56 protein-coding genes and 2 tRNA genes (1 of these 58 only partly in view) are annotated in these 55,508 nt (G+C 65.7%); 31 read left to right on the forward strand and 27 right to left on the reverse strand.

The genetic code is table 11. From position 1 onward, the window contains the following. The first annotated feature begins 475 nt into the window (after positions 1-475). Positions 476-1,567 carry a site-specific integrase gene (locus KQH53_08675; GenBank protein MCB2226738.1) on the forward strand — a complete coding sequence of 364 codons (1,092 nt, stop codon included), beginning with the start codon at positions 476-478 and terminating at the stop codon, positions 1,565-1,567. 80 nt (positions 1,568-1,647) lie between these two features. On the opposite strand, the gene KQH53_08680 is transcribed toward KQH53_08675, so the two are convergent. From KQH53_08680 to amrB, 4 genes are all read right to left on the reverse strand, one after another. Continuing rightward, positions 1,648-1,723, reverse strand: a tRNA-Glu gene (locus tag KQH53_08680). Positions 1,724-1,739: 16 nt separating this feature from the next. Beyond that, positions 1,740-1,813: transfer RNA gene (locus tag KQH53_08685), tRNA-Gln, on the reverse strand. 61 nt (positions 1,814-1,874) lie between these two features. Continuing rightward, the gene (gltX, locus tag KQH53_08690) at positions 1,875-3,290 is read right to left on the reverse strand and encodes a glutamate--tRNA ligase (protein MCB2226739.1); all 1,416 of its coding nucleotides are present in this window, start codon (positions 3,288-3,290) and stop codon (positions 1,875-1,877) included. A 54-nt stretch (positions 3,291-3,344) separates the two neighbouring features. Next, positions 3,345-4,148, reverse strand: a complete 804-nt coding sequence (gene amrB / locus KQH53_08695) for an AmmeMemoRadiSam system protein B (protein ID MCB2226740.1) — start codon at positions 4,146-4,148, stop codon at positions 3,345-3,347. 178 nt (positions 4,149-4,326) lie between these two features. Between amrB and KQH53_08700 the strand changes: the two genes are divergently transcribed. The 7 genes from KQH53_08700 to KQH53_08730 all read left to right on the forward strand — a co-directional run bounded on the left by KQH53_08700 (position 4,327) and on the right by KQH53_08730 (position 8,185). Then, positions 4,327-4,758, forward strand: a complete 432-nt coding sequence (locus tag KQH53_08700) for a hypothetical protein (protein MCB2226741.1) — start codon at positions 4,327-4,329, stop codon at positions 4,756-4,758. Positions 4,759-4,864: 106 nt separating this feature from the next. Next, on the forward strand, positions 4,865-5,491 hold the full coding sequence (locus KQH53_08705; protein ID MCB2226742.1) for a DUF2238 domain-containing protein: 627 nt from the start codon (positions 4,865-4,867) through the stop codon (positions 5,489-5,491). After that, positions 5,488-6,141, forward strand: coding sequence for a hypothetical protein (locus tag KQH53_08710; GenBank protein ID MCB2226743.1), 654 nt, complete (start codon positions 5,488-5,490; stop codon positions 6,139-6,141). Before KQH53_08705 ends, KQH53_08710 begins: the two co-directional genes overlap by 4 nt. A gap of 105 nt (positions 6,142-6,246) precedes the next feature. Next, on the forward strand, positions 6,247-6,993 hold the full coding sequence (locus KQH53_08715) for a hypothetical protein (GenBank protein ID MCB2226744.1): 747 nt from the start codon (positions 6,247-6,249) through the stop codon (positions 6,991-6,993). A 23-nt stretch (positions 6,994-7,016) separates the two neighbouring features. Next, positions 7,017-7,505 (forward strand): cysteine hydrolase, encoded by a 489-nt coding sequence (locus tag KQH53_08720; protein ID MCB2226745.1) that lies wholly within the window; start codon positions 7,017-7,019, stop codon positions 7,503-7,505. A gap of 99 nt (positions 7,506-7,604) precedes the next feature. Further along, positions 7,605-7,856, forward strand: a complete 252-nt coding sequence (locus KQH53_08725) for a glutaredoxin family protein (protein ID MCB2226746.1) — start codon at positions 7,605-7,607, stop codon at positions 7,854-7,856. After that, entirely contained in the window at positions 7,853-8,185 is a 333-nt protein-coding gene (locus tag KQH53_08730) for a ferredoxin:thioredoxin reductase (GenBank protein MCB2226747.1), read from the forward strand. The genes KQH53_08725 and KQH53_08730 overlap by 4 nt, the downstream gene beginning before the upstream one ends. Before the next feature lie 96 nt (positions 8,186-8,281). On the opposite strand, the gene KQH53_08735 is transcribed toward KQH53_08730, so the two are convergent. Continuing rightward, positions 8,282-8,470 carry a hypothetical protein gene (locus KQH53_08735; GenBank protein ID MCB2226748.1) on the reverse strand — a complete coding sequence of 63 codons (189 nt, stop codon included), beginning with the start codon at positions 8,468-8,470 and terminating at the stop codon, positions 8,282-8,284. 239 nt (positions 8,471-8,709) lie between these two features. Here KQH53_08735 and KQH53_08740 point away from each other — a divergent pair, with 239 nt between their 5' ends. Together KQH53_08740 and KQH53_08745 are read left to right on the forward strand one after the other, a co-directional pair. Continuing rightward, positions 8,710-10,068 (forward strand): DUF1015 domain-containing protein, encoded by a 1,359-nt coding sequence (locus KQH53_08740; protein MCB2226749.1) that lies wholly within the window; start codon positions 8,710-8,712, stop codon positions 10,066-10,068. Between the two features lie 5 nt (positions 10,069-10,073). Then, entirely contained in the window at positions 10,074-10,817 is a 744-nt protein-coding gene (locus KQH53_08745; GenBank protein MCB2226750.1) for a methyltransferase, read from the forward strand. On the opposite strand, the gene KQH53_08750 is transcribed toward KQH53_08745, so the two are convergent. Further along, entirely contained in the window at positions 10,789-11,268 is a 480-nt protein-coding gene (locus tag KQH53_08750; GenBank protein ID MCB2226751.1) for a DUF721 domain-containing protein, read from the reverse strand. The genes KQH53_08745 and KQH53_08750 overlap by 29 nt on opposite strands. Before the next feature lie 75 nt (positions 11,269-11,343). Here KQH53_08750 and KQH53_08755 point away from each other — a divergent pair, with 75 nt between their 5' ends. The 8 genes from KQH53_08755 to KQH53_08790 all read left to right on the forward strand — a co-directional run bounded on the left by KQH53_08755 (position 11,344) and on the right by KQH53_08790 (position 18,975). After that, a complete protein-coding gene (locus KQH53_08755; GenBank protein MCB2226752.1) occupies positions 11,344-12,633 on the forward strand; it encodes an MFS transporter in 1,290 nt (429 codons plus the stop codon). Continuing rightward, positions 12,630-13,055 (forward strand): PaaI family thioesterase, encoded by a 426-nt coding sequence (locus KQH53_08760; GenBank protein ID MCB2226753.1) that lies wholly within the window; start codon positions 12,630-12,632, stop codon positions 13,053-13,055. The genes KQH53_08755 and KQH53_08760 overlap by 4 nt, the downstream gene beginning before the upstream one ends. A 93-nt stretch (positions 13,056-13,148) precedes the next feature. After that, a complete protein-coding gene (locus KQH53_08765; GenBank protein ID MCB2226754.1) occupies positions 13,149-14,057 on the forward strand; it encodes a hypothetical protein in 909 nt (302 codons plus the stop codon). 3 nt (positions 14,058-14,060) lie between these two features. Then, entirely contained in the window at positions 14,061-15,176 is a 1,116-nt protein-coding gene (locus KQH53_08770) for a metallophosphoesterase (protein ID MCB2226755.1), read from the forward strand. A 105-nt stretch (positions 15,177-15,281) separates the two neighbouring features. Then, positions 15,282-15,668, forward strand: coding sequence for a MerR family DNA-binding transcriptional regulator (locus KQH53_08775; GenBank protein ID MCB2226756.1), 387 nt, complete (start codon positions 15,282-15,284; stop codon positions 15,666-15,668). Beyond that, entirely contained in the window at positions 15,665-17,173 is a 1,509-nt protein-coding gene (locus KQH53_08780; protein MCB2226757.1) for an AMP-binding protein, read from the forward strand. The genes KQH53_08775 and KQH53_08780 overlap by 4 nt, the downstream gene beginning before the upstream one ends. A gap of 9 nt (positions 17,174-17,182) precedes the next feature. After that, positions 17,183-18,430 (forward strand): acyl-CoA/acyl-ACP dehydrogenase, encoded by a 1,248-nt coding sequence (locus tag KQH53_08785; GenBank protein MCB2226758.1) that lies wholly within the window; start codon positions 17,183-17,185, stop codon positions 18,428-18,430. Further along, positions 18,430-18,975: a manganese efflux pump MntP family protein gene (locus KQH53_08790; protein MCB2226759.1), complete on the forward strand. Its 546-nt coding sequence runs from the start codon at positions 18,430-18,432 to the stop codon at positions 18,973-18,975. Before KQH53_08785 ends, KQH53_08790 begins: the two co-directional genes overlap by 1 nt. A gap of 406 nt (positions 18,976-19,381) precedes the next feature. Here KQH53_08790 and KQH53_08795 read toward each other — a convergent pair whose 3' ends face one another. The 5 genes from KQH53_08795 to KQH53_08815 form a co-directional block, all read right to left on the reverse strand. Then, on the reverse strand, positions 19,382-20,308 hold the full coding sequence (locus tag KQH53_08795) for a methylenetetrahydrofolate reductase (protein MCB2226760.1): 927 nt from the start codon (positions 20,306-20,308) through the stop codon (positions 19,382-19,384). Next, positions 20,305-20,973: a methylenetetrahydrofolate reductase C-terminal domain-containing protein gene (locus tag KQH53_08800; GenBank protein ID MCB2226761.1), complete on the reverse strand. Its 669-nt coding sequence runs from the start codon at positions 20,971-20,973 to the stop codon at positions 20,305-20,307. Before KQH53_08800 ends, KQH53_08795 begins: the two co-directional genes overlap by 4 nt. A gap of 39 nt (positions 20,974-21,012) precedes the next feature. After that, positions 21,013-21,438, reverse strand: coding sequence for a hydrogenase iron-sulfur subunit (locus tag KQH53_08805; GenBank protein MCB2226762.1), 426 nt, complete (start codon positions 21,436-21,438; stop codon positions 21,013-21,015). Positions 21,439-21,514: 76 nt separating this feature from the next. Then, on the reverse strand, positions 21,515-25,948 hold the full coding sequence (locus KQH53_08810; protein MCB2226763.1) for an FAD-dependent oxidoreductase: 4,434 nt from the start codon (positions 25,946-25,948) through the stop codon (positions 21,515-21,517). Positions 25,949-26,308: 360 nt separating this feature from the next. Continuing rightward, a complete protein-coding gene (locus KQH53_08815) occupies positions 26,309-28,081 on the reverse strand; it encodes a formate--tetrahydrofolate ligase (GenBank protein ID MCB2226764.1) in 1,773 nt (590 codons plus the stop codon). Positions 28,082-28,505: 424 nt separating this feature from the next. Between KQH53_08815 and KQH53_08820 the strand changes: the two genes are divergently transcribed. From KQH53_08820 to KQH53_08845, 6 genes are all read left to right on the forward strand, one after another. Then, positions 28,506-29,357 carry a sulfide/dihydroorotate dehydrogenase-like FAD/NAD-binding protein gene (locus KQH53_08820; protein MCB2226765.1) on the forward strand — a complete coding sequence of 284 codons (852 nt, stop codon included), beginning with the start codon at positions 28,506-28,508 and terminating at the stop codon, positions 29,355-29,357. A gap of 15 nt (positions 29,358-29,372) precedes the next feature. Next, positions 29,373-30,776: an NADPH-dependent glutamate synthase gene (gene gltA / locus KQH53_08825; protein MCB2226766.1), complete on the forward strand. Its 1,404-nt coding sequence runs from the start codon at positions 29,373-29,375 to the stop codon at positions 30,774-30,776. Between the two features lie 389 nt (positions 30,777-31,165). Further along, a complete protein-coding gene (locus KQH53_08830) occupies positions 31,166-31,951 on the forward strand; it encodes a GTP cyclohydrolase I FolE2 (protein ID MCB2226767.1) in 786 nt (261 codons plus the stop codon). Between the two features lie 2 nt (positions 31,952-31,953). Further along, entirely contained in the window at positions 31,954-32,289 is a 336-nt protein-coding gene (locus tag KQH53_08835; protein MCB2226768.1) for a peptide chain release factor-like protein, read from the forward strand. 9 nt (positions 32,290-32,298) lie between these two features. Further along, positions 32,299-32,892: a flavodoxin family protein gene (locus tag KQH53_08840; protein ID MCB2226769.1), complete on the forward strand. Its 594-nt coding sequence runs from the start codon at positions 32,299-32,301 to the stop codon at positions 32,890-32,892. Positions 32,893-32,899: 7 nt separating this feature from the next. Beyond that, positions 32,900-33,493: an alpha/beta hydrolase gene (locus KQH53_08845; GenBank protein ID MCB2226770.1), complete on the forward strand. Its 594-nt coding sequence runs from the start codon at positions 32,900-32,902 to the stop codon at positions 33,491-33,493. A gap of 4 nt (positions 33,494-33,497) precedes the next feature. Here KQH53_08845 and KQH53_08850 read toward each other — a convergent pair whose 3' ends face one another. From KQH53_08850 to KQH53_08875, 6 genes are all read right to left on the reverse strand, one after another. After that, positions 33,498-34,187, reverse strand: coding sequence for an SDR family oxidoreductase (locus KQH53_08850; GenBank protein MCB2226771.1), 690 nt, complete (start codon positions 34,185-34,187; stop codon positions 33,498-33,500). 81 nt (positions 34,188-34,268) lie between these two features. Beyond that, positions 34,269-34,796 (reverse strand): gamma carbonic anhydrase family protein, encoded by a 528-nt coding sequence (locus tag KQH53_08855; GenBank protein ID MCB2226772.1) that lies wholly within the window; start codon positions 34,794-34,796, stop codon positions 34,269-34,271. Between the two features lie 25 nt (positions 34,797-34,821). After that, positions 34,822-36,081 carry a thiolase family protein gene (locus KQH53_08860; protein MCB2226773.1) on the reverse strand — a complete coding sequence of 420 codons (1,260 nt, stop codon included), beginning with the start codon at positions 36,079-36,081 and terminating at the stop codon, positions 34,822-34,824. Positions 36,082-36,095: 14 nt separating this feature from the next. After that, entirely contained in the window at positions 36,096-36,854 is a 759-nt protein-coding gene (locus tag KQH53_08865) for a hypothetical protein (protein MCB2226774.1), read from the reverse strand. Between the two features lie 14 nt (positions 36,855-36,868). Then, the gene (locus KQH53_08870; protein ID MCB2226775.1) at positions 36,869-37,846 is read right to left on the reverse strand and encodes a hypothetical protein; all 978 of its coding nucleotides are present in this window, start codon (positions 37,844-37,846) and stop codon (positions 36,869-36,871) included. A 7-nt stretch (positions 37,847-37,853) separates the two neighbouring features. Continuing rightward, entirely contained in the window at positions 37,854-38,672 is an 819-nt protein-coding gene (locus KQH53_08875; GenBank protein ID MCB2226776.1) for a helix-turn-helix domain-containing protein, read from the reverse strand. A 180-nt stretch (positions 38,673-38,852) separates the two neighbouring features. Between KQH53_08875 and KQH53_08880 the strand changes: the two genes are divergently transcribed. Beyond that, positions 38,853-39,953 carry an alcohol dehydrogenase catalytic domain-containing protein gene (locus tag KQH53_08880; GenBank protein MCB2226777.1) on the forward strand — a complete coding sequence of 367 codons (1,101 nt, stop codon included), beginning with the start codon at positions 38,853-38,855 and terminating at the stop codon, positions 39,951-39,953. On the opposite strand, the gene KQH53_08885 is transcribed toward KQH53_08880, so the two are convergent. From KQH53_08885 to KQH53_08905, 5 genes are all read right to left on the reverse strand, one after another. Further along, positions 39,950-40,915, reverse strand: coding sequence for a 3-hydroxyacyl-CoA dehydrogenase family protein (locus tag KQH53_08885; GenBank protein MCB2226778.1), 966 nt, complete (start codon positions 40,913-40,915; stop codon positions 39,950-39,952). The genes KQH53_08880 and KQH53_08885 overlap by 4 nt on opposite strands. 23 nt (positions 40,916-40,938) lie before the next feature. After that, on the reverse strand, positions 40,939-41,115 hold the full coding sequence (locus tag KQH53_08890) for a hypothetical protein (GenBank protein MCB2226779.1): 177 nt from the start codon (positions 41,113-41,115) through the stop codon (positions 40,939-40,941). After that, positions 41,112-43,076 carry a TRAP transporter permease gene (locus KQH53_08895; GenBank protein MCB2226780.1) on the reverse strand — a complete coding sequence of 655 codons (1,965 nt, stop codon included), beginning with the start codon at positions 43,074-43,076 and terminating at the stop codon, positions 41,112-41,114. Before KQH53_08895 ends, KQH53_08890 begins: the two co-directional genes overlap by 4 nt. Before the next feature lie 89 nt (positions 43,077-43,165). Then, complete coding sequence (locus tag KQH53_08900) at positions 43,166-44,134, reverse strand: TAXI family TRAP transporter solute-binding subunit (GenBank protein MCB2226781.1); 969 nt, start codon at positions 44,132-44,134, stop codon at positions 43,166-43,168. Between the two features lie 85 nt (positions 44,135-44,219). Continuing rightward, entirely contained in the window at positions 44,220-44,900 is a 681-nt protein-coding gene (locus tag KQH53_08905; protein MCB2226782.1) for a GntR family transcriptional regulator, read from the reverse strand. Between the two features lie 274 nt (positions 44,901-45,174). Between KQH53_08905 and KQH53_08910 the strand changes: the two genes are divergently transcribed. The 4 genes from KQH53_08910 to KQH53_08925 all read left to right on the forward strand — a co-directional run bounded on the left by KQH53_08910 (position 45,175) and on the right by KQH53_08925 (position 49,588). Beyond that, a complete protein-coding gene (locus KQH53_08910) occupies positions 45,175-46,344 on the forward strand; it encodes an NAD(P)/FAD-dependent oxidoreductase (protein MCB2226783.1) in 1,170 nt (389 codons plus the stop codon). Between the two features lie 26 nt (positions 46,345-46,370). Next, positions 46,371-47,204: a 3-keto-5-aminohexanoate cleavage protein gene (locus tag KQH53_08915; protein MCB2226784.1), complete on the forward strand. Its 834-nt coding sequence runs from the start codon at positions 46,371-46,373 to the stop codon at positions 47,202-47,204. A gap of 374 nt (positions 47,205-47,578) precedes the next feature. Continuing rightward, positions 47,579-48,949, forward strand: a complete 1,371-nt coding sequence (locus KQH53_08920; GenBank protein ID MCB2226785.1) for a trimethylamine methyltransferase family protein — start codon at positions 47,579-47,581, stop codon at positions 48,947-48,949. 15 nt (positions 48,950-48,964) lie between these two features. Then, positions 48,965-49,588: a cobalamin-dependent protein gene (locus KQH53_08925; GenBank protein ID MCB2226786.1), complete on the forward strand. Its 624-nt coding sequence runs from the start codon at positions 48,965-48,967 to the stop codon at positions 49,586-49,588. Positions 49,589-49,727: 139 nt separating this feature from the next. On the opposite strand, the gene KQH53_08930 is transcribed toward KQH53_08925, so the two are convergent. The 5 genes from KQH53_08930 to KQH53_08950 are packed head-to-tail and all read right to left on the reverse strand — an operon-like array spanning position 49,728 to position 53,774. Further along, positions 49,728-50,003, reverse strand: coding sequence for a 4Fe-4S binding protein (locus KQH53_08930; protein MCB2226787.1), 276 nt, complete (start codon positions 50,001-50,003; stop codon positions 49,728-49,730). Beyond that, positions 50,000-51,340: an FAD-dependent oxidoreductase gene (locus KQH53_08935; GenBank protein MCB2226788.1), complete on the reverse strand. Its 1,341-nt coding sequence runs from the start codon at positions 51,338-51,340 to the stop codon at positions 50,000-50,002. Before KQH53_08935 ends, KQH53_08930 begins: the two co-directional genes overlap by 4 nt. Position 51,341: 1 nt before the next feature. Further along, complete coding sequence (locus KQH53_08940) at positions 51,342-51,884, reverse strand: 2-oxoacid:acceptor oxidoreductase family protein (protein MCB2226789.1); 543 nt, start codon at positions 51,882-51,884, stop codon at positions 51,342-51,344. A 1-nt stretch (position 51,885) separates the two neighbouring features. Continuing rightward, positions 51,886-52,629, reverse strand: coding sequence for a hypothetical protein (locus KQH53_08945; protein ID MCB2226790.1), 744 nt, complete (start codon positions 52,627-52,629; stop codon positions 51,886-51,888). Then, positions 52,629-53,774: a 2-oxoacid:acceptor oxidoreductase subunit alpha gene (locus tag KQH53_08950; protein MCB2226791.1), complete on the reverse strand. Its 1,146-nt coding sequence runs from the start codon at positions 53,772-53,774 to the stop codon at positions 52,629-52,631. Before KQH53_08950 ends, KQH53_08945 begins: the two co-directional genes overlap by 1 nt. 258 nt (positions 53,775-54,032) lie before the next feature. Here KQH53_08950 and KQH53_08955 point away from each other — a divergent pair, with 258 nt between their 5' ends. Together KQH53_08955 and KQH53_08960 are read left to right on the forward strand one after the other, a co-directional pair. Next, positions 54,033-55,334 carry an MFS transporter gene (locus KQH53_08955; GenBank protein ID MCB2226792.1) on the forward strand — a complete coding sequence of 434 codons (1,302 nt, stop codon included), beginning with the start codon at positions 54,033-54,035 and terminating at the stop codon, positions 55,332-55,334. A gap of 92 nt (positions 55,335-55,426) precedes the next feature. Beyond that, positions 55,427-55,508, forward strand: partial view of a hypothetical protein gene (locus KQH53_08960; GenBank protein MCB2226793.1) — the beginning only. It continues 914 nt past the right edge of the window; the window shows 82 of its 996 coding nt (coding positions 1-82); its start codon is at positions 55,427-55,429; its stop codon lies off the right edge, out of view.

The following is a 55,508-nucleotide window of genomic DNA, read 5'->3' on the forward strand; positions in this document are numbered from 1 at the left end:
CTCCGGGAAAACCGGGGCGGTTCAGGTAGCCCATAGCCAGACCGCTACTTTGCTAATTACATCCACTTAAATCTCCTGCCTTTCAAATCGACCAAGTTACATATTCCTAATAATAAAAGTCATTTAACCAATCAATGCGCGTTAGCTTTTGAAAGATTTTTTTGTTTCTTTCACTTCTTCCGCTAAATATCTTTCTTACCGATACGAATGATAGCTACTAGTTCGACCATCAGCTTCAACAAAGGTATCTTGATGGCATACATCAACCGAAAGATACCTATTTTCATGGGCTTACAGGCATTATATAATCAAATAGGAAAGCGTTTATCAGCGGCACAGCTCGCGGAATACTTAGAAGTAGATGCTGACTACGTGCGCTCACACTACCAGCTATTCGGCGGAATCCGTCCTCCGGGAGGCAAGAACATCTTGTTTTTCGAAAACCTAGTTATCGAAGCTTTACGGAGGGCAGCACATGGCAACAAAGGTGACCAAGAACGGCAAGACTCGATGGTTTGCAAGAGTACAGAAGGGAGGCAACATCAGGACCAAGCTATGCAAGACCAGGACGGAGGCCTTAGCCTGGGAGGCCGAGCAAAAGGCCGCCGACTGGAGCAAGACCGGCATGGGCTGTTTGACGGTGCATGAGTGGGCCACCAGGTACCTGGACTACGCCAAGCAAAGGTTCACCCCCAAGACCTATGCAGAAAAGCGCATGACCTTCAAGCGATTGCTCAAGGTGGTGGAGCCTACTGGGCTAGCTAGGAACCTTACGCCTGTGCAGGTGCTGGATCACCTCAAGGTTCAGGCCCAAAAGCGTTCCGGGTACGCGGCGAACAAAGACCGCAAGAACCTCACTGCCGCCTGGAACTGGGGGGTGAAATACCTGGGCCTGCCCCTGCCCAATCCGGCCGCCATGGTAGAGAAATTCCCCGAGCAGCGTAGGCCACGCTATGTGCCACCAGAGGAGGACTTTTGGAAAGTCTTCGACTTGGCTGAGGGGCAGGACCAGGTGATCCTTGCTGTGGCGCTCTACACGGCCGCCAGGCGCGGTGAAATATACCGCCTCGAGTGGGAGGATGTGGACTGGGGCAACGACAGAATCCGGCTGAGCACGCGCAAACGGCAAGACGGGTCCCTGGAGTACGATTGGCTCCCCATGGCCGAAGGCCTTCGCGCCCACCTGAGATGGTGGTGGGAGCACCGGACCTTCAAGGAGTCGCCTTGGGTATTCGTGAGCGAGAACGAGATGGCCGCGCACGCTGAGCTGCTGGCGCAGCCCTTCACCACCAGGCGCACCTTCATGCCCAACCTGTGCAAGAAAGCCGGCGTCAAGGCCTTTGGCTTTCATGCCATACGGCACTTGGCCGCGAGCATTTTGTACAAGCAGGGGTGCCCGGTGAGCCAAATCCAGGTAATCCTGCGCCACCAGAGCCCCACTACCACCACAGAATATTTGAGGACACTCGGGCTGGAGGAGGTGCGGGACGCTATTGACAGCCTCGGACGCAGCCGGGCCGAGGTAATTGACCTCAGGGCCAGGTCGAAATCAAAAAAACGGGCATGATTGACCGATGAGAACTGTAGCCGAACCTGTAGCCAAACAAGAAAAGAGGCTGGCCCAAAAAGCCAACCTCTTGATATTTTTGGCAGTCCCAACGGGGTTCGAACCCGTGTCTTCGGCGTGAGAGGCCGATATCCTAAACCACTAGACGATGGGACCATGCACAAACTTATGTTGGCTGGCGGACTAGGATTCGAACCTAGATAGGCAGATCCAGAGTCTGCAGTCCTGCCATTAGACGATCCGCCAGCGAGTAGCCACTGATTTATCGTCTACACTCGCTGGCGTCAAGGGCTATTTACCAGTTTTTTCATCCCCTGGCTATAGCCAAGGCCCTCTTTAGCCTGCCCATAACCCGGTCGCTGCCCAGCAGGGCCATAACCTCGAAAATGCCGGGGCTGAAGGTGCGCCCCATGAGGGCCACGCGCACCGGCTGGGCGATGCCGCCGAGCTTGAGGCCCAGCTCCTCGCTGAGCTCGCGCACCCCGGCCTCCAGGGTCTCGGGCTCCACCCCGCGCTCTTCCACCAGGCCGACGACCCGCTCCAAAACCGGGGCGGTCTCGGGCTTGAGAAACTTCTTTGCCGCCTTGGGGTCCATTACCGGCTCGGCCACCAGGAAAGGCTCGGCCCAGTCGGCCAGCTCCACCAGGGTCTTGGCCCGGGGAGTCAGCTCGGGCAGGCAGGCCAGGAGCAGGGCGTGGTCGTATTCGGTGATGCCGCGCTCGGCCAGGAAAGGAGGCAGAAGCTCGGCCAAACGGGCCGGGTCGGCCTCCTGGATGTAGGTCTGGTTCAGGTGCAGCAGGCGGCCGGTGTCGAACACCGCCGCGCTGCGCCCCACCGCGTCCAGGCCGAAGAACTCGACCAGCTCCTCGCGGGTGAACTTCTCCTGATCGCCGTGGGACCAGCCCAAACGGGCCAGGGCGTTGATCATGGCCTCGGGCAGATAGCCCATCTTCTGATAGTCCACCACCGCGGTGGCCCCGTGGCGCTTGGAGAGCTTGGTCTTGTCCGGCCCCAGGATCATGGGCACGTGGGCAAAAAGTGGCAGCGGCGCGTCCAGGGCCTGGTAGAGCAGGATCTGGCGCGGGGTGTTGTTCACGTGGTCGTCGCCCCGGATCACGTGGCTGATTTGCATGTCAATGTCGTCCACCACCACGGCCAGGTGATAGGTGGGCCAGCCGTCGGAGCGCAGGATGATCAGGTCGTCCAACTCCTTGTGATCAAAGGTGATGGGGCCCTTGACCAGGTCGTTGAAGGTGGTGCTGCCGGTGCGGGGGCCCTTGAAGCGCACCACAGCGCCCTCGGCCGGGCCCAGGTTCTTCTCGCGGCAGGCGCCGTCGTACATGGGCTTGCCGCCGGCCTTCATGGCCGCCTCGCGCTTTTTGGTCAGCTCCTCGGGGGAGCAGTGACACCAGTAGGCGCGGCCTTGTTCGAGCAATTGGTCGATGGCCTCGCGGTAGCGCTCCAGGCGCTTGGTCTGGTAGAAGGGGCCCTCGTCAAAGTCGAGCCCCAGCCAGTCCATGGCCGCCATGATGGAGTCGGTGTGCTCCTGCTTGGAGCGCTGGCGGTCGGTGTCCTCCAGGCGCAGGACGAAGTCCCCGCCGAAGTGACGGGCGAAAAGCCAGTTAAAAAGAGCAGTTCTAGCGCCGCCCAGATGCAGGGCCCCGGTGGGGGAAGGCGGAAAGCGGGTGCGCACCCGGGGGGTGTTGTCAGTGGGCTGGTTCATATTGCCTTTCCTGGCGATCGCGCCCGCCGGGACCGGGGGCACGCATTAGAGTGTTTACTTTATTATCAGGCCGGCGTAGGCCACCACTTCGTCGAAATCGCCGGTAACCTTGCCGCTGTTGGTGTAGTCCACCAGCTCGGCCGCGGACGCGCCCAATTCCAGGGCCGCCACCAGGGCCACGGTGGTGGGCAGCACCCCGCACATGGTTATGTTCTTGCCGGTCACGGTATGGTACAGGCCCTCGGGGTCCATGGCCAGGATGTGCTTTAGGGCCAGCTTGTCCTTGCTGGCGGCCGAGGCCTCGCTTTCGTAGTGGGTCATGTCCGTGCTGGCCACCAAAAGCACCGGTTCGCCGACCTCTTTGATCGCCGTGGCGATGGCCCGCCCCAGCTTGGCGCACTGCTCATAGGAGAGCATGGACAAGCACAAGGGGGTGAGCAGGAACTCCGGGCGCAGCATCTGCAGGAAAGGAACCTGCACCTCCAAAGAGTGCTCGTAGCGGTGGGCCAGGTCGTCCTCGGCCACCAGGGGGCTGGCCGCCTTGAGCGCCGCGCCCAGCTCAGCATCCAGGGGCACCTCGCCCAGGGGGGTCTGCCAGGAGCCCCGGCTCATCAGCGCCGCGCGCTGGCCCAGGCCCTGGTGATTGGGCCCCAGGACCATGACCCGCTTGGGAATGGCCACCCGGCTGAGCACCTGGCCGGCCACCGCCCCGGAGAAGACATAGCCCGCGTGAGGGCACACCGCGACCAGCGCCTTCTGCGGCGCGGCGTCTGGCTCCAGATAGCCCGAGATCATGGCCCTGAGTTCGTCGGGGTGGCCGGGATAAAAACGGCCGGCCACGGCGGGAGCGCGGGACATGGCAAACCTCCGGAAGACGGTTGGGGAACTGCTTACACTGATAGCACACCGGCCCGGGCCCCGCAACCGGGCCGCCGCCCTAACAGGCCGCATTCACTAACATCCCCCCGTCCGGCTTGCCGATCTTCCCGCCCATTGATAGGCTTTGACCCGCAACCCGCCAACCCACGGAGGCCCCATGGAGTTCTTCGGCCTGGCTGATGTGCAAACCACCCCCCAGCGCCTGCAACAGTGCCTGAGCCTGGAGCGCCTGCCCGAGTTCTGCGAGGGCATCAGCTCCCTGGTCAAGCAGATCAGCGAGCAAGAGTGCGAGTTCTATTGCATGTGGGGCCACTTCGCCATTCGCAAGGACCTGATCAACGGCGGGGTGCGCTTCTCCATGCCCACCTGCCCCAACCTCCTGGCCTGGACCGTGACCACCGGCTTCCCCCCCGCGCCGGAGAAAGTCGTGGTGCACGCCACCATCGCCCGCACCCAGCACGACCCCGGTTTCATCGAGTCCTTGGAGGAGTTCGTGCAGATGTGGGTGCAGGGCCTGGAAGCCTCCGAGGAGCTGACCCAGAGCTGCGCGCCCACGCCCCAGCCCCTGAGCGGCCTGGACAGCCTCTAGCCCCCTCCCCCGGCCGCGCCCCGGGGAAACGCCGCCCTTTCCCCCAGCCGCCCTTTTTTGGCATAGTGGTCTGCGACGATCAACCGGCAGCCACGGGCGGGGGGCCATGGACCGCAGCGACAAGCTCAACCTCTTCTATCTGATCAGCTTCCTCATCCTGCTGGCCTGGTCCGGCTGGAAACCCTACGACCGCTTCACCTGGTTCCTGGAGGTGCTGCCCGCCCTCATGGGCCTGGCCGCCCTGGGGCTCACCTACCGCCGCTTCCGCTTCACGGACCTGCTCTACCTGCTCATGTGGCTGCACGCCCTGATCCTCTTGCTGGGCGGCCACTACACCTACGCCCGGGTGCCCCTGGGCGACTGGGTGAGCCAGGCCTTTGACCTGGGGCGCAACAACTACGACAAGCTGGGCCACTTCGCCCAGGGCTTCGTGCCGGCCATGGTGGCCCGCGAGGTGTTCATCCGCAACGGGGTGGTGGCCCGGCGGGGCTGGCTGGGGCTCTTGGTGGTCAGCCTGTGCCTGGCGGTCAGCGCCTTTTACGAGCTTATCGAGTGGTGGGTGGCGGTGCTCACCGGCAGCGGGGCCGAGGACTTTTTGGGCACCCAGGGCTACGTGTGGGACACCCAGAGCGACATGGCCCTGTGCCTGCTGGGGGCCATCGTGGCGCTGCTTTGCCTGAGCCGCCTGCACAACCGCCAGCTCGCCCGCCTGCCAGAGGAGAAAAAGCCATGACCGAGGCCTCCATCCGCGCCCTGAGCGGCCTGCGCGATTTGAGCACCTTGCAGTGGTACGTGATCCCGCTGCTGGCCTACACCTTCTACATCTACAGCGCCCAGTTTAAAAAGGCGCGGCGAACCGCCGACTGGAACGGCCTGCTGGCCGGGCTGACCATCTTCGGCATGGACTTCGTTAACGAGTCCATCAACGGCTGGATTCTGCACTTCACGCAGCACTCGGCCCTGTGGACCGCGCCCGGCCCCACCGCCCTGCGCACCATGGTGGGCTGGAACATCGAGATCATGTTCATGTTCGCCATCATGGGCCTGATCTACTACCAGACCATCTCCGACGACCCCAAAGAGAAGATACTGGGCATCCCCAACCGCTGGTTCTGGGCCATAGGCTACAGCGCCTTCTGCGTGTTCGTGGAGTGCCTGCTCAACAAGGGCGGTTTGCTGATCTGGGAGTATCCCTTCTGGACCCGCAGCTTCGCCGGGGTGTGGCTCATCTTCCTGTTCGGCTACTTCCACTTCTTCGTGGCCGCCATCATCGTGCTCAGCCTCAAGTCGCTCAAGGCCAAGGTGTTCACCGTGTCCGGCATCTACGCCGTGGCCGTGGTCCTGAACATCATCGGCCTGGGGATCATGGGCTGGCGCTACTAGCCGGGCCCCGGGTTTTTTGCTTTGACCGCCGGCGCGGCGGGTTACAATGAGCCCAGCTCATGGCCGCCCTCGGGGGCCGCAAACCCTCGCCTAAGGATCTGCCGCATGCCTTTGCCCAAATTGCTAGCCGCCGCCCTGGCCGCGCTCCTGCTGCTGGCCGCCGGGCCGGAAGCCGGGGCATCTCCGGTCCCCACCTGGCTGCGGCCTGATCTCAGCAAGTCCCTCTGGCTGCCCCTGGATAGCTACCAGGCCGACACCAGCCTTTCGGTGCCCTACAAGGACACCTACGTGGAGGTGTGGCAGACCACGGCCAAGCGCCAGGGCGCGGCCTTTGCCAGTTTTTACGAGATAAGCAAATACGACCTGACCGAGAAGTTCCTGTTCTACGTCTTCCGCCTGCTCAACAACGGCCGGGTGTTCCAGATAAACATGGAGATTCCGGGCGGCACCGGGGTCTGCCTGATGGACAAGGAGGGCAAGGGGGACTTCCAAAAAGTAGGCAGCATCTACGACGACCCCCAAATGCCCGCCTGGGCCGTGGCCATGGCCCGCGGGCCCAAGACCTTCTTCCCCCCGCCGGAGATGCGCTCGGCCAAGGACCAGGGCATTCAGATGAAAGACGTTTTCCCTTCCCTAAAAGGCAGGGAGACCAAGGTGCACCGCTACCGACTTTCCAACGGCAGCCACATCTTTTTGAAGATGTTCCCCAACCGGACGGTGTGGGGCTATGACCTCAAGGCGGTGAACAAGCCCCCGGTTTCTTATTGGGCCCCCAAGTGGGACCGCTCCTACAGCCGCCAGGACACCCCGCCCCAGCCGGACTTCAAAAGCTACGGAGTGCCGACGCCGTGAGCCGCGCCCTGATCATCGTGGACATGCTGGCCGATTTCGCGCGCCCCGGCGCGGCCCTGTTCGTGCCGGGCGCTCCGGAGATCGTGCCCGCCATCCGGGACGAGCTGGAGGCCGCCCGCCAGGCCGGCGATTTGGTCATCTACGTGTGCGACGCCCACGAGCCCGACGACAAGGAGTTCGAGCGCTTCCCGTCCCACGCCGTGGCCGGCAGCCCCGGGGCGGAGATAATCGAGGAGCTGGCCCCGATGCCCGGCGAAGTGGTGGTGACCAAAACCCGCTACAGCCCCTTTTTCGGCACCGGGCTGGGGGAGATACTGGCCGACGCGGGCATAAGGCGGGCCACGGTGGTGGGGGTGTGCACCCACATCTGCGTGATGGAGACGGTGTGCGGCCTGGCCAACCGCGACCTGGAGGTGCGGGTGCCCGCCGCGGCGGTGGCCGACTTCGACCCCGGCCAGGCCTCGGCGGCGCTAAAGCGCATGCAAAGCCTGTTCGGCGCGGAAATTTGCTGAGGCGCGGACCGCACTTCCCGGCTTGTACCGCGCGGCCAGTTTGGTATCCTGTTAAGGATAAATAGTCAATTCGCCCAATTTCAGGGAAAGGATCCGCCCATGACTCCGCCGGTGAAACTCTACGCGCTGAGCACTTGCAGCCACTGCCGCAACACCCGCAAATTCTTGGATGATAACAACGTGGCCTACGACGTGGTGGAGGTGGATCTCTGCCCCCTGGACGAGCGCGAGAAGATGATCGACGAGGTGAAGAAATACAACCCCGCCTGCTCCTTCCCCACCCTGATCGTCGGCGACAAGGTCATCGTGGGCTACCGCGAGCAGGAGATCAAGGAGGCGCTCGGCCTATGAGCCCGCAAGAGCTCTATGAAATGCTCAAGAAGGTCCAGGAGCCCAAGGGGTATTTCTTCAACCAGGACATGGACCGCACCATGCAGCTCATGGAGGGCCTGCTCTTGAACAAAGAGCGCTACGGCTACATGTGCTGCCCCTGCCGCCTGGCCTCGGGCGACCGCGCCAAGGATGCGGACATCATTTGTCCCTGCGTCTATCGCGAGCCCGACGTGGCCGAGTTCGGCTCCTGCTACTGCAACCTCTACGTGACCGAGGCCTGGAACCGGGGCGAGGAGGCCCAGGAGTACGTGCCCGAGCGGCGCCCGGCCGACAAGATGCCCTATTAAGACAAAACCGGACCGCCCCCTGGGGGAGCGGCCCGGACGATTCCTTCGGAGCCGGGCCGATATGGTCCGGCTCTGGTTTTGGGCGGGGTTCCGGCCCTAGGCCTGGCCATCCAGCTTGCACTGGGTGAAGTCGATCTTCTCGCTGCAGCCGGAGCAGTAGCGCTCCTTGTCGAACTCGTCGGAGAATATCTCGTTTTCCTTGCCGCACTTGGGGCAGGCGCAGGTGAAGGACTTCAGTTCCTTGAACTGCTCAAAACCGGGACAATGACGGGGAGTGGTCACAATACGCTCCTTTGTGAAGGTTCGGGGCCTCGGCCACGCGCGCCCGGGCCCACTTACCGCTGGCAGACTCGCTTGGTTTAATTAATTTTTGCAGCCTGCCGGGGGCCGGGTCAAGGGGGTTTGCCGCAGGCCTCACACGGCTTGCGTCCGGGCATGGTTTGGTGTACTTATCATGCTTTGAGGTCTTGCCGAAAAGGCTTTTCGGCGGCCTATTGTTCGTTTTTCATCCGGAGGTTTGCTTCATGCCTGTGGTGGCTCCCTTTCGAGCCTTGCGCTACAATCCCGACAAGGTGCCCAGCTTGACCCAAGTGGTCACTCCGCCCTACGACGTGATCAACTCCGCCCAGCAGGAGTCCTATTACGCCGCCGACCCGCATAACATCATCCGCGTCGAGCTGAACAAGAAGCGCGACAGCGACAGGGAAGGCGACAACCGCTACTCCCGCTCGGCCGAGCACTTCAAGGCCTGGCAGGAAGAGGGCGCGCTCATCCGCGAAGAGGTGCCCTGCTTCTATTTGGCCGAGACCGCCTACACCGACTCCGAGGGCAACCAGCGGGTGCGGCGGGGCTTCTTCACCCTGCTCCAGGTGACCGACACCCACGAGCGCAAGGTGCTGCCTCACGAGCAGACCTTCACCGCCCACAAGGAAGACCGCTTCCAGCTCACCAAGGCGGTCGAAGCCAACATCTCGCCCATCTTCGCGCTCTACCCCGACGACTTGAACGAGGTGATGAACACCCTGGAGGCGGCCAAGGACCCGGAGCCGGTGGCTGACTTCGTGGACCCCATGGGCCTGCCCCAGCGGGTCTTCCGGGTCTCCGACCCCGCCGCCTGCACCATGGTCAAGCAAATGATGGCCGACAAGGTGATCTTCATCGCCGACGGCCACCACCGCTACGAGACCGCCATCAACTACCGCAATTACATGCGTGAGCAGCACCCCGAGGCCGGTCCCGACGCCATCTGGAACTACACCCTGACCTACCTCTGCTCCATGAGCGACCCGGGCCTCACCGTGTTCGCCTGCCACCGCCTGCTGCCCCGTTTGGACGGCTTCGGCGCGGAGGACTTCCTGGCCCTGGCCAAGCCCTACTTCGAGGTGCGCGAGCTGACCCTCAGCGGCAAGACCGACGAGGACAAGGCCCACATCATCGAGTCCCTGGCCGAGCTGGACGGCAAGAACAACAGCCTGGGCCTGATCTCCCACGACAGCGACAAGGCCTATCTGCTCACCCTCAAGCAGGGGGTGATGGAGGCCGAGATGGGGCCGGACGTGCAGCCCCCCCTGAGCAATTTGGACGTGGTGGTGCTCACCCAACTGGTGCTGGAAAAGATCCTGGGCCTGGACAACGCGGCCCGCGACCAGGAGCACACCATCCACTACCTGGCCGACATGGCCCACGTGTTGGAGACGGTGAAAAGCGGCAAGGCCCATCTGGCCTTTTTGCTCAACCCCACCAAGGTGTCCCAGGTGCAGGACGTGGCCGAGGCCGGGCTGGTCATGCCCCGCAAGGCCACCTATTTCTACCCCAAGGTGCTCACCGGCCTGGTGATCAACCCTCTCGTCCCCGGCGAGAAGGCCGAGGACTGCGGGAGCTAGCCTCCATGGGCCCGGGCGGAGGGGGCGGGGCCGAAACCACCCAAAGCCGCCTGGGCCGCCATAGCTTTGAGCAGCCCGCCAAGGGCTACCGCTTTTCCATGGACAGTGTGCTGCTGGCCGCCTTTGCCGGCCGGCGGGAGGGCCTCGTGGCCGACCTGGGGGCCGGCTGCGGGGTGCTCTGCGTGCTTTTGGCCGCGCGGGGCCTGGCCGGGCCTTTCTTCGCCGTGGAGCTGGACCCCCTGGCCGCGGCCTGCGCCGCGCGCAACCTGGCCCGCGCCGGGGTGCCGGGCCGAGTGCTCACCCACGACCTGGCCTCGCCCCACCCGGAGCTGGGGGGCGGCTCCTTCTCCCTGGTCATCAGCAACCCGCCTTTTGGCAAGCCCGGCGAGGGGCGCATCCCGCCCGACCCGTCCCGCGCCCGGGCGCGCCACCGCCTGGCCCTGGACGAGGACGCCCTGTGGGCCACGGCCTCCCGCCTGCTGAGGGCCCAGGGCCGCCTGGCCCTGTGCTGGCCGCCCTCGCGCCTGCCCCGCGCCCTGGCCGGGCTGGCCGCGCATCGTCTGGCCCCCCGCCGCCTGCGCCTGGTGCACGGCCGGGCGGAGCTACCCGCCAAGATCGCCCTGATCGAAGCGGTCAAGGACGGCGGCGAGGAGCTATCGGTCGAACCTCCCCTGATCATCTACGCGGATGCGGGCCAGGAATACGGCCCCGAGGTCGCGGCTATTTACGAGGAGCTTTGCGGGCTCTGAGGCTGGCCCGGCCCAGGGACGCGAGGGCCGCGCGCAGCTCGGGGTCTTGAATGTGGGCCAGCCCGGCCTCCATCTCGGCCTCTTCGCCGGGCTCCAGCTCGGGCAGGGGCGGCGGGGGCGGCTTGGGCGGCGGCGGGGCGGGGGCCTTGACCAGCTTGAGGCTGGCCACCGCGAAACCGGCCCCGCGCAGGCGTTCGCACAGCTCCGGGGCCAGCATGGTCAGCTCCTGCACCCAGGCCGCGCCGCTGACCGCCACCACCAGCACCCCGCCCTGCTCCAGGGCCACGGGCAGGGCCTTCTTGGCGATGCCCGGCCCCACGGCCTCGCGCCAGGCGGCCAAAAGCTCTGGCGCGGGCAGGCGCGAGGCCAAGGCCCCGGGCAGGGCCCCGCCCAACAGATCTCTTATGCTCACCGGATCGCGCACCATGGCCCCAGTATAGCCCGCGAGCATGACCCTTGTCTCCGGGACGGACAAAAGGCTAGACTTAATGCCTACTGCCCCGCCACTCATGCTGGGGGATTGCCGATGCCCGCCAACCCTCGCCCCTCGCCCTATCGCTGGCTGGTCTTCGCGGTGCTGGCCGCGGCCTACCTTCTGGTCTACTTCCACCGCACCTGCCCGGCGGTGGTGGCCTCGGACCTGATGCGCGACCTTGAGGCCGGGGCCACGGCGGTGGGCCTCTTAGGCGCGGCCTACTTCTACCCCTACGCCATCATGCAGATACCAGCCGGGCTGCTCTCGGACTCCTGGGGCCCGCGCAAGACCATTACCGTGTTCTTCGTGCTGGCGGGCATCGGCTCCATCTGGCTGGGCCTGGCCGGCTCCATCGGCCCGGCCATCGCCGCCCGCACCCTGGTGGGGCTGGGGGTGGCCATGGTCTTCGTACCCACCATGAAGGTGCTCACCCACTGGTTCAAGCGGAGCGAGTTCGCGGGCATGATGGGCATCCTCATGGCCTTAGGGGGAGTGGGGGCCTACAGCGCGGCCCAGCCCCTGGCTTGGCTCAGCGTGGCCCTGGGCTGGCGGGGCAGCTTCATCCTCATCGGCGCGGTCACCCTGGCCCTGGCCGTAATCATCTGGGTGGTGGTGCGCAACCGGCCCGAGGACAAGGGCCTGCCCCCCATTATCGACGCGGCCGACGGCCCCAGCGGCGTGGCGGCCATTCCCCTGGGCAAGGGCATGAAGATGGTCCTGGGCAACGGCCGTTTCTGGGCGGTGGCCATCTGGTTCTTCTTCAGCCTGGGGGTGTTCTTCTCCATGGGCGGCCTGTGGGGCGGGCCCTATCTCATGCAGGTCTACGGCCTCACCAAGCCCCAGGCCGGGGCCCTGCTGTCCATGATCGCGGTGGGCATGATCATCGGCAGCCCGCTCATCTCCTGGTTCTCGGACAAGGTGATGGTCTCGCGCAAAAAGGTGCTCATCATCGCCACCACCCTGCACCTGCTGCTGCTCCTGGTGCTCTGGCTGGAGCCCGCGGGCATGAACCTGGGCCTGTTGTATTTGTGGTTCTTCCTGTTCAGCGTGTGCTCCAGCGCCATCGTGGTGGTGGCTTTCACCACCACCAAGGAGCTGTTCCCCGTGGCCATCGCGGGCACCTCCACCGGCCTGGTCAATTTGTTCCCCTTCTTCGGCGGGGCGGTGATGCAGCCGGTGAGCGGCTGGCTGCTCAGCCTGCAAGGCGGCCCCCAGGGCCCCTACACCCCTGCCATGTACGGCAACCTTTTCCTGTTCTGGGCGGCCTGCGTGGTCGTGGCCCTGGTCGCGGTGTGCCTGGCCCAGGACACCCTGCCCGGACGCAAAGGAAAAGCAGCGTGAGTGAACTCAAGGAGCGTCTGGCCTACGCCAGTGAGGCCGTGGGCGGCGACCCCTGGGCCCGTTTTCTGGGCCTCGCCGTGGAGAGCCTGGGCGAGGCTCAAGCCACCATCAGCTTCGTGCCCGGCCCGGACCACCTCAACGCAGTGGGCCGGGTGCACGGCTCGGTGCTCTACGCCCTGGCCGACCAGGCCATGGCCGTGGCGGCCAACACCTTGGAACGCCCCGCCCTGGTGGTGGAGGCACGCATCAGCTTCGTGGGCAAGGCCGCGCCCGGCGAAAAGCTCTCGGCCAGCGCCCGCGCCCTGGACCTGGGCCGCACCCTCAGCCTGTGGGAGGTGAGCATCACCAACCCGGAGGGCCGTCTGGTGGCCCTGGCCGGGGGACGGGGCTACCACGCCGCGCCCAAGCCTATCCCCGCCTAGTCCCCGGCCCATTCCTGTGTTAAATTTCATAGCTCATTACCCGGCGATTTGCCCCGCGCCACCCAATTGCCTCGCAACAAGGATGCAGCTCGGATGAGATCACGTGACATCATCATGATCGTGGTGGCCTTTGCCGGCATCTCCTGCGGGGTGTTTTTGCCCGGGCCTTCCTCCTGGGTCACCCCCTTCACGATCTACATGATGATGGGCGTGCTCTACCTTTCCTTCCTGCGCATCGACTTCGGGGTGCTGACCCGCATCAAGGGGGTGGACCTGGGCGAGCTGGCCCTGTGGAGCCTGCTCAAGCTGGTGCTCATGCCGGTGATCTTGTGGGCCCTCGCCGCCTGGCTGGCCCCGGGCTGGGCCCTGCCGGTGCTCTTGTTGGCCGGCATCTCCGCCGGGGTGACCGCGCCTTTCTTCTGCCAGATGCTGGGCGGCGACCAGGCGCGCTCCCTGCAACTAACGGTGATCACCTCGGTGCTGGTGCCCTTCACCCTGCCCGCCCTGGTTTGGCTGCTGGTCGGGCAAGAGATCAACCTGCCCCTGGTGGCCATGGGCCGCATGTTGGCCCTGGTCATCTTCGTGCCCCTGGTACTGGCCTGGCTCACCATGCGTCTGGCCCCCGGCGTGCTGGCCCCCCTGGGGCGCATCCAGTTCCCCCTGACCAACACCCTTTTCTTTTTGATCAACCTGGGGGTCTTCGCGCCTTACGCCAGCTTTTTCTTTGAGCAATCCGGCCAGGTGGTCACCGCGGTGGTGCTCTCATGCCTACTGGCCGGGGCCTACTTCGGCGCGGTCTGGGCCCTGGGCCGCCTCAGCCATCAGCGCCTGGACCATTTCTCCTGCGGCACGGGCATGGTGTTCATTAACAACGTGCTGGTGGTGGTGGTGGCGGCCAAGTTCTTCGGCCCCCGCGCCCCGCTCTTGGCCGCGGCCTATATGCTGCCCTTTTTCCTGATGCTACTGCCCTACCGCCTGCTCAAGCCCAAGGGAGGCAACTAGGCCTTGCGCTGGTTCCTGCCCATATTCTTCTCGGTCTACACCGGGCTGCACGTAATCTTCTACCGCTGCGCGCGGCACCTGCTGCCCCCGGGGCGGGGCCCGCGCCTCATCGCCTGGGCCTGGCTGGGCCTGATGATCCTGGGCCCCCTGCTCACCGTACTCTCCTATGCCTGGGGCTACCCCAAGGCCTCCGGGGTCATCGGCACGGTGGCCTACTGGTGGATGGCCTATCTGCTCATGAGCCTGCTCTGCCTGCTGGGCATGGACCTGCTCAGGCTCATGGCCTGGCCCTTCTCGCGCGGTCCCTGGGCATGGCGGCGGCCCGTGGCCCTGGCCCTGGGCGCGGCCCTGATCCTCACCGCCTACGGCGGCTGGTCCGCCACTCAGGTGCGCCTCAAGGAGGTGACGATCGCCACCCCCAAGCTGCCCGCCGAGGTTCCCGCGCTACGCATCGCGCTCACCAGCGACCTGCACCTGGGCCTGCCCGGCGGCGAGGCGCGCCTCAAGCGGGCCATCAAGCTCATCCAGGAGGCCAGGCCCGACCTGTGGCTGGACGCGGGCGACATGTGGGACCGCCCGCTGCTGGACGCCCGCGAGCTCACCGGGCTTATGGCCAAGGTGCGCCCGCCCCTGGGCAAGTACGCCATCGGCGGCAACCACGAGAACTACGTGGGCCTGAGCACCTCCATGAGCCTGGACCGGGTGGCGGGCTTCGTGTTCCTGGCCAACCGGGGCCTGGCCGTGGGGCGCGCGCTCAACCTGGCCGGGGTGGTGGACACCCGCAAGCCCGACCCGGCCCGGGACGCCGCCGCCCTCAAGGGCCTGGACCCCGGCCGCTTCACCCTGTTCCTGCGCCACCGCCCGGACTTTGGCCCGGCCACGCGCGGCAAAATCGACCTCCAGGTCTCGGGCCACACCCACGGCGGCCAGGTCTGGCCCTTCCACTACCTGGTCAAGAACCTCTACCCCCGCTTTGCCGGGCTCTATGATCTGGGCCACGGCGCCTGGCAATACACCACCCGGGGCACCGGCCTTTGGGGTCCGCCCATACGCCTTTTCGCCCCGCCCGAGGTCACGCTGATCACTCTGAAGCGCGTCCCGCCCTCTCCCCCCCGCTGACCCCCGGCCCCTTCCCAAGTCACTTGACAAAACAGTCGCGCGCGTTATATGACGTTTACGTCAACGTCATAATATGTTCCTTTGTGCCAACCAAGGAGCCCGCCCATGTGGAGCATCGCCGAGCTGGCCGCCGAGCTGGAGATCAGCACCCGCACCATCCGCTTTTACGAGGAAAAGGGCCTGATCTCTCCCCAGCGCACCCCGGGCAACCGGCGGGTGTACTCCAAGCGGGACCGGGCTCGGCTCAAGCTGATCCTCCGGGGCAAGCGCTTCGGCTACTCCCTGGAGGAGATCGGCGAGATGATCGGCATGGGGGACGTGGACCTGGACGAGGCGGAACAGATCAAGCGCAGCCTGGCCTACGGCGACAAGAAGCTGGCCGAGATCCACCAGCGCATCGAAGAGCTGAAGATGTTGGCCCGGGACATCGAATCCGTGCGGGACAAGCTGCAAGACCGGTTGGGACAACTCAAGGAGGGGAAGCAGTCATGAATTTGGTGGAGATTCTGGAACTCAACGCCCGCAAGTTTGCGGGACGCGACTGCCTGCGCTACAACGGCCAAGGCACCACTTTCGCCGAGCTGGAGGCCCTGGCGGGCCAGGCGGCCGGGCTTTTGCAGTCCTGGGGCGTGGCCAAGGGCGACCGCGTGGGCCTGATGAGCTTCAACACCCCGGCGTTCGTAATCGCCTACTACGGCATCTTGCGCGCCGGGGGCGTGGTGGTGCCCATCAACCACAAGCTGCAGGCGCCCGAGGTGGACTACATTCTGGGCCACAGCCAGGCCAAGCTGCTCTTGGCCGACGGCGCCCTGGCCCCGGTCCTCGCCAAGCTGGACTCGCCGGTGAAAAAGGCGGCCCTGGACAGCGACGTGGAGGGCCTGGAGCGCTTCGAGGCCGCCTTGCAGAACGCGCCCGCGCCCCGGGCGGTTCAGATCGCGGACAGCGACCCGGCCCAGATCCTCTACACCTCGGGCACCACCGGCAAGCCCAAGGGCTGCGTGCACACCCACCAGACGGTGCTCTTCGCGGGCATCACCGGGGCCATGGTGGTCAAGATGGACTTTAGGGACCGCCTGCTCATGGCCATGCCCATCTGGCACTCCAGCCCGCTGAACAACTGGTTCATGGGAATGCAGTACGTGGGCGGCTGCACGGTGCTGATCCGCGAGTATCATCCCCTGCATTTCTTGCAGGCGGTGCAGGATGAGAAATGTACCGTGTATTTCGGCGCGCCCATCAGCTACCTCCTGCCGATTCAGATGATCCCCCACTTCGACCAGTTCGACCTGAGCTCCATGCGCTGCTGGATTTACGGCGGCGGCCCCATCTCCGGCGACGTGGTGCTGGACCTCATCAAGCGCTACCAGAGCGACCAGTTCTACCAGGTCTACGGCATGACCGAGGCCGGCCCCACCGGCACCACCCTGTTCCCCTGGGAGCAGGTGGAGCGCGCGGGATCCATCGGGGCCCAGGGCCTGCCCGGCGCGGACGTGAAGGTGATGACCAGCGAGAACGCCCCGGCCCAGCCCGGCGAGGCGGGCGAGATTTGGCTCAAGGCCCCTTCCATGATGAAGGGCTATCTGGACGACCCTACGGCCACGGCAGAGGCCTTTGAGGACGGCTGGTACAAGACCGGCGACGTGGCCCGGGTGGACGAGGCGGGCTACATGTACATCGTGGACCGCTCCAAGGACATGATCGTCACCGGCGGGGAGAACGTGTACTCCAAGGAAGTCGAGGACGCCCTGGCCACCCATCCGGCGGTCATGGAAAGCGCGGTGCTGGGCCGCCCGCACCACGAGTGGGGCGAAACGGTGGTGGCCTACGTGGTGCCCAAGGCCGAGGCCGAGCCCACCGCCGAGGAGCTGGAGGCTTTCTTGGCCGACAAGCTGGCCCGCTACAAGATTCCCCGCGAGTTCATGATCGTGGCCGAGCTGCCCCACACCCCCACCGGCAAGGTGATGAAATACAAGCTGCGCCAGCAGATCGGCGCTTAGGAGAGAACCATGTTCGACTTTTTGCTCAACCAGGAGCAAATAAAGCTGCGCGACGAGGTGCGTGAGCTGGTGTCCTGGGTCCCCCGCGAGATGATCCTGGCCATGGACCGCGACGAGATCACCTTTCCCAAGGAGTTCCTGGCCGAGGCGGGCAAGCGCAACCTCATGGGCTGCCGCTATCCCAAACAGTGGGGCGGCCGGGGCCTGGACTGGGTGAGCACCTGCATGGTCATGGAAGAGGTGGGCGTGTTGGGCTACATCTTCGCCTGCGTGTTCGGGGTGGGGGCAGAGCTGGTCTGCGACGCCATCATCCTGCACGGCAGCGACGAGCAGAAGGAGCGCTACGTCAAGCCGCTGTTGGCCGGCGAGATGTTCGCGGCCGAGTGCCTCACCGAGCCCCGGGGCGGCTCGGACTTCTTCGGCACCACCACCATTGCCGAGGACAAGGGCGACCACTACGTGCTCAACGGCCAGAAGCGCTTCATCGTGGGCGCGGAAGGGGCCGACTACTTTTTGGTCTACGCCCGCACCGACCCGAACCCTAAGGTGGACCCGCGCAAGGCGCTCACCTGCTTCATCGTGGACCGGGGTCCGGGCGTGGACGTGGCCTATCTCTACGGGCTCATGGGCTGCCGGGGCGGCGGGGCCGGGCGCCTGGTGTTCAAGGACGTGAAGGTGCCCAAGCAAAACATCGTGGGCAAGGCGGGCGGGGCCTACGCGGTGTTCAACACCATGATGATTCCCGAGCGCCTGGGCACCGCCGCCATGACCATCGGCGCGGCCAAGCCCGCCCTGGACGTGGCCACCGGCTACACCACCCGGCGCAAGGCCTTTGGCCAGACCATCAACCAGTTCCAAGGGGTGAGCTTCCAGGTGGCCGAGGCCGCCACTTTGCTGGACGCGGCGCGGGCCATGGTCTATGCTACCGCCCGAGCGGTGGATGCGGGCACCGACACCGCGCTCACCCGCAGGCTGATTAGCCAGACCAAGAAGTTCGTCACCGAGAGTTGCCAAAAGGCGGCCAACCACGCCATGCAGGTAATGGGCGGCATCGGCTACACCAGCATCTTCCCGGTGGAACGCATCGTGCGCGACCTTCGCCTGGCCTCCATCTGGACCGGCACCAACGAGGTGATGAACCTCATCGCCGGGCACGAGTGGTACCGCGCCTATCACGACGCCAAGGCGGCCGCGCCGCGCGATTTCGAGGCCGACGCCGAGGCGGCCGGCGAAAACGAGGAGAAGATCTACGAGTAATGACTCTGTGGGAGACCCTGGCCCTGGCCGTGGCCCTTGGCTGCGACGCCTTTGCCGTGGGGCTGGCCCTGGGGGGGCGCTTCGGCGCCCCTCGCCAGCTCTTCCGCCTGTCGTTCCACTTCGGCCTGTTCCAGTTCGGCATGCCGCTCATCGGCTGGGCCTTGGGCGCGGGCCTGGCCACGGTCACCGCGCGCTACGCCCCCTGGCTGGCCGCGGCGGTGCTTCTGTTCATCGGCGGGCGCATGGTCTGGGAGGCGCTTAGGCCCCCCGAGGAACGGGCCGAGGGCCTGGACCCCACCAAGGGCTGGTCCCTGGTGGCGCTTTCCTTGGCCACCAGCATCGACGCCCTGGGCGTGGGGCTCTCCCTGGGCATGGTGGGGCAGAATGTCCTGGGCGCGGCGGTGATCATCGGAGTGGTGGCCGCGGTGATGACCCTGGGGGCCATGAAGTTGGCCGGGCTCATGAGCGCCAAGCTGGGCCACCGCATGGGCGTGGTGGGCGGGGTGATACTCATCGCCATCGCCATCAAGCTGGTGGCCTTCTAGGCGGTTAGCCGGATCGATAGAGGGCCGCATTAATTAGGCCAAATTCCAGTAAAGTCAGTCATGGCGAGGGGCGCCGCCGAAGGCGGTTGTTGAATGAGTATCTTTGGGTGGCCCAGACAGCTTGCTGTCTGGGTCGCCGAGCTCCGGCGAGGCGACAAGAGGTTGGGCGAGCGGCCGCGCTGGCATCAAACGGCATCGGCAGCACGACGGCATCCCTTGCAAACAGGGATTGCCGCGTCGCGGCCAGAAGGCCGCTCCTCGCAATGACAAGCTCTCTCTGTTCTCCTCTCTCCCCTATTCCCGACTTCTCTCTCTCCTCTTTTTTCTCTTTCCTCCGCCCCCACAAAAAAAGGAGGAGCCCCGAAGGACTCCTCCTCATACAGGCTTTATCTATGCGGCTTGCGGCTTAGTCCACCACCGGCCGGGGCAGCAGGCCCGCGCCTTCGATGATCTCCTTGGCGCGGTGCTCCCACTCGATAGCCATGACGTGCACCCCGGCCACGCCTTCCATTTCCTTGAACTCCTCGATCTGCTCGATGGCCATCTTGATGCCCTCGGCGGCCTGGTCTTTCTTGTCCACGCCCTTGAGCCGCTTGATGATGTCGGCCGGCACGTCCATGCCCGGCACGAACTTGGCCATGTAGTTGGCCATACCCACCGACTTCATGGGGGTCACGCCGGCCAGGATGTAGCACTTCTCGTGCAGGCCCTTGTCCACGGCCCGTTTCATGAACTCGCGGAACTTGTCCATGTTGTAGATGCACTGGGTCTGCACGAAGTCGGCCCCGGCCGCCACCTTCTTGGCCAGGCGGGTCACGCGGAACTCGAAGGGATCGGCAAAGGGGTTGGAGGCCGCCCCGATGAATATCTCGGGCGAGCCGTCCAGGTCCTTGTCGTTGAGGAATTTCTTCTCGTCGCGCATCTTGGCGAAGGCGGCCAGAAGCTGCACCGAGTCCAGGTCGTAGACGTTCTTGGATTCCGGATGCGAGCCGAAGCGCTGATGGTCGCCGGACAGGCACAGGACGTTCTTGATCCCCAGGGCGGTGGCCCCCAGGATGTCGGCCATCAGGGCCAGGCGGTTGCGGTCGCGGCAGACCATCTGATAGTTGGGCTCCAGGCCCTCGTCGATGAGGATCTTGCAGGCGGCCCAGGAGGCCATGCGCACCACCGCGGTCTGGTTGTCGGTGATGTTGACCGACTCCACGATGCCCTTGAGGTAGCCGGCCTTGTGGCGCACTTCCTCGGCGTTGTTGCCCATGGGCGGACCAAGCTCGCCGGTGACCGCGAAATGCCCGGCGGACAGAACTTTCTCCAGATTGCTGCCGGCTTTCATTGCTTCAGATCCTCCCTGACCCGCTTGCGCGGGCCGCCGTCGCGCGCGGTGAGCCAGTTCTTGTTGGGCCACACCTGCTCCAGCTCATCCAGCCGGCCCATGGCGTCCATCTTCTTGACGATCTGGTCCCACACGCAGGGAACCTCGGGGCTGATCTCGCAGTTGCCGCTGGCCGAGCCGCCGCAGGGCCCGTTCATCAGGCTCTTGGAGCACCGGGCGATGGGGCAGAGGCCGCCGAAGTTGTGCACCAGGCAGTTGCCGCAGCTTTGGCAACGCTCGGCCCAGACCCCGTGTTCCAGGGCCCCGCCGATGAAAGTGGTGTTGATGCCCGGGAACACCGGCACCTTGGGATAGCGCTCGGCCATGAACTGGGGCCCCACCCCGCAGGCGATGGAGACGATGGCGTCGTAATCCTCGGCCACCTCGGCCAGCTCCTCGATGTACTCGGGGTCGCACTGGCGCTCCAGGGTTTTTTCCTCCACCGTGGGAGGCTGGCCGTTCTTCTTGCGGGCGATGCGCAAGGCGGTGGCCAGAATGCCCACCTCCTTTTCGCCGCCCACATTGCAGACGGTCACGCACCCCCGGCAGCCCAACACCAGGACCTTGTCGCGGCCCTCGATCATGGCCAGAATCTCTTCCAGAGGCTTGCTGTCACCTACGATCATCGTGACTTCCCTTCCTGGTCAACATACCCGCGGGGTCTGTCAGGCCGCCTTGGCCGTATTCAACGGGCTGGGCCCCAGCTCCGCGATGCTCTCGGTGAACTCGTTGGCCACCTGGGCGAAGCGCGGTCCCTCGGCCGAACTCATGTTGAACATCTCGATCCGCTCGGGCTCAATACCCAGAGCCCCCAGAACCTTTTTGACATACTCCACCTTGCGGCGGGCCTTGAAGTTGCCGGTGAGGAAGTGGCAATCGCCTTCCATGCAACCGGCCACGTAGACGCCGTCGGCGCCGTCTTCAAAGGCCTTGAGCAGATGCAGGATGTCCACCCGCCCCGAGCAGGGCAGCTGGATGACGCGCACGTTGGTGGGGTACTGCAATCTCATCGAACCTGCCAGGTCCGCGGCCGAGTAAGCTCAGTACTGGCAGCAGAAGGCTACGATTTTGGGCTCGAAGCTTGCGCTCAACTTCATCCTCCTCTTTGGGGCCTCCGCTTGGGGCGGCCGGGGTGGGCTCCGGCGGGCGGCCGGAACCCGCTGAACCTTAACCCATCGCCGCCCTTTCCTTGGCCAGGATCTGGGCGTCGGTGAAGTGTTGCAGGGTGATGGCCTTGCCGGGGCACTCCGCCGCGCAGGCGCCGCAGCCGTAGCACTGGGCCACCTCTATCTTGGCCGCGCCGTCCACGATCTTGGGCACCCCGTAGGGGCAGGTGCGCACGCAGGTCAGGCACACCGAGCACTTGTTGGGATCCACCGTGGCCACCACTCCGCCCACGCGGATGAGGTTCTTGGCCAACACGGTTAGCGCCCGGCCGGCGGCCGCGTTGGCCTGGGCGATGGCCTCGTCGATGGGCTTGGGGTAATGGGCCAGGCCCGCCTGGTAGATGCCCTCGGTGGCGAAGTCCACCGGCCGCAGCTTGGCGTGGGCCTCCAGGAAGAAGCCCTCGGCGTTCAGCGGGGTCTTCATGGCCTCGGCCAGCTGGTGCACCTCGTTGGGCAGGATGGCCGCGGCCAGCACCAGGCGGTCCACCTCGAAGCTGATGGGCACGCCCAGCACGTGGTCCGTGGCGGTGACGGCGATCTTGCCGCTCTGGCCCACCGCGGCCTGGGGCTTGTCCTCCAGCTTGTAGCGGAAGAAGAGCACCCCCGCCTCGCGAGCCTTCTTGTACAGGTCCTCGCGCACCCCGTAGGTGCGGATGTCGCGGTAGAGGATATAGACCTGGGCCTCGGGGTTGGCCTCCTTGACCTTGATGGCGCTTTCCACCGAGTGGGTGCAGCACAGGCGGGAGCAGTAGGGCCGCTCCGGCTCGCGGGAGCCCACGCACTGGATGAAGGCCACCGAGCTCCAGTCCTTGGGCGCGGCGGGGTTGCCCCGGAGCTCCATGTCCAGCTCCAGGGAGGTGAGCACCGCGTCGCTCTCGCCGTAGAGGTACTCGGTGGGCCTTAACTCATGGCCGCCGGTAGCCAGCACGATGACCCCGTGCTCCACGTTGGTCTCGGCCCCGCCCTCGGCGGTGATGGTGCTCACGTAGTTGCCCACGAAGCCCTTGAACCCGGTGAGTTCGCTATTGAGGTGCAGGGTGATGTTCTTATTCTCATTGACCAGGCTGACCAGGTCCTCCAGGTAAGGCGCCACGTCTTCGCCCTTCCAGGAGTTGAGCAAATAGCGGGCGTTGCCGCCCAGCTCGCCGGTCTTTTCCACCAAATGCACCGGATAGCCGGCCTTGCCCAGGTTGAGCGCGGCCACCATGCCGGCCACACCGCCGCCCACCACCACGCCGGCCTTGTTCAGCGGCAGCTCCACCTGGTGCAGCGGCTCGATGAGCGCGGCCTTGGCCACGGCCATGCGCACCAGGTCCTTGGCCTTGGCGGTGGCCTTCTCGGGCTCGCCCTGGTGCACCCAGGAGTCCTGGTCGCGGATGTTGGCCATCTCGAAGAGGTACTTGTTCAGGCCCGCCTCGCGGATCGTCTCCTGGAACAAGGGCTCGTGGGTGCGGGGGCTGCAGGAAGCCACCACCACCCGGTTGAGGTTGTTCTCCTCGATCTTGTCCTTGATCTTGTTCTGGGTGTCCTGCGAGCAGGTGAACAGGTTGTCGTCCACGAACTCCACGAAGGGCAAGGTGGCGGCATACTCGCGCACCGCGGGCACGTCCACGATGCCCCCGATGTTGATGCCGCAGTTGCACACGAACACGCCCACCCTGGGCTGCTCCCCGCTGATGTCCTTCTCGATGGGGTAGGTCAGCTCCTTGGTCAGGGTGCCCCGGCTCTCGGAGATGTCCAGGCTGGCCACGCAGGCCGCCGCGCTGGCTTCCATCACCGCCTGGGGGATGTCCTTGGGGCCCGCGAAGGCGCCGCAGGCGAAGATGCCCTCGCGGCTGGTGCCCACCGGGGCGAAGGATGAGGTCTCGGTGAAGTTGTAGCCGGTGAGGTCGATGCCCAGGCGATGGGCGGTCTCGATGGCCTCGGGTCCGGTCTGGAGGCCCACCGAGAGGACCACCATGTCGAACTCCTCCTCCATGGCCTCGCCGTTCTCGGTAACGTACTCGATGCGCAGGCGGTCGCCCTCCACCGGGTCCACGGTGTGCACCCGGGAGCGGATGAAGCGCACCCCCTTCTCGTCCTCGGCCCGGTTGTAGTACTTCTCGAAGTCCTTGCCGTAGGTGCGCATGTCCATGAAGAAGATGGTGGCGTCCAGCTCCTCGGAGGCGTGCTCCTTGGCGATCACCGCCTCCTTGATGGCGTACATGCAGCACACCGCCGAGCAATAGCCATTGTCGCAGTGGTTGATGTCGCGGCTGCCCACGCACTGGAGCCAGGCGATCTTCTTGGGCTCCACCCCGTCGCTGGGGCGCTGGAGGTGGCCCTGGTAGGGGCCCGAGGCGCTCAGGATGCGCTCGAACTCCATGGCCGAGACCACGTTGGGATGCCCGGCGTAGGAGTAGGTGTCGAACAGGTTGGGGTCGAAGGGATCGAACCCAGGCGCCAGGATCACGCTGCCCACGTTGAGGGTCATCTCGGTGGGCTGCTGGTCGTGGGCCGGGGCCTTGGCCTTGCAGGCTTCCACGCACTGCAAGCACTCGCAGCACACCCCGCAGTTCAGGCAGCGGTCGCCCTCGGACTGGGCCTGCTCGGCCTTGAGGCCCAGCTCGAACTCCTTGTAATCGTGCTTGCGCTCCTCGCCGCCGCGCATCTCCATGTGCGCCCGGGGAGCCAGGTCGATGTCCAAGGGGATGGGGTTGAACTCGCGCTCGCCCTCGGGCCTGAGCTCGGGCTTCACGCGGCCCTCGGCCAGGTCCTGGCCTTCGAACTGGCGCAACATGCTGCGCGCCGCCTCGCGGCCGGCGGCCACCGCGCCGATGGCGATCCAGGGGCCGGTGACCACGTCGCCGCCCGCGTACACGCCTTCCAGGTTGGTGGCGTTGGTGGTGGGGTCGGCGGCGATGGTGCCGCGCGGGCTCAGCTCCAGGCCGTGGTCCTCGCCCAGCCAGGAGAGGTCGGTGCGCTGGCCGATGGCGGTGATAATCAGGTCGGCGTCCATGGGGGTGGTGTGCCCCTCGTCGAACTCGGGGGCGAAGCGGCCCTCCTCGTTGAACACCCGGGTGCACTTCTTGAGCACCAGGCCCACGGCCTTGCCGCCCTCGGCCTTGACCTCCATCACGCCGCGGCGGTGCACGAACTTGACGCCCTCTTCGGTGGCCTCGCTGATCTCCCAAGGGCTGGCCGGGCACTCCTCTTCGGACTCCAGCATGACCATGGTCACGTCGCTGGCGCCCTGGCGGATGGCGGTGCGGGCCGCGTCCACGGCCACGTTGCCGCCGCCCACCACGATGACCTTGTCGCCTTGAGCGGTCTCGTTGCCCAGGCTCACGTCCTGGAGGTAGTCCAGGGCGGCCACCACCTGCTCGCTGTCCTCGCCGGGCGCGCCCAGCTTGAAGCTGGCCGGAGCGCCCACGCCCAGGAACACCGCGTCGTAGTCGTCGCGCAGGTTCTGGAAGGTGGTGTCCGTGCCAATGGGGCTGTTGAGCTTGATCTCCACGCCCATGCCCTTGATCATGTCCACCTCGGCCTGCAAGGTCTCCATGGGCAGGCGGTAGGAGGGCACGCCCACGGCCAGCGCGCCGCCGGCCACGGGCAGGGCCTCGTAGATCACCGACTTAACGCCCGCGCGGGCCAGATGGTAGGCGCAGGACAACCCGGCCGGGCCGGCACCCACGATGGCCACCTTCTCCGAGCGCGGCTCGCACTCGGGCTGGGCGATGTTGGTGATGCCCACCTCGTCGGCCACGAAGCGCTTGATGTCGCGGATGGCGATGGCCTCGTCCACGTCCATGCGGCGGCAGGACTCCTCGCAGGGATGGGGGCAGATGCGGCCGATGGTGCCCGGCAGGGGCAGGTCCTTCATGATGATGTTCAAGCTCTCGGCGAAGTTGCCGGTCTTGGCCATCTGCACGTAGCCCTGCACGTTGAGGTTGGCCGGGCAGGCCACCAGACAAGGGGCGCGGTCCATCTTGGTGATGGAATAGGCGTTGGGGAAGGCCTGGGCATAGCGCTTGAAGGTCGCCTTGCGCTCACTCAGCCCCTGGTCGAACTCGTTGGGCACCGAGACCGGGCAGGCCTCGATGCAGTCGCCGCAGGCGGTGCAGGCGTCCATGTCCACGTAGCGGGGCTCCTGATGCACCTCCACCGAGAAGTCGCCCGCCTCGCCGGAGATGGATTGCACCTCGGCCTGGGTGATGATTTCGATGTTCAGATGGCGCCCGCACTCCACCAACTTGGGGGAGATGATGCACATGGCGCAGTCATTGGTGGGGAAGGTCTTGTCAAGCTGGGCCATCCTTCCGCCGATGGCCGTGGTCTTTTCAACCAGGTACACGTAGTATCCGGCGTTGGCCAAGTCCAAAGAAGCCTGCACCCCGGCGATGCCGGCGCCGACCACCATTACCGCTCCGACCTTGCTGCTTTGCGCCATAGATATCGTCCCTTGCAAACGGTTCTCCGCCTGGCCCCGCGCCAGGCGGATTCAGCGGCCGATCACCTGGTCAGGGACCTTGCCACCTTGTGAAAATCATAATTATTTACCTCGGAAAGATACCAAATATATTCGATGGGCACTATAGACAAAATAGGAGTCTGTGGCAAGATTAGATTGTCCTTCGAATTTAGCCTACTTAACCCATCTAAATTGTTGGTTGTCGCTAACCCCGATGGGCATTGTTGCCATTATAGCATCGCGTCCGCCCCGCCAGAAAAGCCCCCCGAGCTGGGAAAATGAGCACAAAAAGAGCCCGGGCCGCAATGGCCCGGGCTCTTGAGGGTCTTACTTGGAGCGTTTGGTCTAGAACACGCCCTTGACCTTGCCGGTCTCGACGTCGACGTCCACGCGGCGGTAGGCCGGGTTGGAGCCGGTGCCGGGCATCAGGCTGATGTTGCCCGCCACGGGCACCACGAAGCCGGCGCCGCCGTAGGTGAGAATGTCGCGCACGAACAGGCGCCAGTCCTTGGGCACGCCCTTGAGGGCCGGGTTGTCCGACAGCGACAGGTGGGTCTTGACCATGCAGGTGCCCAGCTTGGACAGCTCGGCGTCGGCCTCGATCTTCTTGGCCTTGGCCAGGGCGGCGTCGGAGTAGTCCACGCCGTCGGCACCGTAGACCTCCTTGGCGATGAGGCTGATGCGCTCGCGCAGCGGAGTCTCCAGCTCGTAGAGCAGCTTGAACTCGTTGGGCTCGTTGCACGCGTCGATGACCGCGTCCGCGAACTCCAGAGCGCCTTCGCCGCCGTGCTCCCAGTGACGCGACAGGGCCACGCGGGCGCCGGCCGCCTCGCCCATCTCACGCACCTTGGCGATCTCGGCGTCGGTGTCGGTGTAGAAGGCGTTGATGCACACCACCGGGTTGATGCCGGCCTTGCGCACGGTGTTGATGTGGTGGACCAAGTTCTCGCAGCCCTTCTCGACCCACTCGACGTTCTCGCCCTTGTACTCTTCGGGCATGGGCTTGCCGGGCACCGGGATGGGAGCGCCGCCGTGGCACTTCAGGGCCCGGATGGTGGCCACGACCACCGCGCAGTTGGGCTTCAGGCCGCTGAAGCGGCACTTCAGGTTCCAGAACTTCTCAAAGCCGATGTCCGCGCCGAAGCCCGACTCGGTCACGTGGTAGTCGCCCAGCTTCAGGGCCACGCGGTCGGCGATGATGGAGGACTGGCCGATGGCGATGTTGGCGAAGGGACCGGCGTGCACGAACACCGGCTGGCCTTCCAGGGACTGCAACAGGTTGGGGTTCAGGGCCTCGACCATCCAGGCGGTCATGGCGCCGTCGACCTGCAGATCCTTGGTGGTGATGGGCACGCCCTGCTTGTTGTAGGCCACCACGATCTTGCCCATGCGCTCGCGCATGTCGGCCAGGTCCTTGGCCACGGCCAGAATGGCCATAACCTCGGAGGAAACCGCGATGCCGAACTTGGACTGCATGGTGAAGCCGTCGGTGCGGCCGCCCAGGCCCATGACGATATTGCGCAGGCCCTGGCAGCAGAAGTCGATGATCCAGCCCATTTCCACGTTAGTGGGGTCGATGTCCAGGCGCTCCATGTTGGACAGGCGCATGAGCTGCTCGTCGGTGTAGTTGCGCTCGTGCTGCATACGGCTGTTCAGCGCGACCATGGCCAGGTTGTGGCTGTTCATGATGGCGTTGATGTCGCCGGTGAGGCCCAGGGAGAACGGGGTCAAGGGGATGCACTGGGCCAAGCCGCCGCCGGCCGCGGAACCCTTGATGTTCATGGTGGGGCCGCCGGAGGGCTGACGGATGGCCGCGGTCACGTTGACCTTGCGCTGGCCCAGGCCCTCGACCAGACCCATGGAGGAGGTGGACTTGCCCTCTCCCAGGGGGGTGGGGGTGATGGCGGTGACGTCAATGTACTTGCCGTCGGGGCGATCTTTGAGCCTATCGAGCAGCTTTTTGAAGTCCACCTTGGCCACGTAGTGACCATGCAGGAGCAGTTCCTCCTCGGTTATCCCCAGCTCGCTGGCGATATCCTTGATGGGCTTCATGTACTCTTCGGCTGCCTCAGCGATTACGTAATCAGGATTTTCTCTGGGATCTGGCAGCTTGGGCATATCAACTCCTCCTTGAAAGCATAACGCAGCAATGTCAACGATCCGGCCCTGCCCCCGGGTGCCTCCCGGCAGCCAAACCAGACCATATAAGTTTACGACTTCTCTCCGGTGCTCTTATTTCAGCTATCTGGCGACGACCCCGTAAGCTAAGGAGATCACCAGTTATCTTGGGCAAATAGCACGTTTGGGATTCAAGGTCAAGAGAATTGCATCACAAACTGCTCCCAACCCCCAAGTTGAACCACAGACCCCGGCAAGCAGCAGGAGATTATTTGACGCGGGCCCTTGGGGGTGATAATGCTACCCCTGTGAGGGGGAGGTCCGGCCCCCAGTTCGGGCCTCAAAATCAACATTCGAAGCACCCCGCAGCCCTGTTCAGCATACCTCTATCATCCATGGGTGTTTCCTGTCCACGGGGAGAGACATGTACAAGATCCTTTCCAAGCGGGAGCTGGCCCAGGGCACTGTGGTCGAAAACGAGATCGAGGCTCCCCGCATCGCGGCCAAGGCCCAGCCCGGCCAGTTCGTCATCCTCAGGGTCAACGAGACCGGCGAGCGCATTCCGCTCACCATGGCCGACACCGACCCCCGGCGGGGCACCATCACCATCATCTACCAGGTGGTGGGCAAGACCACCGCTCTGCTCAAGAGCCTGGCGGTGATGGACTCCATCATGGACATCGCCGGGCCCCTGGGCACCCCGACGCCCATCGAGAAAAAGGGCACCATCATCTGCGTGGGCGGCGGCACCGGCGTGGCCGTGCTGCACCCCATCACCCGGGGCTTCCATGAGGCGGGCAACAAGGTCATCGGCATCATCGGGGCGCGCACCAAGGACTTGCTCATCATGGAAGACAAGATGACCAAGGCCACGGACGAGCTTTACGTCTGCACCGACGACGGCTCCTACGGCCACCACGGCTTTGTGACCGACGTCTTGCGCGAGCAGCTGACCAAGCTGGGCTCCGAGGTCAAGGAGGCGGTGTGCATCGGGCCGGTGCCCATGATGAAGTTCTGTTGCAAGGTCACCGAGGAGTTCGGGGTGCCCAGCATGGTCAGCCTGAACGCCATCATGGTGGACGGCACGGGCATGTGCGGCTGTTGCCGGGTGCAGGTGGGCGGCGAGACCAAGTTCGCCTGCGTGGACGGCCCGGAGTTCGACGGCCACAAGGTGGATTTCGAGGGGCTTTCCAAGCGCCTGACCGCCTACATGCCTCAGGAGAAGGAGGCCATGGGCCTCTATGAAAAGAAATGCTCCTGCGGCAAGCAGGGTTAAGGGGGGAGAAGCATCATGGCCGATAAAAAGGAAAAGACTCCCCGCACTCCCATGCCCGAGCAGAAGCCCGAGGTTCGCCGCCGCAACTTCGAGGAGGTGCCCCTGGGCTACCAGGCCGAGATGGCCCAGATCGAGGCCAGCCGTTGCTTGCAGTGCAAGAAGCCTGCTTGCGTGCAGGGCTGCCCGGTGAACGTAAACATCCCAGCCTTCATCCACCACATCGCCGAGGGCAACTTCGCCAAAGCGGTGTTCCAGCTCTGGGAGGACAACTCCCTGCCCGCGGTCTGCGGCCGGGTGTGCCCCCAGGAGAACCAGTGCGAAGGCAACTGCATCGTGGGCAAGAAGGACAAGCCCGTGGCCATCGGCAACCTGGAGCGCTTCGCCGCGGACTGGGCCCGGTCCGAAAAGGACCTGCCCCTGCCTCCGGTGGCCCCCAAGACCGGCAAGAAGGTGGCCGTGGTGGGATCGGGCCCCGGCAGCCTCACAGTGGCCGGCGACCTGATCCGCAAGGGCCACGAGGTCACGGTCTACGAGGCCTTCCACAAGCCCGGCGGCGTGCTGGTCTACGGCATTCCCCAGTTCCGGCTGCCCAAGGAGATCGTGGCCTCGGAGGTCAACTTCCTGGAGCGCCTGGGCGTTAAAGTCGAGTGCAACGTGGTGGTGGGCTCCACCATCACCGTGGACGAGCTGCTCACCGAAGAGGGCTTTGACGCGGTGTACCTGGGCGTGGGCGCGGGCCTGCCCCGCTTCGTGGGGGTGCCCGGCGAAAACCTCATCGGGGTCTACAGCGCCAACGAGTACCTCACCCGGGCCAACCTGATGAAGGGCTACCTCTTCCCCGAGTACGACACCCCGCTGATCAAGGGCGACCACGTGTGCGTGTTCGGCGGAGGCAACGTGGCCATGGACAGCCTGCGCACCGCCATGCGCATGGGCTGCGACGACGTGAAATGCGTGTACCGCCGCTCCGAGGAGGAGCTGCCCGCCCGCGGCGAGGAGATCCACCACGCCAAGGACGAGGGCATCCAGTTCTTCCTGCTGCACTCGCCGCTGCGCTTCATTGGCGACGAGGACGACCGGCTCAAGGCGGTGGAGCTCCAGGAGATGCAGCTCGGCGAGCCCGACGAGAGCGGCCGCCGGCGGCCCGAGCCCATTCCCGGCTCGGTGAAAACCATCGACTGCGACCTGGCCATCATCGCCATCGGCTCCGGGGCCAACCCGCTCATCACCCGCACCACGCCGGGGCTGGAGGTGAACAAGTGGGGCTACATCGAGGCCGATGACGACGGCAAGACCAAGAAGGCCAAGGTCTGGGCCGGCGGCGACATCGTCACCGGCGCGGCCACGGTGATCAAGGCCGCCGGGGCCGGGCGCACCGCGGCCAACAGCATGCACCGCTACCTGACCTGGGGCTGGTAGAAACCCCCGGTCAAGGGCGCGACGGACAAGGAAAAAAGAGGGGCGTCCCGCTTGCTAGGGGGGACGCCCCACTCTATAATTCGGCTACTGTTAAACACCACTGACCATGTTTCACACCGGTTAGCCCACATATTTCATGAGGGTTGGGCGGCAGGAAACAACGAACCAAATTTCATGTGCCGTTCTGAAATAGGCACCTATGCCGTCAGGGGGCGGTTTGCACCCTGGACCGGCACAGCCAGCCGCCGACAGACAAGGCGTCTGGCAAGCGAGGGCCGCTGGCGTAGCCGCTAGCTACGTCAAGGCCCGAGCGCAGCCAGCAACGCAGTATGGCGGTGGCTGGCGCAGCCGGACGCCCGGCTCTCATGAAATTTGCGGGCTAAAATCCGATGCTCGACGTACAAAATCAGCGCGACCACCGCAATGTGGCCATCGACAAGGTGGGGGTGAAGAACATCCGCTACCCCATCACCGTGCTGGACCGCGCCGCCGGTTCGCAGCAGACGGTGGCCTCCATCAACATGTACGTGAACCTGCCTCACCAATACAAGGGCACGCACATGAGCCGCTTCATCGAGCTACTCAGCGAGTACAGCGGCAACATCAACATCTCCAACATCCCCGACATCCTGGACGAGATGAAGAGCCGCCTGGACGCGGAAAGCGCCCACATCGAGGTGGAGTTCCCCTACTTCATCGAGAAGTCCGCCCCGGTGAGCAAGGCCCAGGGGCTCATGGAGTACGCCATCGCCTTCCGGGGCAGCCTCAACGGCAGCGGCATGGATTTGGTGGTGGAGATCGGGGTGCCGGTGACCACCCTGTGCCCCTGCTCCAAGGAGATAAGCGCCTCGGGCGCCCACAACCAGCGGGGCATCGTGCGCCTGGCCGTGCGCTTCAAGCGCTTCATCTGGATCGAGGACTTGATTCAGATGGTGGAGCAGAGCGCCTCATCAGAGGTCTTCAGCCTGCTCAAGCGCGAGGACGAGAAGTTCGTCACCGAGAACGCCTACGAGAACCCCATGTTCGTGGAGGACGTGGTGCGCGAGGTGGCGGTGAAGCTCTCGGCCGACCCCAACATCGTCTGGTTCACCGTGGACAGCGAGAACTTCGAGTCCATCCACAACCACTCGGCCTACGCCTTCATCGAGGTGGACAAGCGCGAACCAAAGGTTTGAGCATGGCCCCGCCCCTGGACATGGACGACAAGGACCTGAGCTGGGAGTTCTTCCGGGCCACCGGCCCGGGCGGACAGCACCGCAACAAGGTGGAGAGCGGGGTGCGCCTGACCCACGAGCCCACCGGCATCGTGGTGCAGGCCACCGAGCGCCGCTCCCAGCACCAGAACCGCGAGGTGGCCTTGCGCCGCCTGGAGGCGGCCCTGGCCAAGCGCAACGCGCCCCCGCCCAAGCGCAGGAAGCCCACCAAGCCCTCGCGGGCGGCCAAGCGCCGCCGGGTGGAGGCCAAGAAGCAGCGGGGACGCACCAAGAGCCTGCGCCAAAAACCGGACTGGTAAGGAGAGGCCATGGCCCTGATCCTGGCCATTAGCGGCAGCCCGCGCAAGGGGGCCAACAGCGGCAAGCTGGCCTCCGAGGTTTTGGCCGGCGCGGCCGAGGCCGGGCATGACACCGAGCTGATCCGCCTGCGCGAGCATGAGTTCAGCGCTTGCATCGGCTGCGAGCGCTGCCGCAAAAGCAAAGCCTGCATTGGCCTGGACGACGGGATGCAGGCGCTCTATCCCCTGGTCGACAAGGCTCAGGGACTCGTCTTGATCTCCCCCACCCATAACTACAACGTCTCGGCCTTGATGAAGGCCTTTATAGACCGGCTCTACTGCTTCTACGATTTCGGCGAACAGCGGCCCGGCCCCTGGGGCAGCCGTTTGGCCGGGCAGGGGCGCAAGGCCCTGATCGGCGCGGTGGCCGAGCAGTTGGACAGCGAAGGCCTGGGCGTGGTGCTGCCCGCTCTGCGCCTGCCCCTGGAGTCCTTTGGCTACGAGGTGGTGGGCGAGCTGGTGGCTCCCGGGGTCTTCCCGCCCGGCGCGGTGAGCCGGGACGCGGCGATCATGGCCCAGGCCCACGCCGCCGGTCGCGCGCTGGGCCAAGCCGTGGGAGGCTAGGCAAGCCGTGGCTCGCTATCTTTTCGTGCCCGGCGGCAAGCGCACCGGGGCGGACTGGGACTCGGTGCGGACCATCCTCGACAACCAAGGCCACGTCACCCAAGCCATCACCCTCTCCGACCCGGAGCACGCCACCCTGGAGGGCCACGTGGCCGAGGTGCGCGCGGCCCTCGCGGCCTGGGGCGACGAGCCGGTGCGCCTGGTGGGGCACAGCTACGCCAGCCTGGTGATCAGCGGCGCGGCGGCGGCCATGCCCGAGTCCGTTGAGAGCCTGGGCTACGTGGACTGCCTGATCCCCGTGAGCGGCCGCTCTTTGTTCGATTTCTTCCGCTCGGCCGGGGTGGACCCGGACGCCTTTGGGGTGCCCGCCTGGCCCCCCTTCACCCAGCCCCTGGTTTTTGATGAAAAGGCGCTCCGGGCCCTGCCCAAGCTCTACGTGCACTGCCTGCGCAGCCAGTTCCTGGCCATGACCGGCGAGCCGGTGCGCCATGTGCGGGCGCACCTGGCCGACGAGCACTGGACCTATCGCGAGGTCGACGCGGACCATTACGTGATGCTCGAGCACGCCCCCGAGCTGGCCGCCATTCTGGAAGAGATGTGAGCGCCTAGATAAGCAGCGCCCCGCCGTCCACCACCGCTACGGTCCCCGTCACATACGGGCTCAGCATCAAATGCAGGTAACTGGCCGCCGCCTCGCGGGCCGCGCCCAGGCGGCCGGCCGGGAAGCCCTCGGCCTTGGCCGCCACCTCGGGCGGCTTGGGCGCGAGGTAGCCCGGGCTCACCGCGTTCACCCGGAGAGGAGCCAGCTCCACGGCCAAGGCCCGGGCCAGGGTCTCCACTCCAACGTCGATCAGGGCCATGGCCGCGTGGCCGGGCATGATCTTCTGGCCGAGGATGCCGCTGGTCAGGGTGACGCTGCCTTGGGGGTTGAGCTGGGGCAGGGCCGCCTGGATGAAGCGGGCCGCGCCCCAGAGCTTCACGCCCATGCCCTCGCGGGCCTGCTCTAGGTCCAGGGAGGCAAAGGGCGCGGGCGTGAGCGCGGGCCGCACCGCCACCACCAAATGGTCGATGTGCCCGGCCGCCTCCAGCAGGGGGCCGAAGCTGGCGGGGTTGGTGAGATCGCAGTCGTGCGCGCTCACCTCCGGCCCCAGCTCGCGGGCCAGTTCAGCGGCCTTTTGCGTGGCGCGGCGCGAAGCCACCAGCACCCGCGCCCCGTTCTCATGGGCCAGGCGGGCCACGGCCAGGCCGATGCCCGCGTTGCCCCCCAACACCAGCACGCTCTGCCCTTGCAGCATGGCGGCATCCTTTCGTCTACAGCAAGAAGGGACCGGCCCGCGTGGACCGGCCCCTGATTCATCCTTGCAGGCTCGCCAGGCTCAGGCCATCTGCTCCAGATAGACCTTGGCCTTGGCCGAAAGCTCGGCCAGCTGGCGCGAGACCTCCTCGCGCTCGGCGGGCTTGAGCTCGCGGATCACCTTGGCGGGCTGGCCCAGGACCAACACGCCCTCGGGCACCTCCATGCGGGGCGGCACCACCGCGCCGGCCCCCACCAAAGCGCCCGCGCCCACCACCGCGCCGTCCAGCACGATGGCCCCGATGCCCACCAGGGCGCCGCTCATCACCTTGGCCCCGTGCAGGCAGACCTGGTGGCTGATCAACGCGCCGGGCTCCACGATCACCGGCTTGCCCTCCGGGGCCTCCACCAGGGCCAGGTCCAACACCGCGCTGCCCTCGCCGATCTCGATGCGGTCGTCGTCGGCCCGGAGCACCGCACCCGGCCAGACCATGGCGCCCGCGGCCAGGTTCACCTGGCCCAAGAGGCGGGCCGAGGGGTCCACGAAAGCGCACGGCCCGATTTGGGGAGCCAAGCCCTTGAAGGGAGTGAGCAGGGGTTTGTCCGGCATGTGGGCGTCCTTTCGCTGAGGGAGTCTAGCGGCTGAACACCGCCGCGATGCCCTGGCCGCCGCCGCCGCAGATGGTGACCAGGCCCTTCTTGGCGTCCTGGCGCTGCATCTGGTGCAGCAGGGTGACCGTGCGCATCACGCCGGTGGCCCCGATGGGGTGGCCCAGGGAGATGCCCGAGCCGTTCACGTTGATCTTGGTCTCGTAGTCCTCTTGGGGCACGCCCATGAGCTTGGCGTCGGCCAGCATCTGCACGGCAAAGGCCTCCTGGATCTCGAAGAGCTCGATGTCGCCGAGCTCCAGGCCCGCCTTGGCCAAGGCGCCCCTGACCGCCACGTCCACCGCCGGGTAGGTGATGGTGGGGTCGCAAGCGCCCACCGCCGCGGCCTCGAACCAGGCCAGGGGGGTGAGACCCAGCTCCTTCACCTTGGCCTCGGACATCAACACGATGGCCGCCGCCCCGTCGTTCTCCGAAGAGGAGTTGCCCGCGGTGCACACGCCATCGGGGTAGACCGTGGGCAGCTTGGCCAGCTTCTCGGCCGTGGTGCCCGGGCGGGGGGTTTCGTCGGCGTCCAGGCTGGCGGGGCCCTTCTTGCTGGGGGGCAGGGGCACCGGCACCAGCTCCTCGGCGAAGATGCCCGCCTCCATGGCCGCCACCGCCTTGGCGTGGCTGCGCGCGGACCAGGCGTCGGCCGCCTCGCGGGTGATGCCCTCCATCTTGGCCGCGGTCTCGGCCCAGGCCATCATGGAGTTCAGCTCGCCGTAGCGCGCGATGGGCTGGGACATGACCCGGGCCCGCTGGATGCGGTCGAAGAAAGGCACGCCCCACATGGCCATGGCGCCGTGGCCCCGAGGCATGAAGCCCCACTTGGGGTCCTTCTTGCCGCCCAGGCCCCACTTGATCTCGCCGGGCAGGTACATCTCGGCCCGGCTCATGCTGTCCAGGCCCAGGGCCACGGCCACCTCGGCGTTGCCGGTCTGGATCTTCATGGCCGCGATCCACAGGGCGTCCACCCCCGAGCAGCAGCGGCGGTCCAGGGTCAGGGCGCTAACCGTGTCCGGCCAGCCGGCCTCCAACAGGGACACGCGGCCCGCGTTGGCGCACTCGCCGTTCTGATAGGCCTGCGCGGCCACCACCTCGCCCACCGCGGCGGGGTCGAGGCCGATCTTGTCCAGGGCCGCCGAGAGCACCAGCGCGCCCAGGGTGGAGACCTCCACGTCCTTGAGGGAGCCGCCGTAACGGCCGATGGGGGTGCGCACACCAGATACCAAAGCCACTCTTTCCATGATTCTCTCTCCCTTTAACCCAGGATAAGGCGGCTCGGGTCGATGTCGCGCCGCAGGATGGTCAGTTCATGTTCGCTGGGGGCCTCGGCCTCGCGGGCCTGGGATATGTCCAGGTCGAAGCCGGTATTCTCTTGCACCTGCTCCGGAGGCACCCCGGGGTAGTACTGCTCCAGATACATGTACTTGCTCTGGTCGTCGAATTTCATCACTCCCAGGTCGGTGACCACGGCCATGGGGCCTCCCCGCTTGAAGCCGGCTTTCCAGCGGCTGTCCCCGCCGTCCAGCCAGCCGGGGCTGGAGAGATAGTCCACCTTGGGCACGAAACGCCGCTTCTGGTGGGCCATGAAGATGATGGAGCCGAAGGCCAGACTGGCCGCGTCCAGGGCCCCGCCCGCGCCGGGGAAGCGCGCGCTGGGGCGGTGATAGTCGCCCAGGGCGGTGGAGTTCAGGTTGCCGTAGGGGTCTATCTGGGCCGCGCCCAAGAAGGCGATGGTGCGCAGCCGCCGATGCACCAGCACCGCGAAGGCGTCCACCAGGCCGGTGTTGAGGCTGGTGCCGGACATGACCCGGGGATCGGCCACCGCCAGGGGCAGCTCGTGCAGCGAGGGGTCGATGCCCCCGGTCTCGAAGAACACCACCGAGTTGGGGGCGTAGATATGCTTGGCCACGGTGGCGGCCAGCATGGACAGGCCGGTGCCCGCGAAGAGGATGTCCCCGTCGTTAACCAGGCGGCCGGCGCTGATGGCCATGATCTCCTTACGAGTGTATTCCATGACTCGCTCCTTCCCTAGCGCCGGTCCAGGCCCGGGGCGTAGCCCAGCACCCGGCTGGCCTTGATGCGCTCCAGGTCCGCCACGCCCACCTTGGCCAGATATTCTTCCTGGGTATCGAAGCACAGCACCCACTCGTCCAAGTAGCGCTGGAACTTGTCGTCGTCCAGGGCGTATTCGCGGTAGAGCTTCAGATGGGCGGGGTCGTAGTCGTAGTACTGGTGGCAGGCGGTGGGGTGGGCCCCCATGGGCGCGGGGATCACCGCGTCCACCAGGAAACCGGGGAAGGTGTTCTGGTCCGGGTCCTCGCGCAGGTGCTCCTCGGGCACGATCTCCTCGCAGGTGACGATCACCGCGTCGGAGGCCCTGGCCTGCTCCACGTCCAGGAAGCTCAGCCCCTTGATGCGCACCGTGCCCCCGGTGCCCACGTACTGGGCGTGCAGCAGGCACACGTCCGGGGTCAGGGCGGGCAGCATCACCACCGGGTCGTCTTCCTCGGCAAAGGGGTTCTGGCTCACCACCATCTTCTTCTTGGGTATCTTGCCCGTGCCGCGCACCTCGGGGCCGAAGCCCCATTTTTCCAGCACGTCGGTGCCCAGGCCGGAGCGGCTGGGTATGAAGGGCAGGCCCAAAGAGCCGGCCAGGAAGCGGAGGCTCATGTGGAAGTTGGAGTAGTCCTCCACCAATATCTCGCCCCGGCTGGCCGCGTCGCGGAAGCGGATGCCCGTGGGCGCGAAGCGGGCCACCCCGCCGTAGGCCAGCTCCACCTTGCTCACGCAGCCGGCCCCTATAAGCAGGTCCAGGGCCTGGCCGTGGGAGTGCACCGCCAGGTGCAGATCGCGGCGCTGTTGGCGGATGATCTCGCGGGCGATGAGCATGGCGTTGCGGTTGACCGTGAAGCCCCCCAGGCACACCATGGCCCCGTCGGGGACAAAGCGCCTAACCGCCTCGGCGGCGCTCATGAGCTTTTCTTGCATCAAAGGCGTGAATTGCATAAACCGATCAATCCTTGGGTTTGAGGGGGGCACTCAGGCCCGGCCCCAGCGCCGGGTAGGGCCCCTGGTATCCCATCAGGCGGCTGAGCTCGCGGCCTTGGTCCAACAGCTCCGCCGCCAGGCTCTGGTGATCCAGCTCGCCGGGCTCCACCGGCAGCGAAACGCTGATGGCCGCGGCCACCCGCGCTGCCGAGTCCAAAACCGGCACGGCCAGCGAGTGCAGGGCCGGAGAGGCCTCGCGGTCGCTCTCGGACAGGCCCGTCTTGCGGATGGCCTCAAGGTGCTTGATGAGCGCCTTGCGGTCGGTGATGGTGTAGGCGGTGAGCCGCTCCAGCTCCATGCTCTCCAGCCGGGCGCTCAGCTCGGCGTCGGGCAGCGCGGCCAGCATCAGCTTGCCCATGGAGGTGCAGTAGGCCGGCAAACGCGAGCCCTCTTGCAAGTCGAACTTGAAGAAGCGCTCCACCTCGTGGCGGTAGATGATCACCGCCTCGCCGCCTTCGAGCACCGAGAGGTTCACGGTGCAGCCCAGACGGGTGGAGAAGGCCTCCAGCATGGGCGCGGCCAGGCGGCGGAGGCCCGAGCCGCCGGAAAAGGCCTGGCCCAGGGCCAAAACCCGGGGGGAGAGGAAGAAGCGCTTGTGCTGGTCGCGGCCCAGGTAGTCGAGTTGGGAAAGGGTGTGGGTGAGGCGCTGGACCGTGGCCAGGTTCATGCCCGTGGTCTCGGCCAGCTCGGTGAGGGTGAGGCGGGGGCGCTCGGAGCTGAAGGCCTCCAGCAGACGCATCCCCTTGGCCAGGGATTTTACGAACAAGCGCCCGGGTTCCGACATGCCCCTCACCGCCTTGCCTTGTGTTAGCGCATTGCGATAATCATAATTGCATTGCAAATACAATATAGACCGAGGTAAGGTGCCGGTCAAGCCCGCTTTACGCCTTGGGGATCGGGAGCTTCCACCCCGGCCGCGCCTGTGGTAAACCGGGACCGGACCCACATCACCGGAGGCAGCGACATGACCCAGAGCAAGGCCATGGTGGTCACCGAACCCGGCCACCTCGAAATGCAGAGCTTTCCCCTCCCCGAGCTGGGGCCGGACGACGGCCTTCTCAAAATGGAGCTGATCGGGGTGTGCGGCTCGGACCCGGGAATCTTCAAAGGCAAGGCCACCCGCGCCACCCGCCCCTACCCCATCATCCTGGGCCACGAGATCGTGGGGCGCATCGAGGCGGCAGGCGAGGAGTTCCTGGCCCGGCGGGGCATGGAGCTGGGCGAGCGGGTCACCGTGGAGTACGCCTTCGGCTGCGGCAAGTGCGCCCCCTGCCGGGCGGGCCGCTACACCCTGTGCGACGAGCTGAAGTACTACGGCACCATGGTCACCTGCGCCGAGCCTCCCCATCTGTATGGCGCCTACTCGCAATACCTCTACCTTCCTCCCCGGGCCATGGTGCACCGGGTGGGCGAGGACACCACCCCCGAGGACGCGGTGCTCATCTCGGCCATCCTGGGCAACGCGGTGCGCTGGCTCACCCGCATCGGCGGGCTAAAGGGCGGCCAGAGCGTGGCCATCGTGGGACCGGGCCAGCAGGGCCTGGCCGCCACCATGGTGGCCCGCGCCTGCGGGGCGGGGCCCATCATGGTGCTGGGCCTGGAGCGCGACGCCGAGCGCCTGGAAATGGCCAAGCGGCTGGGGGCCGACGTGGCCATCATGAGCGACCGCGAGGACCCCGTGGCCGCCGTGGCCCAGGCCACCCACGGCGAGATGGCCGAGGTGGTCATGGACGTGAGCGGCCACGCCTCGGGCGCGCCTCTGGCCCTGGATCTGTGCGGCCTGGGGGCCACCCTGGTCCTGCCCGGGCTCTACGGCATGACCACGGCCATACCCCTGGTGCTGGACAAGGTGGTGCAAAAGGAGCTGAAGGTGCTGGGGGCCTATTCCCAGGACTTCGAATCGGTGGAGGCGGCCATCAAGCTGGCCAAGCGGCACAAGCTGCCTCTGGCCGAGCTGATCAGCCACCGCTTCCCCCTGGCCCAGGCCGAGCAAGCGGTGCGCCTGGTGGGCGGCGAGGTGCCCGGCGAGGTGCCCATGAAGGTGGTCCTGGACCCCTGGGCTTAATCCATATCCTTCAATAGGCGGCTGATGGACAACAGGGCGCGGTCCCGCTTGGCCACGGCCGCCTTGGCCTTTTCCGGGCTCCAGGCGTAGTAGCCCTGGCCGCTCTTGAGGCCCAGCTCGCCCCGGGCCACCATGTCCTGGAGCAGCTGCGAGGGCTCGGTGCGGTTGTCCAGCCGGGGCACCAGGTAGGACTGCACGTTCAGGGTCACGTCCAGCCCGCCCAGGTCGGCCCGCTCCAGGGGGCCCATGAAGGCCAGCCTCAGGCCGAAGCCGTACTTCACCACCCGGTCCACGTCCTCGGCGCTGGCCACCCCGGACTCCACCAGGGACATGGCCTCGCGCTGCAAGGCGTGCTGCATGCGGTTGCCCAGAAAACCGGGGATGTCCTTGTTCACCCGGACCGGCACCTTGCCCAGGCGCTCCACCAGCTCGGCGGCCGCCTCGAACACCTCGGGGCTGGTCTGCTCTCCCTTGATCACCTCCACGCAGGGCACCACCTGGGGCGGGTTCCAGAAGTGCAGGCCCACCAGGCGCGAGGGCTGGGCCATCTGGGCCGCCACCTCGCTGATGCGCAGGGCCGAGGTGTTACTCACCAGCAGGCACTCGGCCGGGGCGAGCTTTTCCAGGCGGGCGAAGAGTTCCTGCTTGAGGGCCAGGTTCTCGAACACCGCCTCGATGATCACCTCGGCCTCCCCGCAGGCCTGCTCCAGGCTTGCGGCGGGCGTCAGATTCTCCAGGCAGGCCTCGGCCTTCTCGGGGCTCACCAGCTCCAGCTCGATGAACACCTTCAGGCTGTCGGCCACCCGCTCCTTCAGAGCCTCCAGGGAGGCGGGGTTTTCATCCCACACCCTGACCCGGTAGCCGGACAGGGCCAGGTCCTGGGCGATGCCGTGGCCCATGGTGCCGGCCCCCACCACCGCGGCGATGGGGGCCGGCTTGGTCGCTTGTTGCGTTTCGCTCATGTTCGCGGGGTCTCCGGTGTGCTTCAGTCTTGCGGTTTGCCGCCGAGGGCGCGGTAGTACGCGATGATGATCAGGCACCAGGCCAAGAGCCCCAGCAGGAACAGGTTGTAGTGGGTCACCCCCACGTTGGTCACGCGGGCGTACCACATGAGCAGGGCGGTTATGACGATTGGGATCCAGGCGAGCAGTTTCTTGGTCATGCCACCACCTCCGGGGCCAGGGCCATATCGTTTTTATGCTGGCGCCAGTGGAAGAAGAACACCACCGCGGCCAACACCCATCCCACCAGGTCGGTGATGATGTCCGGGTGGAACATCATCAGGGCCGCGATGCCCATGAGGACGCGCACCACCCAGCCGGCCTTGCCCAGCATCCAGCCTTCCGTGGTCACGGTGAGGGCATAGATGCCCACGAAGCCTCCGGCCACCGCAGAGACGATGTGATACCAGTCGCCCTCGAAGACCAGGGCCGGGTTGAACACGAATACAAAGGGAAGGATGTATTTGGCTATACCCAGCCGGAATGAGTGGAACCCCGTCTGCATGGGGTTTGACCCCGCTATTCCTGCCGCGGCGAAGGAGGCCAGGGCCACCGGCGGGGTGATCGCCGAAACCAGGCCGAAGTAGAAGGCGAACAAATGGGCGGCGATGGGGGCCACGCCCATCTTGGTCAGCGCCGGGATGACCAGGGCGGCCAGGGTGATGTACACCGCCGTGGTGGTGAGCCCCATGCCCAGGATCAACGAGGCGATCATGGTCAGGATCAGGGCGATCCACAGCTCGCCGCCGGCCACGCTGACGATGACGTTGGTGAACTTGAGCCCCAGGCCCGAGACGAACACGCAGCCGATGATGATGCCCGCCGTGGCGCAGGCCACGGACACGCTCACCGCCTGGCGCGCCCCCTCCTCAAGGGCCGAGAACATCTGGGTGGGGGTCATGCGGGTCTCCTTGCGCAGCGAGGAGAGCACCAGGATGGAGATGATGGCCCAGAAGGCGGCGAACATGGGGGTGTAGCCGATGACCATGAGCACCACGATAATTATGATGCTGATGAACAGGTGGCCGCCCCGCTTGAGCTCTTCCTTCAGGTTGGGCAGCTCTTCCTTGGGCACCGTGCCCAGGTTCTTCTTGCGCGCCTCGAAATGGACCATGATGAAGATGCTGAAGAAGTAGATCAGGGCCGGGAAGAGGCCGGCCAAGGCCACGTAGAGGTAGGGCACGTTCATGAACTCGGCGATGACGAAGGCCGCCGCGCCCATGACCGGGGGCATGATCTGCCCGCCGGAAGAGGAGCAGGCCTCCACCGCCCCGGCGAAGTAGGGCCGGTAGCCGACGCGCTTCATCAGGGGGATGGTGAAGCTGCCGGTGGTGACCACGTTGGCCACCGCCGAGCCCGACACCGAGGCCATGAGGCAGGAGCTGACCACCGAGGCCTTGGCCGGGCCGCCCACCCGCGATCCGGTGAGGGCCATGGCCACGTTGATGAAAAAGCGCCCCGCCCCGGAGCGCACCAGGATGGCCCCGAAAAGGATGAACAGGAAGATGTAGGTGGCCATCACCATCAGGGGGATGCCGTAGATACCGTTCTCGCGCATGAACAGGTAGTCGATGATGGTGAACCAGTCGCTGGGCGGGCCGTAGAAGATCCAGAAGAAATGGTCGGAGAAGGCGGTCTGCACCAGGAAGAAGCCGGCAATGATTACCATGGCCCAGCCCACCACCCGGCGGGTTACCTCCAGGAGCAGGATGAGCAGGATGGTGCCCGCCCAGATGTCCAGGTCGGTGAGGTCGCCCCGGCGGAAGATGAAGGCGTCCAGGTCCCACAAGGTGTAGACCTGCACCGCGATGACCAGCCCCACGCACAACAGATCCACCCCGAACCAGATGTTCTTGGGGTCGGTCCAGTTGGCCCGGCCCAGGGGCCGGAGCAGGAAGCAGAGCACCATGACAAAGGCCAGGTGCGTGGAGCGGAAGGCATGGGCCTCCAGGGAGCCGGCATAGGCCACGTACAGGTGGTAGATGCTCAGGCCCAGAGAGAGCAGGCATATGATCAGCTCGAGCGGATGGGCCAAGATGCCCTTCTTCTGCTTGAGCAGCCATTCGAGGATGCTCTCTTTCTTACCCTCTTCGTATTCCAGTTTTTTTACTTCGGTGGACAAGATGCGGCTCCCTGGGCTGAAATCCCACTAGTTGCGGTTTGAGGGCGGCCCGGCCGACGATCGGCCGGGCCGCGGTCAGGCAACGGACCCTACTGGGCGATGTGCTTTTCTTTGTAGTAGCGCATGGCGCCGGGGTGCACCGGAATGCGCGCGCCGGCCAGGGCCTTGTCGGGCTTGGAAGCCTCGATGGCGGCCTTCTTGACCTTGGCCAGGTCGCCCCAGTGGGCGTAGAGGGTCTTGACCACGTTGTAGGCCAGATCGTCGGGCACGTCCTTGTTGGCCACGATGCAGGTCACGGTGCCAACGGCCGGGACGTCGGCCTTGAGGCCCTTGTAGGCGCCCACCGGGATCACGGTGGCCATCAGGCCGGGCTCCAGCTTGAGGATCTTGGCCATGTGCTTGCCGTCGATGCCCAGGAAGCGGATGCCGGGGCGGAAGTTGAGGTCGATGATGGTGGACTGGGGGCAGGAGGTCACGGCCATGTAGGCGTCGGAGTGGCCGTCCTTCATCAGGGCCGCGGAGTCGGAGTAGCCCACGAAGCTGACCGAGCCGCCGTCCTTCTTGATGCTATCGAAGGTGATGCCGTAGGCCTTGAGGACCAACTCGGCGATGACGGTGCCGGTGAAGCCCACCTTGCCGGGGACGATGCGCTTGTTCTTCAGCTCGCCGACGCTGAAGATCTTGCTGCTCTTGGGCACCACCACCTGGAACACGCCGGGGTACAGGCTCATGAGGTGACGCAGGTTGGCGTTCTTCTTTTTGAATTTGCCGCGGCCCTCATAGGCGTTGTAGGCGGTGTGGGTGTAGGTCCAACCCAGGTCGGCGCGCCCGCTGTTGACGGCCTTGCAGTTGCCCACGCCGCCGCCGGGGCCGTTGGAGGTGGAGATCTTGATGTTCTTCTCCACGATGGACATCATGGCCGAGCCCAGGGGGTACCAGGAGCCGCCCTCGGGACCGGAGAACATGCGCAGGAACTGCTTGTCGGCGGCCACCACCGGCACGGCCAGGCACAGGCTCAAAAGGGCCACCACGGCCACCAACCAAAGTTTCTTGGGCATTTTTCCCTCCTATAGGATTAAAGTTAAGCCGTTATCGACTTGTCGGTTCGCTCGCCTTTCTCCTTGCAACCACCGGCGCGGCCGGTCAGGCCCATAGCTTGACCTTGTTGCGTTCTTCGACCATTTGTTCGATGCCCTTGAGCATGCGCTGCTGGCCCACGCTCACGTGCTGGCGCATGAGGCTCTCGGCCGCCGGGGCATCGTGGGCGGCCAGGGCTTTGAACAGCTCCTCGTGCTGGGCCTCGGCCTCGCTGAGGCGCTCGGTGCTCAGCCTCTCGGGGCGGTAGCGCAGGTAGATGCGGTCGAAAAGCTGGCGCAGATAGACGGCGCCGTTCTTTTGACCGCTGATCTTGGCTATGGCCAGGTGGATGCGAGCGTCGCACCACAACCGCTCCCGGCAATAGACCTCGCCCCGCACCGAACGATGCACGTTCAAAAGCTCGCGCAGCTCGTTCAGGTTTTGCTCCGTGGCCCGCTCGGCGGCCTTGGCCGCCAAAAAGCCCTCCAGAAGCACCCTGAGCTCGTAGAGCTCCCGGGCCTCTTCCAGGTCCAACTCGGGCACCGCATAGCCCTTGTTGACCTCGGAGCTGACCAAACCCTCGTTCTCCAGCCGGCTCAACGCCAGGATTACCGGGGTCTGGCTCATGTTCAGTTTCTTGGCGATGTCCTGGTAGCGCAGCTTTTGCCCGGCCACCAGCTCATCGTGCAACAGCATCAGCTTGATCTGCTGATACGCCTTTTCCGCCAAGGTTCCTGAGTGTTTCATCTATTTAATCTTCTTGGCAAAACTAGTCATAGTACCCCCTTAGCCCCTTCCGCGGGTGTCCCCCCGCCTTTGTCCCGGGAAGCCCCAAAAAAATATTGTTTTTTACTAATAATAAAATTATATTTTTCATAATATGGTTATGCGATAAGTGTCAAGGTCAGAATTGGGTTGGTAGCGTTTTTCCGTTTGGGAGGCGCCCGCCGGCCCCGCCCCATTGTCCCCGGGGCCCCGCGCCTCATCGGCGATCCGGCGGTCCCTCAGCTTGGAAGAGGCCATGTCCGATGCAATAGGGCTCACGGTGGTAGGAGCCGGCGTGGTGGGCTGCGCCGTGGCCCGGGAGCTGGCGCAAGCCGGCGAAGACGTCCTGGTCCTGGAGCGCAACCCCGGAGTATCACAGGGAGAAAATCAATCTTCCCGCAACTCGGGGGTGATCCACTCCGGCCTGTACTATGACCAGGCCACCCGGCCGCTCAAGGCGGCCATGTGCGTTCAGGGCAACCGCCTGCTCTATGAGTTCTGCGCCGAGCACCACGTGCCCGCCCTGGCCTGCGGCAAGCTGGTGGTGGGCACCGAGCCGGCGCATGCCGAGGTCCTGGCCCTGTATGAACAGCGGGCCGAGGAGAACGGGGTGCCCGTGGAGATGATCAGCGGCGAGCGGGCCAGGGAGATGGAGCCCCAGGTGCGCTGCCTGCAAGCCCTGCACTTCCCCAGCGCCGGGGTGGTGGACGCCGCGGCCCTGGTGCATAGGCTCTACGCCCTGGCCAGCAGCCACGGGGCCCAGTTCATGCCCCAGACCCGCCTCAGCGCGGCCAAGGCCACGCCCGAGGGCATCGAGCTGACCATCACCTATCGCGACGGGGCAGAGGACACCTTTTTGACCAAACGCGTGGTCAACTGCGCGGGGCTCTACTCCGACGAGGTGGCCCGCATGTTGGACCCGGACTCGCCGCACGTGATCGACCCCACCCGCAGCGAGTCGGTGAAGTTCTACCGCACCAAGCGGCCCGAGGTGTACCTCCAGAGCATGAACGTGTACCCCACGCCCTCCATGCTCAAGACCGAGCACGGCACCCACTTCACCGTGGGGGTGCACCTTACCCCCACTCTGTCCCCAGGCCCGGAGGGCGAGGCGCTCATCGGGCCGGAGGTGACCATCGGGCCCCTGGGCCACGGCTGCCGCCACAAGGAGGACTACGGCGGAGACTACCCGCCCATGGAGGAGTTTCACGCCCGGGTGGCGCCCTTCTTCCCGGGCCTGAGGGTGGAGGACTTGCAGCCCCACCAGGTGGGCATCCAGGCGCGCCTGACCAACTCGCCGGACTTCGTGGTGGAGTTCAGCCCGGCCGAGCCGCGCCTGTTGAACCTGGCGGGCATCGACAGCCCGGGCCTGACCAGCAGCCTGGCCCTGGCCAAACGGGCCAAGAACATGTTAGAGCAGGCCTAGCCTAGGCCTTAGCAGGAGAAGATGCGGTGCAAAAACTTATCATCAACGTAGCGGTCTGCGGCTCGGCCCCCACCCGGCAGCAAAACCCGGCCATACCCCACACCCCGAAAGAAATCGCCGAGGAGGCCCTGCGCTGCTGGCGCGCCGGGGCCACGGTGGTGCACGTGCACGTGCGCGAGCCCGAGAGCGGCGAGCCCGCCTTTAGGCGCGACCTGTTCGCCGAGGTGCTGGAGCGCATCCGGGCCGAGAGCGACATGCTGGTGAACCTGACCACCTCGGGCTTCAATCTCCAGGGCGAGGACCCCGGCGAGGAGCGCCTGGTGCCCGTGGCCTTGAAGCCCGACCTTTGCTCCCTGGACGTGGGTTCGCTCAACTTCCGGGGCCGGGTGTTCCTGAACCCCACCGACTGGGTGGACAAGGCGGCCCAGCGCATGCGCGAGACCGGGGTCAAGCCCGAGATCGAGGTGTTCGAGCTGGGGCATCTGCGCCAGGCCCTGGACATGATCAAGCGCGGGCTCATCGCCGACCCGCCCTATTTCCAGTTCTGCCTGGGCATCCCCTGGGGCGCCCCGGCCGACCTGCCCACCCTGATGGCCTTTAGGGAGCGTCTGCCCGAGGGCATCCCCTGGTCGGTGCTGGGAGTGGGCGCGGCCCAGCTTCCGGTGACCACCCACGCCATGCTCATGGGCGGCCACGTGCGGGTGGGCTTCGAGGACAACCTCTATCTGAGCAAGGGCGTGCCCGCGGACAGCAACGCCCGCTTCGTGGAGCGGGTGGTGCGCCTGGCCAAGGAGCTGCACCGCGAGGTGGCCACCTGCGACGAGGCGCGGGAGATGTTGAACATCCCGCCCAAGCCCTAGAACCCGAACTACCAGGCGAAGCCGCCGGCCATAAGCGCTGGCGGCTTCGCCATTGCCGCCCTCACGCCCCTGTTCAGCTCAGCCCCCCGGCCAGACAAGCGCCCGCGCCCATTCCAACGGGATTCGCCTGGTTGACCCGCAACGAGCCCATGCCCTAGCATTATTGTTAGCTCAAACGGTATTCGCCGCTTTTGCATCGGCAAATAGAATCGTCCCGCGCCTCCGTCACCGCCGGGCGCTGGCCAATCAGCTTGATATTTCATCGCGGAGCCTTAGGGATCGCCATTTTGGCGCGCGGCGGTGGCCGCCGCCCATGGTTCACGGCCCCGCCATGGCCTTTAACGTATTTCTGAACAACACTGCGAGGAAAGAGCATGGAACTGAAGAATGAACAGGTATTGCTCGATGCAATTTTGGATTACATGGCCACGACGGGAGTTGAAATTGACGACCACAAATTCGCGGTGGAAACCTTCCGGGCCAACGGCTGCACCGTAACCGACAACTTCTTCGTGAAGATACCGGCGGATGTCGCCCTGGCCGCCCTTTCCAAGGTCCCAAGGTCCTTCAAATGGTGGGACCGGGCCGGGGAAACCTATCTGGAGTATGGCGGCGGTAAAAAATACGTTATCGGCGATATGCGGGCGCCCGCTTTTTACAACCCCCACACCAAAAAAGTCGAGCCGGCCAACAGCGAGGCCTTGCTGGAAACCGTCAAGATGATGAATTACCTGCCGCACGTTCATATCAACGGCAACGTAATCGCCACCGACAATTACAACTACGACAACGCCAACGTCATCTGCAATTCCAACATGCCCATGATGCTCGGGGCGGGGAACTATCCCGTTGAGCTGGAAAACCTGATCCGCATGGCCATCGTGGTCAGGGGAAGCCGGGAAGCGCTCAAGGCCAAGCCGTTCATCGTGCCCATCGTCAGCGGGCTGATGTTGAAGTGGCCTTCGTTCCTCTTGGAGCAGATAAGGCTCTGCGCGGAATACGACCTCCCGGTGTTCGTCTCCACCATGCCGGTGGGGGGCGTCTCCGGCCCGGTGACCATCCCCGGCAACATCCTGCTGGGCGTGGCCACCACCCTTTTCGGCATCATCCTGGCCCAGCTGGCCAAGCCCGGGCTCCCCTCGGTGGACATGTATCACTCCACCTACATGGACCAGGCCAACGGCAAGGTGGGCGGCATGCCGGAGAACTACCTGGGCGAAGAGCTCCGGATATCCATGCTCCGCAACCTGCTGGGCATACCCACCTGCGACGGGACCACCATCTGCTCCAATGCCTATGAGTTCAAACAGGACGCCGTCTTCGAGATGACCTACAACTTCCGGGACTCCTACATGGGCATAACCGACGGCTACTGGGGCATCGGCGCCCTGGAAACCGGGCTGATCTATTCTCCCCACGGCCTGATCTTCACCAACGAGTTGATCGACATGGCCGAGAGAGAACTGGTCCCCCTGGAGATCAACTCCGAAACCCTGCCGCTGGACTTGATAAGGGAAATCCGAAACGGGGTCTACATCGCCGAAGACCATACGGTGGAAAACATGAACAAATATTTATGGAGGGGAAAATATTATCATTTCAACAAGGTGGATCACTCCCTGGACATATTCGACCGGCTGGACAAGGCGTATTTCAAAATCATGGAAGAGGCCGAGTTCGACAAGATCGAGCCGGACAAGGAAAAGGAAATCATGGAAATAGCCGCGCGGGCCATCCAGGCGTAAAGGAGACCATAGGCCATGAACAAGCAAGACACGCTGTTTCAGTCAATCTGCGCCGGCGACAAAGACCAGGTGGTTTCGGCGGTTCAGGAAAAAATCGACAACCAGGCCAATCCCCTCCAGGTGTTGAACGAGATCATGATCCCGGCCATGCGGGAGGTGGGCGATCAATATTCCAAATTCGAGATTTTTCTTCCGGAGATGCTCCGCTCGGCCAAGGCCATGCAGTTCGGCATCAAGGTCCTGGAGCCCCTGCTCATCGAGCAAGGCTACAAGTCAAAGGCCAAGCTGGCCATCGGTACGGTAGAAGGGGATCTGCACGATATCGGCAAGAACATCGTGGTCATCATGCTCAAGGGCGCGGGCTACGAGGTGGAGGACCTGGGGGTCAACTGCAACCTGGGGCTGTATGACCAGGCTATAAGCAACGGGGCGCAGGTGATGCTGTTCAGCGCCCTGCTGACCACCACCATGCCCAAGATGAAACAGGCGGTGGAGCACTGCAAAAAGAACTATCCCCACATCAAGGTGGTGGTGGGCGGCGCACCGGTGTCCGAGGAGTTCGCCGATTTGATCCAGGCCGATGCCTACGCCGAGGACGCCAGCGAAGCCACCAAGGTGGTGGACGGCTTTTTTGGTTGATCGCCCGGACCGGCTAAGCGGGGAGTGAGGGCCCGGCCCGGGACCACCCCGGCACAAACACAAGGGCCGAGGCAACCGGCGATTCGCCGGGATGCTTCGGCCCTTGGCTTTTGGGTCGCGTCTGGCGAAGCCGGCCGGTCTAGCCCTTGTCCAGCTCCATGCTGATCGCCCCCTTGGGGCAAAGGTGGGCGCAGAGCCCGCAGCCCTTGCAGAACTCCAGGTCGATCACCGCGCGGCCGGTGGCCGGGTCCTTGGTGATGGCCAGGTCCGGGCAGATGAGCATACAGATCTCGCAGCCGTCGCAGGAGTGGCCCGAGAGGCAGCGCTTGGCCTCGGCCTGGGCCTGATCCGGAGTCATCTCGCCCGCGCAGGCGGCCGGGTGCTGGGGCACTTCACAGGGGGGACGCAGGCTCATGATTGCACCTCTTCCAGAATGGCCCGGGCGGCGGCAATGCCTCCGGCCATGGCCTCCACCACCGTGGCCGGCCCGGTGACCAGGTCGCCCACCGCGTAGAGACTCTCGGCCAGCTTGCCGTTCTCGCCGGGCTCCAAGCCGCCCAGGCCCAGGCCCTCGGCCCAGGCCGGGGCCTCGCTGTCCTGGCCCAGGGCCAGAATCACCGTCTGGGCCGGGATCACCTCTTCGCTGTCCGCCGATGGTTCGAACACCACCCGGCCGTCTTCGCCGGGCTGGCCGGGCGCGGTGGCCTGCACCTTGAGGCCGCTCGCCGCGCCGTCGCCCTCCACGGCCACCGGAGCGGCGCGGAAGCGGAACTTGAGGCCTTCCGCCTCGGCGGCGGCGATCTCCTCGGCATAGGCGGGCATCTGTTCGCGGTCGCGGCGGTAGACGAGGGTCACCTCGGCGCCCGAACGCAGGGCCCAACGGGCCGCGTCCAGGGCCACATTGCCCCCGCCCACCACCACTACCGGCGAGGCCAGGGAAGGCGCGGGTCCCAGGGCCGCGTCGCGCAGCAGGTCGAGCCCGGGCCACACGCCGGCGAGGTCGTCGCCGGGCAGCCCTGCCGCCTTGGCTTTAGGCGCGCCGCAGGCCAGGATCACCGCGTCGCAGTCCTGGCGCATCTTCTTAACTTCTTGCGGGGTCAGGGCCTGGCTCAAGGCCAGCTCCACCCCAAAGGCCTGCACGTATTCCAGGTCGGTCTTCAGGGCCTCCCGGGGCAAACGGAACTCGGGAATGGCCCAGGCCAACATGCCCCCGGCCACCGGCTTGGCGTCGTAGACCGTGACCGCCGCGCCGTTCCTGGCCAGTTCCCAGGCCGCGGCCAGACCGGCCGGGCCCGCCCCCACCACCGCCACCTTGGCCATGGCCGGGCCCTGGGGCCGCACCGCCGTGGGGCGGGGGGCCAGGGCCGCGAAGCGCTTGAGGTCGCGGATGCTGGGCGGCGCCTGGAACCGGGAAGACAGGCAGGCCTGCTGGCAGGGATGGTGGCACACATGGCCCAAGACGCTGGGCAGGGGGTTGTCCCGGAGGATGATCTCCAGGGCCCCGGCCTGGTCGCCTTCGGCCAGGCAGGCCAGATATCCGTTGATGTCCTGGCCCAGGGGGCAGGCGGCCTGGCAGGCGGGCGGCAGGTCCGCGCCCTTGCCCGGGGCCGCGGGGGCCAGGGCGGCGCGCATGGTGTCGCTCTCGCCGGCGCTCAAGTCCGGGCTGGCCAGGGCCGGGCAGGCCCCCCGGCACACCCCGCAGTAGCCGCAGATGTCCTCGTTCACCTGAGGGACGTGAGTTCTGCCTTCCATCTTAGGCCTCCCCCCAGGCGCGGCCCATGTCCAACCCTAAGGCCAGGGCCTTCTTGTTCAGCTCCAGGAAGCGTTCGGGCACGAACTCGGCCATGGCCTGGGCAGCCACCTCCGCGTCCCACCAGCCGGTGGCCCCCACGATGAGGCCCACCCAGATGACGTTGGCCACCTGGCGGTTGCCCAGCTCGTTGAGGGAAAGGGCGGTCACGTCGGCCCCGAAGCGGTCATGGGGCGCGCTTGGCGTCACCAGCCCGGAGTCGAAGAGCACCATGGCTCCCTCGGCCACGCCGGGCGCATAGGTGTCATAGGCCCCCTGGCTCATGGCCACCAAGAGGTCCGGCTTCTCCACGTGGGGGAAGTCGATCTCCTTTACGTCCAGCACCAGGTCGGCGCGGGCGCCGCCCCCTCGGGCCTGGGCTCCGTAGGAGTTGGAGCCGGCCGCGTAGAGGTCTTGCTTCACCGCCGCCTCGCCCAACAGGGCTCCGGCCAGGACTACGCCCTGTCCGCCCAGGCCGGCGATGCGAATCTCCTTGCGCTCACTCATGTTAGAACTCCCCCAGAGGCAGGGCCCCCTCGGGCAGGGGGCAATCGGCGTCGCTGAAGTTGGCGCACATCTCGCCCAGGCGGTCATACATGGCCCCGGGCGAGTCGTACTTGTTGCGGCGTCCGTACTGGGTGGGACAGGGGCTCATCACCTCCACGAAGGCGAACTCCTCGCTGGCGATGGCCTTCTTCAAGTAGCCGATCAGTTCGTAGGGCCGAACCACCGCCCCCCGGGCCACGTAGGGCGCGCCCGCGCCCTTGACCAGCTTGGACAGGTCAAAGGGCCGGTAGGGGTTGCCCTTCACGCTGGTGGCGGTCAGGTGCCCCTGGGGCGTGGTGGGGGCCATCTGCCCGCCGGTCATGCCGTAGATCATGTTGTTGGCGCAGATGACCGTGAGGTCCAGGTTGCGCCGGGCGGCGTGAATCAGGTGGTTGCCCCCGATACTGGCCAGGTCGCCGTCGCCCGAGACCACGATCACCTTCAGGTCCGGGTTGGCTTTTTTCACGCCGCTGGCGAAAGCCACCGCCCGGCCGTGCAGGGTGTGTAGGGTGTCGGCCGCGAAGTTGGGGCTGGGAATCCAGGCCGCGCAGCCGATGCCCGAGACGAACACCGTTTGGTCCATGTCCAGGCCCAGCTGGTCGATGGCCCGGAGCAGCGAGCCCATGAGCACGCCGTGGCCGCAGCCGGGACAGAAAGGCGTGGTGACCACCTCGGGCCGCAGGTACTTCTCCATGGAGCGGGCCATCAGCACATCTCCTTTAGGGCGGCCAGGATGCTCGCCGGGCTGATGGTGCTGCCGTTGACCTGGGTCAGGGAGCGCACCGGGGTGCTCCCGGCATAGGCCCGGACCAGGCCGTCCACCTGGCCCAGGTTCATCTCCGGCACCAGGAAGCCCTTGATGCCCCCGGCCACCCGGCTGATCAGCTCGTTGTCAAAGGGCCAGATGGTTATCAGGCGCAACAGCCCCGCCTTGATGCCCGCTTGGCGGGCGGCGCGCACCGCGCTAAGGGCGGAGCGGGCGGTGAAGCCGTAGGCCACCACCACCAGCTCGGCGTCGTCCAGGTGATAGCCCTCGTGGCGGCAGATCTCGTTCTTGCGGCTCAAGACCTTGTTGCTCAGGCGGCGCACCAGGGCGTCGTGGAAAGCGGGCCCTTCCGTCTTGCGGAAGCCGAAGCGGTCGTGGGTGGAGCCGGTGACCATGAGCTTCTCGCCGTCGCCAAAGGAGGGCATGGAGGGGATGCCCGCCGGGTCGTCAGTGCCGAAAGGCGGCTCGCCGGGCACGTAGTCCCGGTTGTAGACCTCCACCGTTTCGGGCATGTCCACCCGCTCGCGCAGATGGCCGGTGGCTTCCTCGGCCAGGAGGAAGGCGGGCACCCGCAGGCGCTCGGAGAGGTTGAAGGCCTCCACGGTCAGCGAGAACATCTCCTGCACCGACCAGGGGCTGAGCGCCACCACCTGGTAGTCGCCGTGGGAGCCCCACTTGACCGCCATGATGTCGCCCGCGCCCACCTTGGTGGCCTGTCCGGTGCAGGGGCCGGCCCGCTGCACGTCCACCACCACCACCGGGGTCTCGGTGAAGGCGGCGTAGCCCAGGCACTCCTGCATGAGGCTCACGCCCGGGCCGCTGGTGGCGGTCATGGCCTTGGCCCCGGTCCAGGAAGCGCCCACCACCGAGGAGATGGAGGCGATCTCGTCCTCCATCTGCAGGAAGGCGCCGCCCCGGGCCTCCAGCTCCCGGCTCATGTATTCCATGATCTCCGAGGAGGGAGTGATGGGATAGCCGCCGTAGAAGCGGCACCCGGCGGCGATGGCCCCCTCGGCGGCCGCGTCGTTGCCGGACAGGTAGCGCCTGCCGGCTTGCACGGGGTTGTTTACGGTGCTTAGTGGCATTTGGCAGGAATCTCCGGCATCCTAATACGAGTTACCCCAGCGCGAAACCAGGCCATTGCCCCGGCCGGCTGGCGAATACGCGGGGAGCGGGCATCGCAACTTGCCAGAATTACAGGACAATATGGCTTGGCAAAACAATATTTGTTTTTTTATAACATTTGCCATAAAAAGGTGCAATGGTTTTTGCCGGGCTGAGGGGGCCGGGCACTTGCCTGCCAGTTCATCTTCCTCCCCCGTTCTCGGGCAAGGGGGCCAAAAGTGACCGCAAGCAACCAGGCCGCAGCGGAGGCATCGGCGTATCGCCAGAGCCGCCGCTGGCTGGTTTTCGTGCTCAGTTCCTGCCTGTTCCTATGCTCCCAGTTCTACCGCGTCTCCGGGGCCATCATCGCCCCCCAGCTTCAGGCCGACCTGGGCCTGGACGCCGAGCAGCTGGGCTTCTTGGGGGCGGCCTTTTTCTATTCCTTCGCCGCCGCCCAGATCCCCCTGGCCCTGTACCTGGACCGCCTGGGCGCCCGCCTGACCATGACCCTTCTCTCCCTGCTGGGAGGGGTGGGGGCCATGGTCTTCGCCATGGCCGACACCATGCTGGGCGCCTCGGTGGGCAGGCTCTTGATCGGCCTGGGCATGGCGGGCAACCTCATGGGCCCCATGAAGCTGTTCACCAACTGGTTCTCGCCCCGGGAGTTCGCCACCCTCACCGGCCTGATCTTCTCCATCGGCACCATGGGCAACATGCTGGCCGCCACCCCCCTGGCCTATCTGGCCGAGATGGTGGGTTGGCGTTGGGCCTTCGTGGTCATCGGCATCTTCACCATCACCGTGGCCCTACTGTTCTGGTGGCTGGTGCGCGAGCATCCGCCCGGCTACCAGGAGGCCCAGGAAGGGGCCGACCCCGCCCCGGCCATGAGCACCCTGCAACGCATCAAGACCCTGTTGGGCAACCGCGACTACTGGTGCGCCTCCTGGGGAACCTTCTGCCGCTACGGCACCTTCGTGGCCATCCAGGGCCTGTGGGCCGGGCCCTATTTGGTGGAAGGCCTGGGCTATTCCTCGGTGAAGGCGGGCAACCTGCTGCTCTTGCTCAACCTGGGCATGATCATCGGCTCGCCCCTGGGCGGCTGGCTCTCGGACCGCGTGCTGGACACCCGCAAGTGGATGGCGGTGATCGGCATGAGCGGGCTGGCCGTGGCCGAGCTGTGCCTGACCCTGGGCTGGGCCACCTCCAGCGAGGTGCTCCTGGGCGGCCTGCTCTTCTGCATGGGCATGTCCAGCTCCTGGGGCGCGATCATCTACGCCCACATCAAGGAGGTGATGCCCTCCCAGATGAGCGGCATGGCCTTGACCGGGGTGAACTTCTTCACCATGGCCGGCGGCGGGGTTTTCCTGCATCTCATGGGCCTGGCGGTGCAGTTCCACGCCCCGGAGAACGCGGTGGGCATAGAGCGCTACGCTCCGGCCTTCGGCATAGCCACCATAGCCATGGCCTCGGCTGTGGTATTCTATTTATTCAGCCGGGACGCGCCCCGTCAGGGCAAGAGTGCCCCGGCCCCCCGGGCCTAGGGGCGGCCGCTCCCGGTTTTGCATTGACACCCGCCCCTCGCGTGCTTAGCTTTTTTTAAATCGCCACCATCAAACGGGGAGCCCCACACGCCATGAAACGCCTAAGCTGCCTATGCCTGACGTTGCTGGGACTGTCGTGCTGCCTGCTCATGGCCGGCACGGCCCGGGCCCAAG

It is taken from the genome of Desulfarculaceae bacterium, assembly GCA_020444545.1.
Lineage (GTDB): Bacteria > Desulfobacterota > Desulfarculia > Desulfarculales > Desulfarculaceae > Desulfoferula.

Bases quoted from the DNA above. Each gene is read 5' to 3' on its own strand.
- KQH53_08675 (MCB2226738.1), top strand. From the start codon at position 476: ATGGCAACAAAGGTGACCAAGAACGGCAAGACTCGATGGTTTGCAAGA.
- gltX (MCB2226739.1), bottom strand. From the start codon at position 3,290: ATGAACCAGCCCACTGACAACACCCCCCGGGTGCGCACCCGCTTTCCG.
- amrB (MCB2226740.1), bottom strand. From the start codon at position 4,148: ATGTCCCGCGCTCCCGCCGTGGCCGGCCGTTTTTATCCCGGCCACCCC.
- KQH53_08700 (MCB2226741.1), top strand. From the start codon at position 4,327: ATGGAGTTCTTCGGCCTGGCTGATGTGCAAACCACCCCCCAGCGCCTG.
- KQH53_08705 (MCB2226742.1), top strand. From the start codon at position 4,865: ATGGACCGCAGCGACAAGCTCAACCTCTTCTATCTGATCAGCTTCCTC.
- KQH53_08710 (MCB2226743.1), top strand. From the start codon at position 5,488: ATGACCGAGGCCTCCATCCGCGCCCTGAGCGGCCTGCGCGATTTGAGC.
- KQH53_08715 (MCB2226744.1), top strand. From the start codon at position 6,247: ATGCCTTTGCCCAAATTGCTAGCCGCCGCCCTGGCCGCGCTCCTGCTG.
- KQH53_08720 (MCB2226745.1), top strand. From the start codon at position 7,017: ATGCTGGCCGATTTCGCGCGCCCCGGCGCGGCCCTGTTCGTGCCGGGC.
- KQH53_08725 (MCB2226746.1), top strand. From the start codon at position 7,605: ATGACTCCGCCGGTGAAACTCTACGCGCTGAGCACTTGCAGCCACTGC.
- KQH53_08730 (MCB2226747.1), top strand. From the start codon at position 7,853: ATGAGCCCGCAAGAGCTCTATGAAATGCTCAAGAAGGTCCAGGAGCCC.
- KQH53_08740 (MCB2226749.1), top strand. From the start codon at position 8,710: ATGCCTGTGGTGGCTCCCTTTCGAGCCTTGCGCTACAATCCCGACAAG.
- KQH53_08745 (MCB2226750.1), top strand. From the start codon at position 10,074: ATGGGCCCGGGCGGAGGGGGCGGGGCCGAAACCACCCAAAGCCGCCTG.
- KQH53_08750 (MCB2226751.1), bottom strand. From the start codon at position 11,268: ATGCTCGCGGGCTATACTGGGGCCATGGTGCGCGATCCGGTGAGCATA.
- KQH53_08755 (MCB2226752.1), top strand. From the start codon at position 11,344: ATGCCCGCCAACCCTCGCCCCTCGCCCTATCGCTGGCTGGTCTTCGCG.
- KQH53_08765 (MCB2226754.1), top strand. From the start codon at position 13,149: ATGAGATCACGTGACATCATCATGATCGTGGTGGCCTTTGCCGGCATC.
- KQH53_08775 (MCB2226756.1), top strand. From the start codon at position 15,282: ATGTGGAGCATCGCCGAGCTGGCCGCCGAGCTGGAGATCAGCACCCGC.
- KQH53_08780 (MCB2226757.1), top strand. From the start codon at position 15,665: ATGAATTTGGTGGAGATTCTGGAACTCAACGCCCGCAAGTTTGCGGGA.
- KQH53_08785 (MCB2226758.1), top strand. From the start codon at position 17,183: ATGTTCGACTTTTTGCTCAACCAGGAGCAAATAAAGCTGCGCGACGAG.
- KQH53_08790 (MCB2226759.1), top strand. From the start codon at position 18,430: ATGACTCTGTGGGAGACCCTGGCCCTGGCCGTGGCCCTTGGCTGCGAC.
- KQH53_08795 (MCB2226760.1), bottom strand. From the start codon at position 20,308: ATGAAAGCCGGCAGCAATCTGGAGAAAGTTCTGTCCGCCGGGCATTTC.
- KQH53_08800 (MCB2226761.1), bottom strand. From the start codon at position 20,973: ATGATCGTAGGTGACAGCAAGCCTCTGGAAGAGATTCTGGCCATGATC.
- KQH53_08815 (MCB2226764.1), bottom strand. From the start codon at position 28,081: ATGCCCAAGCTGCCAGATCCCAGAGAAAATCCTGATTACGTAATCGCT.
- KQH53_08820 (MCB2226765.1), top strand. From the start codon at position 28,506: ATGTACAAGATCCTTTCCAAGCGGGAGCTGGCCCAGGGCACTGTGGTC.
- gltA (MCB2226766.1), top strand. From the start codon at position 29,373: ATGGCCGATAAAAAGGAAAAGACTCCCCGCACTCCCATGCCCGAGCAG.
- KQH53_08830 (MCB2226767.1), top strand. From the start codon at position 31,166: ATGCTCGACGTACAAAATCAGCGCGACCACCGCAATGTGGCCATCGAC.
- KQH53_08835 (MCB2226768.1), top strand. From the start codon at position 31,954: ATGGCCCCGCCCCTGGACATGGACGACAAGGACCTGAGCTGGGAGTTC.
- KQH53_08840 (MCB2226769.1), top strand. From the start codon at position 32,299: ATGGCCCTGATCCTGGCCATTAGCGGCAGCCCGCGCAAGGGGGCCAAC.
- KQH53_08850 (MCB2226771.1), bottom strand. From the start codon at position 34,187: ATGCTGCAAGGGCAGAGCGTGCTGGTGTTGGGGGGCAACGCGGGCATC.
- KQH53_08855 (MCB2226772.1), bottom strand. From the start codon at position 34,796: ATGCCGGACAAACCCCTGCTCACTCCCTTCAAGGGCTTGGCTCCCCAA.
- KQH53_08860 (MCB2226773.1), bottom strand. From the start codon at position 36,081: ATGGAAAGAGTGGCTTTGGTATCTGGTGTGCGCACCCCCATCGGCCGT.
- KQH53_08865 (MCB2226774.1), bottom strand. From the start codon at position 36,854: ATGGAATACACTCGTAAGGAGATCATGGCCATCAGCGCCGGCCGCCTG.
- KQH53_08870 (MCB2226775.1), bottom strand. From the start codon at position 37,846: ATGCAATTCACGCCTTTGATGCAAGAAAAGCTCATGAGCGCCGCCGAG.
- KQH53_08875 (MCB2226776.1), bottom strand. From the start codon at position 38,672: ATGTCGGAACCCGGGCGCTTGTTCGTAAAATCCCTGGCCAAGGGGATG.
- KQH53_08880 (MCB2226777.1), top strand. From the start codon at position 38,853: ATGACCCAGAGCAAGGCCATGGTGGTCACCGAACCCGGCCACCTCGAA.
- KQH53_08885 (MCB2226778.1), bottom strand. From the start codon at position 40,915: ATGAGCGAAACGCAACAAGCGACCAAGCCGGCCCCCATCGCCGCGGTG.
- KQH53_08890 (MCB2226779.1), bottom strand. From the start codon at position 41,115: ATGACCAAGAAACTGCTCGCCTGGATCCCAATCGTCATAACCGCCCTG.
- KQH53_08900 (MCB2226781.1), bottom strand. From the start codon at position 44,134: ATGCCCAAGAAACTTTGGTTGGTGGCCGTGGTGGCCCTTTTGAGCCTG.
- KQH53_08905 (MCB2226782.1), bottom strand. From the start codon at position 44,900: ATGAAACACTCAGGAACCTTGGCGGAAAAGGCGTATCAGCAGATCAAG.
- KQH53_08910 (MCB2226783.1), top strand. From the start codon at position 45,175: ATGTCCGATGCAATAGGGCTCACGGTGGTAGGAGCCGGCGTGGTGGGC.
- KQH53_08920 (MCB2226785.1), top strand. From the start codon at position 47,579: ATGGAACTGAAGAATGAACAGGTATTGCTCGATGCAATTTTGGATTAC.
- KQH53_08925 (MCB2226786.1), top strand. From the start codon at position 48,965: ATGAACAAGCAAGACACGCTGTTTCAGTCAATCTGCGCCGGCGACAAA.
- KQH53_08930 (MCB2226787.1), bottom strand. From the start codon at position 50,003: ATGAGCCTGCGTCCCCCCTGTGAAGTGCCCCAGCACCCGGCCGCCTGC.
- KQH53_08935 (MCB2226788.1), bottom strand. From the start codon at position 51,340: ATGGAAGGCAGAACTCACGTCCCTCAGGTGAACGAGGACATCTGCGGC.
- KQH53_08940 (MCB2226789.1), bottom strand. From the start codon at position 51,884: ATGAGTGAGCGCAAGGAGATTCGCATCGCCGGCCTGGGCGGACAGGGC.
- KQH53_08945 (MCB2226790.1), bottom strand. From the start codon at position 52,629: ATGGCCCGCTCCATGGAGAAGTACCTGCGGCCCGAGGTGGTCACCACG.
- KQH53_08950 (MCB2226791.1), bottom strand. From the start codon at position 53,774: ATGCCACTAAGCACCGTAAACAACCCCGTGCAAGCCGGCAGGCGCTAC.